At 65.5% G+C, this 57,190-nt stretch carries 54 protein-coding genes (2 of these 54 cut by a window edge); 29 read left to right on the top strand and 25 right to left on the bottom strand.

All coding sequences use genetic code 11. The annotated features are described in order from the left end of the window. The 14 genes from DCG74_RS19425 to dapA form a co-directional block, all read right to left on the bottom strand. On the bottom strand, positions 1-163 hold the 5' portion of the coding sequence (locus tag DCG74_RS19425) for a carbohydrate ABC transporter permease (protein WP_172784538.1). Its footprint begins 800 nt before the window's first position; 163 of the gene's 963 nt are visible here — the first part of the coding sequence; its start codon is at positions 161-163; the stop codon falls past the left edge of the window. Next, the gene (locus DCG74_RS19420) at positions 160-1,134 is read right to left on the bottom strand and encodes a carbohydrate ABC transporter permease (protein WP_172784537.1); all 975 of its coding nucleotides are present in this window, start codon (positions 1,132-1,134) and stop codon (positions 160-162) included. Before DCG74_RS19420 ends, DCG74_RS19425 begins: the two co-directional genes overlap by 4 nt. Positions 1,135-1,206: 72 nt before the next feature. Further along, the gene (locus DCG74_RS19415; protein ID WP_172784536.1) at positions 1,207-2,565 is read right to left on the bottom strand and encodes an ABC transporter substrate-binding protein; all 1,359 of its coding nucleotides are present in this window, start codon (positions 2,563-2,565) and stop codon (positions 1,207-1,209) included. Between the two features lie 498 nt (positions 2,566-3,063). Continuing rightward, a complete protein-coding gene (locus DCG74_RS19410) occupies positions 3,064-3,993 on the bottom strand; it encodes a dihydrodipicolinate synthase family protein (protein WP_172784535.1) in 930 nt (309 codons plus the stop codon). A 9-nt stretch (positions 3,994-4,002) separates the two neighbouring features. Further along, a complete protein-coding gene (locus DCG74_RS19405) occupies positions 4,003-4,794 on the bottom strand; it encodes an amino acid ABC transporter ATP-binding protein (protein WP_373569489.1) in 792 nt (263 codons plus the stop codon). Beyond that, entirely contained in the window at positions 4,791-5,522 is a 732-nt protein-coding gene (locus DCG74_RS19400; protein WP_172784534.1) for an amino acid ABC transporter permease, read from the bottom strand. The genes DCG74_RS19405 and DCG74_RS19400 overlap by 4 nt, the downstream gene beginning before the upstream one ends. 19 nt (positions 5,523-5,541) lie before the next feature. Beyond that, a complete protein-coding gene (locus DCG74_RS19395) occupies positions 5,542-6,378 on the bottom strand; it encodes an ABC transporter substrate-binding protein (protein WP_172784533.1) in 837 nt (278 codons plus the stop codon). A 121-nt stretch (positions 6,379-6,499) separates the two neighbouring features. Beyond that, complete coding sequence (locus DCG74_RS19390) at positions 6,500-6,802, bottom strand: DUF4286 family protein (RefSeq protein ID WP_172784532.1); 303 nt, start codon at positions 6,800-6,802, stop codon at positions 6,500-6,502. A gap of 16 nt (positions 6,803-6,818) precedes the next feature. Continuing rightward, positions 6,819-7,769 carry a dihydrodipicolinate synthase family protein gene (locus DCG74_RS19385; protein ID WP_172784531.1) on the bottom strand — a complete coding sequence of 317 codons (951 nt, stop codon included), beginning with the start codon at positions 7,767-7,769 and terminating at the stop codon, positions 6,819-6,821. Next, complete coding sequence (locus DCG74_RS19380) at positions 7,766-8,197, bottom strand: MaoC/PaaZ C-terminal domain-containing protein (protein WP_172784530.1); 432 nt, start codon at positions 8,195-8,197, stop codon at positions 7,766-7,768. The genes DCG74_RS19385 and DCG74_RS19380 overlap by 4 nt, the downstream gene beginning before the upstream one ends. A gap of 3 nt (positions 8,198-8,200) precedes the next feature. Continuing rightward, entirely contained in the window at positions 8,201-8,608 is a 408-nt protein-coding gene (locus DCG74_RS19375) for a MaoC/PaaZ C-terminal domain-containing protein (protein ID WP_172784529.1), read from the bottom strand. Between the two features lie 11 nt (positions 8,609-8,619). Beyond that, positions 8,620-9,783 (bottom strand): acyl-CoA dehydrogenase family protein, encoded by a 1,164-nt coding sequence (locus DCG74_RS19370; protein ID WP_172784528.1) that lies wholly within the window; start codon positions 9,781-9,783, stop codon positions 8,620-8,622. Continuing rightward, positions 9,780-10,970, bottom strand: a complete 1,191-nt coding sequence (locus DCG74_RS19365) for a CaiB/BaiF CoA-transferase family protein (protein ID WP_172784527.1) — start codon at positions 10,968-10,970, stop codon at positions 9,780-9,782. The genes DCG74_RS19370 and DCG74_RS19365 overlap by 4 nt, the downstream gene beginning before the upstream one ends. An 11-nt stretch (positions 10,971-10,981) precedes the next feature. Then, positions 10,982-11,887 (bottom strand): 4-hydroxy-tetrahydrodipicolinate synthase, encoded by a 906-nt coding sequence (gene dapA / locus DCG74_RS19360; protein ID WP_172784526.1) that lies wholly within the window; start codon positions 11,885-11,887, stop codon positions 10,982-10,984. 187 nt (positions 11,888-12,074) lie between these two features. On the opposite strand from dapA, the gene DCG74_RS19355 reads away from it, so the two are divergent. The 7 genes from DCG74_RS19355 (at position 12,075) to DCG74_RS19325 (ending at position 18,822) form a co-directional block, all read left to right on the top strand. After that, entirely contained in the window at positions 12,075-13,172 is a 1,098-nt protein-coding gene (locus tag DCG74_RS19355; RefSeq protein WP_172784525.1) for a LacI family DNA-binding transcriptional regulator, read from the top strand. A gap of 3 nt (positions 13,173-13,175) precedes the next feature. After that, positions 13,176-13,544, top strand: coding sequence for a tautomerase family protein (locus tag DCG74_RS19350; protein WP_172784524.1), 369 nt, complete (start codon positions 13,176-13,178; stop codon positions 13,542-13,544). A 13-nt stretch (positions 13,545-13,557) separates the two neighbouring features. Beyond that, positions 13,558-14,700, top strand: a complete 1,143-nt coding sequence (locus tag DCG74_RS19345; protein ID WP_172784523.1) for an acyl-CoA dehydrogenase family protein — start codon at positions 13,558-13,560, stop codon at positions 14,698-14,700. Positions 14,701-14,704: 4 nt separating this feature from the next. Next, the gene (locus tag DCG74_RS19340; protein WP_172784522.1) at positions 14,705-16,288 is read left to right on the top strand and encodes an acyl CoA:acetate/3-ketoacid CoA transferase; all 1,584 of its coding nucleotides are present in this window, start codon (positions 14,705-14,707) and stop codon (positions 16,286-16,288) included. A 9-nt stretch (positions 16,289-16,297) separates the two neighbouring features. Beyond that, positions 16,298-16,780, top strand: a complete 483-nt coding sequence (locus tag DCG74_RS19335) for a MaoC family dehydratase (RefSeq protein WP_172784521.1) — start codon at positions 16,298-16,300, stop codon at positions 16,778-16,780. A gap of 71 nt (positions 16,781-16,851) precedes the next feature. Further along, positions 16,852-17,688 carry an ABC transporter substrate-binding protein gene (locus DCG74_RS19330; protein WP_172784520.1) on the top strand — a complete coding sequence of 279 codons (837 nt, stop codon included), beginning with the start codon at positions 16,852-16,854 and terminating at the stop codon, positions 17,686-17,688. 234 nt (positions 17,689-17,922) lie between these two features. Next, positions 17,923-18,822 (top strand): LysR substrate-binding domain-containing protein, encoded by a 900-nt coding sequence (locus DCG74_RS19325; protein WP_025035437.1) that lies wholly within the window; start codon positions 17,923-17,925, stop codon positions 18,820-18,822. Here DCG74_RS19325 and DCG74_RS19320 read toward each other — a convergent pair. From DCG74_RS19320 to DCG74_RS19280, 9 genes are all read right to left on the bottom strand, one after another. Continuing rightward, a complete protein-coding gene (locus tag DCG74_RS19320) occupies positions 18,819-20,285 on the bottom strand; it encodes an amidase (RefSeq protein WP_172784519.1) in 1,467 nt (488 codons plus the stop codon). The two genes, DCG74_RS19325 and DCG74_RS19320, sit on opposite strands and share 4 nt — an antisense overlap. Positions 20,286-20,302: 17 nt before the next feature. Continuing rightward, complete coding sequence (locus tag DCG74_RS19315; RefSeq protein WP_172784518.1) at positions 20,303-21,100, bottom strand: xanthine dehydrogenase family protein subunit M; 798 nt, start codon at positions 21,098-21,100, stop codon at positions 20,303-20,305. 11 nt (positions 21,101-21,111) lie between these two features. After that, entirely contained in the window at positions 21,112-23,499 is a 2,388-nt protein-coding gene (locus DCG74_RS19310) for a xanthine dehydrogenase family protein molybdopterin-binding subunit (protein WP_172784517.1), read from the bottom strand. 2 nt (positions 23,500-23,501) lie between these two features. Beyond that, positions 23,502-23,993 (bottom strand): (2Fe-2S)-binding protein, encoded by a 492-nt coding sequence (locus DCG74_RS19305; RefSeq protein WP_172784516.1) that lies wholly within the window; start codon positions 23,991-23,993, stop codon positions 23,502-23,504. Between the two features lie 21 nt (positions 23,994-24,014). Beyond that, positions 24,015-25,121 (bottom strand): ABC transporter ATP-binding protein, encoded by a 1,107-nt coding sequence (locus DCG74_RS19300; protein WP_172784515.1) that lies wholly within the window; start codon positions 25,119-25,121, stop codon positions 24,015-24,017. After that, positions 25,118-26,014, bottom strand: a complete 897-nt coding sequence (locus DCG74_RS19295) for an ABC transporter permease (RefSeq protein WP_172784514.1) — start codon at positions 26,012-26,014, stop codon at positions 25,118-25,120. Before DCG74_RS19295 ends, DCG74_RS19300 begins: the two co-directional genes overlap by 4 nt. Next, positions 26,014-26,889 (bottom strand): ABC transporter permease, encoded by an 876-nt coding sequence (locus DCG74_RS19290; RefSeq protein ID WP_172784513.1) that lies wholly within the window; start codon positions 26,887-26,889, stop codon positions 26,014-26,016. The genes DCG74_RS19295 and DCG74_RS19290 overlap by 1 nt, the downstream gene beginning before the upstream one ends. Positions 26,890-26,966: 77 nt before the next feature. Then, positions 26,967-28,316 carry a PotD/PotF family extracellular solute-binding protein gene (locus DCG74_RS19285; RefSeq protein WP_172784512.1) on the bottom strand — a complete coding sequence of 450 codons (1,350 nt, stop codon included), beginning with the start codon at positions 28,314-28,316 and terminating at the stop codon, positions 26,967-26,969. Between the two features lie 953 nt (positions 28,317-29,269). Beyond that, positions 29,270-30,214 carry a LysR family transcriptional regulator gene (locus DCG74_RS19280; protein ID WP_172784511.1) on the bottom strand — a complete coding sequence of 315 codons (945 nt, stop codon included), beginning with the start codon at positions 30,212-30,214 and terminating at the stop codon, positions 29,270-29,272. A 230-nt stretch (positions 30,215-30,444) separates the two neighbouring features. Between DCG74_RS19280 and DCG74_RS19275 the strand changes: the two genes are divergently transcribed. The 22 genes from DCG74_RS19275 (at position 30,445) to DCG74_RS19170 (ending at position 54,942) form a co-directional block, all read left to right on the top strand. Beyond that, positions 30,445-31,380: an MBL fold metallo-hydrolase gene (locus DCG74_RS19275; protein ID WP_172784641.1), complete on the top strand. Its 936-nt coding sequence runs from the start codon at positions 30,445-30,447 to the stop codon at positions 31,378-31,380. 12 nt (positions 31,381-31,392) lie between these two features. Then, positions 31,393-32,388: an alpha/beta hydrolase gene (locus DCG74_RS19270; protein ID WP_172784510.1), complete on the top strand. Its 996-nt coding sequence runs from the start codon at positions 31,393-31,395 to the stop codon at positions 32,386-32,388. Between the two features lie 230 nt (positions 32,389-32,618). After that, complete coding sequence (locus DCG74_RS19265) at positions 32,619-33,869, top strand: ABC transporter substrate-binding protein (RefSeq protein WP_172784509.1); 1,251 nt, start codon at positions 32,619-32,621, stop codon at positions 33,867-33,869. 122 nt (positions 33,870-33,991) lie between these two features. Beyond that, entirely contained in the window at positions 33,992-34,816 is an 825-nt protein-coding gene (locus DCG74_RS19260) for an AraC family transcriptional regulator (protein WP_172784508.1), read from the top strand. Between the two features lie 455 nt (positions 34,817-35,271). Next, a complete protein-coding gene (locus tag DCG74_RS19255; RefSeq protein WP_172784507.1) occupies positions 35,272-36,282 on the top strand; it encodes a branched-chain amino acid ABC transporter permease in 1,011 nt (336 codons plus the stop codon). A 1-nt stretch (position 36,283) separates the two neighbouring features. Further along, on the top strand, positions 36,284-37,366 hold the full coding sequence (locus tag DCG74_RS19250; RefSeq protein ID WP_172784506.1) for a branched-chain amino acid ABC transporter permease: 1,083 nt from the start codon (positions 36,284-36,286) through the stop codon (positions 37,364-37,366). Further along, positions 37,359-38,141 carry an ABC transporter ATP-binding protein gene (locus DCG74_RS19245; RefSeq protein ID WP_172784505.1) on the top strand — a complete coding sequence of 261 codons (783 nt, stop codon included), beginning with the start codon at positions 37,359-37,361 and terminating at the stop codon, positions 38,139-38,141. Before DCG74_RS19250 ends, DCG74_RS19245 begins: the two co-directional genes overlap by 8 nt. Then, the gene (locus DCG74_RS19240; RefSeq protein ID WP_172784504.1) at positions 38,134-40,344 is read left to right on the top strand and encodes an ABC transporter permease; all 2,211 of its coding nucleotides are present in this window, start codon (positions 38,134-38,136) and stop codon (positions 40,342-40,344) included. The genes DCG74_RS19245 and DCG74_RS19240 overlap by 8 nt, the downstream gene beginning before the upstream one ends. A gap of 3 nt (positions 40,345-40,347) precedes the next feature. Further along, positions 40,348-41,181, top strand: coding sequence for a phosphoenolpyruvate hydrolase family protein (locus DCG74_RS19235; RefSeq protein WP_172784503.1), 834 nt, complete (start codon positions 40,348-40,350; stop codon positions 41,179-41,181). A gap of 27 nt (positions 41,182-41,208) precedes the next feature. Further along, positions 41,209-44,127: a flotillin family protein gene (locus DCG74_RS19230; RefSeq protein ID WP_172784502.1), complete on the top strand. Its 2,919-nt coding sequence runs from the start codon at positions 41,209-41,211 to the stop codon at positions 44,125-44,127. 11 nt (positions 44,128-44,138) lie between these two features. Further along, entirely contained in the window at positions 44,139-44,576 is a 438-nt protein-coding gene (locus DCG74_RS19225; protein ID WP_018318067.1) for an SRPBCC family protein, read from the top strand. 2 nt (positions 44,577-44,578) lie between these two features. Next, positions 44,579-45,022 (top strand): SRPBCC family protein, encoded by a 444-nt coding sequence (locus DCG74_RS19220; protein ID WP_057029889.1) that lies wholly within the window; start codon positions 44,579-44,581, stop codon positions 45,020-45,022. A gap of 3 nt (positions 45,023-45,025) precedes the next feature. Next, the gene (locus DCG74_RS19215; protein WP_172784501.1) at positions 45,026-45,844 is read left to right on the top strand and encodes a xanthine dehydrogenase family protein subunit M; all 819 of its coding nucleotides are present in this window, start codon (positions 45,026-45,028) and stop codon (positions 45,842-45,844) included. Positions 45,845-45,850: 6 nt separating this feature from the next. Continuing rightward, the gene (locus DCG74_RS19210) at positions 45,851-46,327 is read left to right on the top strand and encodes a (2Fe-2S)-binding protein (RefSeq protein WP_172784500.1); all 477 of its coding nucleotides are present in this window, start codon (positions 45,851-45,853) and stop codon (positions 46,325-46,327) included. A 9-nt stretch (positions 46,328-46,336) separates the two neighbouring features. Next, complete coding sequence (locus DCG74_RS19205) at positions 46,337-47,929, top strand: xanthine dehydrogenase family protein molybdopterin-binding subunit (protein ID WP_172784499.1); 1,593 nt, start codon at positions 46,337-46,339, stop codon at positions 47,927-47,929. Further along, a complete protein-coding gene (locus DCG74_RS19200) occupies positions 47,930-48,952 on the top strand; it encodes a xanthine dehydrogenase family protein molybdopterin-binding subunit (RefSeq protein ID WP_172784498.1) in 1,023 nt (340 codons plus the stop codon). A 10-nt stretch (positions 48,953-48,962) separates the two neighbouring features. After that, entirely contained in the window at positions 48,963-49,844 is an 882-nt protein-coding gene (locus DCG74_RS19195) for a MoxR family ATPase (protein WP_172784497.1), read from the top strand. Then, a complete protein-coding gene (locus tag DCG74_RS19190; RefSeq protein ID WP_172784496.1) occupies positions 49,841-50,959 on the top strand; it encodes a VWA domain-containing protein in 1,119 nt (372 codons plus the stop codon). The genes DCG74_RS19195 and DCG74_RS19190 overlap by 4 nt, the downstream gene beginning before the upstream one ends. Then, positions 50,956-51,840 (top strand): amidohydrolase, encoded by an 885-nt coding sequence (locus tag DCG74_RS19185; protein WP_172784495.1) that lies wholly within the window; start codon positions 50,956-50,958, stop codon positions 51,838-51,840. Before DCG74_RS19190 ends, DCG74_RS19185 begins: the two co-directional genes overlap by 4 nt. Positions 51,841-51,870: 30 nt before the next feature. Next, positions 51,871-52,719, top strand: coding sequence for an MBL fold metallo-hydrolase (locus DCG74_RS19180; RefSeq protein ID WP_172784494.1), 849 nt, complete (start codon positions 51,871-51,873; stop codon positions 52,717-52,719). An 18-nt stretch (positions 52,720-52,737) separates the two neighbouring features. Further along, the gene (locus tag DCG74_RS19175) at positions 52,738-54,312 is read left to right on the top strand and encodes an isochorismatase family protein (RefSeq protein WP_172784493.1); all 1,575 of its coding nucleotides are present in this window, start codon (positions 52,738-52,740) and stop codon (positions 54,310-54,312) included. Between the two features lie 3 nt (positions 54,313-54,315). Further along, a complete protein-coding gene (locus DCG74_RS19170; protein WP_172784492.1) occupies positions 54,316-54,942 on the top strand; it encodes an FMN-dependent NADH-azoreductase in 627 nt (208 codons plus the stop codon). Between the two features lie 238 nt (positions 54,943-55,180). Here the strand turns inward: DCG74_RS19170 and hydA are convergent, their stop codons facing one another. Continuing rightward, positions 55,181-56,641: a dihydropyrimidinase gene (hydA, locus tag DCG74_RS19165; protein ID WP_172784491.1), complete on the bottom strand. Its 1,461-nt coding sequence runs from the start codon at positions 56,639-56,641 to the stop codon at positions 55,181-55,183. Then, on the bottom strand, positions 56,602-57,190 hold the 3' portion of the coding sequence (locus DCG74_RS19160; protein ID WP_172784640.1) for an aspartate/glutamate racemase family protein. It continues 125 nt past the right edge of the window; the window shows 589 of its 714 coding nt (coding positions 126-714); the start codon falls outside the window, past its right edge; it ends in the stop codon at positions 56,602-56,604. Before DCG74_RS19160 ends, hydA begins: the two co-directional genes overlap by 40 nt.

Here is a 57,190-nt window from a genome sequence, read left to right as displayed (position 1 = left end):
CGATCGCATCGCTCTGAGATTTGAAGGCGGTGGCGACGATCCAGACCAGCGGCAGGATCGTGATCACGGCGTAGAGGATGACGAGGCTACCTGCCACCATCTTTGCGCGCGGCGACGCTTCGACGATGGAGTGCGCGGAGGACTTGGTGAGGACGGCGGTCATCGTTGCTTCACCTTGTTGAGCGCTTTCACGTATATGTTCGCCGCACCGAACACGGTGACGAACAAGATGATGGCGAGCGCACTGGAATAGCCGGTGCGCCACTTCTCGAACGCCGCGCGCTTCAGCGTGATCGACACGAGCTCGGTGGTCGAGCCCGGGCCTCCGGACGTCAACAAATTGACCATGTCGAACATTTTGAAATTCTCGATCGCGCGGAACAGCACGGCGAGCATCAGGAATGGAACCGTCATCGGCAGCGTGATCGACCAGAACTGCCGCCAGGCCGAGGCGCGATCGACTTCGGCCGCCTCATAAATGTAGTCGGGAATGGAGCGAAGCCCGGCGAGGCAGATCAGCATGACGTAGGGCGCCCACATCCAGGTGTCGACCAGCACGATGGTCCAGGGTGCGAGCGAAACCTGCCCGGTCATGCTGAACGAGCTCGGCGGCACGCCAGTGAACAGACTGATCAGATAGTTGAATGGCCCGATCTGCGGCTGCAGCAGCAGCGTCCAGAAATTGCCGACCACGGCCGGCGACAGCATCATCGGCAGCAGGATGATCGTGGTCCAGAAGCTGTGGCCGCGAAACTGGCGGTTGATCAGGAGCGCCAGGCCGAAGCCAATGACGACCTGAAACGCGACGGACCAAATCACGAACTGCGCCGTGGTCTGCAGCCGGAACCAGACGTCCTCGTCGGTGAGGATGTCGGTGAAATTGTCGAGACCGACGAAGCGCAGCGGAAGATAGGACATGCTGAGATTGAGGCTGGTGAAGGACAGCCGGATCATCCACACCAGCGGAAAGATGTTGATCGCCAGCAACAGCGCGATGGTCGGCGCCACGAACAGCCAGGCGATGGTCCGGTCCGACAGTCCGCGGACAGGTCGCGCAGTGCGAGGTTTGACGGGCTCGCTCATGCCGGGAAATGTAGCATCGTCGGGTTGAAGGATCGTGGTCATCTTGTCCATCGGCTGGCTGGCTCGGGTTCCCGAGGCGCATACGCCCCGGGGTAACGTTTCGGTCGAGGCGAGGCCTAAGACCTATTGCGAGGCGACCTGCTTGCCCTGCTCCTTGAAGACCTTGGTCCAGTCCTTGACCAGGAGATCGAGCGCCTGCTGCGCCGTGCCCTTGTCGGCGACGACGTAGTCATGCACCCGCTTCTGCATGTCGAGCAGCAGTTGCGCGTAGGACGGCTCGGCCCAGAAGTCCTTGACAATGCCCATCGATTCCAGGAATTGCGGCGCGAATGCCGCGCTCTTCGGGAAGTCGGGCGCGTCGACCACCGCCTTCAGCGCCGAGTAGCCACCGAGCTGCCACCACTTCTGCTGCACGGCGGGCTGCGCGAACCACTTGATGTAGGCCAGCGCGTCGTTCTTGCGATCGGAGGTCGCTACGACCGAGATGCCCTGTCCGCCGAGCTGGGTGAAGTGTCCGTTCGGGCCGGCCGGATTGACGAAGAAGCCGATCTTGTCGCCGCCGACATTAGGATCCTTGTAGAGGCCGGGGAAGAACGCGAACCAGTTCATCTGCATCGCCACCTGACCGGACTTGAAGGCGTCGAGCCCCTCCTGCATGTAGGCGTTGGTCATGCCCGGCGCCGTGCAGCACTTGTAGAGCTCCTTGTAGAACTCGAGCCCCTTGGTCGCCTCGGGCGAATTGACGATGCCCTGCATCTGGTACGGCTTCTTGGGATTGTCGTAAGCGAAGCCGAAATTGTAGAGCACGTTGGTCACGCCCATGGTGATGCCTTCGGAGCCGCGCTCGGTGAAGATGTAGGCGCCATAGACCTTCTTGCCGTCGATCTCGCGGCCCTGGAAGAACTCGGCGACCTGCTTCAGCTCGTCATAGGTCTTCGGCGGCGCCAGGTCGCGGCCGTACTTGGCCTTGAACGCGGATTGAATTTCGGGCCGCGAGAACCAGTCCTTGCGGTAAGTCCAGCCGACCGCATCCGCCATGGCCGGCAGCGCCCAATAGTTCGGCGAGTTCTTCGGCCACTGCGAATAGCCGACGACGGTCGCCGGGACGAAGTCGTCCATCGAAATCTTCTCCTTGTCGAAGAAATCGTTGAGCTTCACGTACCACTTGTTCTCGGCGGCGCCGCCGATCCACTGACTGTCGCCGATAATCAGGTCGCAGAGCTTGCCATGGGAGTTGAGCTCATTGAGGAAGCGATCGGCATAGCTTGTCCACGGGACGAACTCGTATTTCATCTCGATGCCGGACTGCTTCGTGAAGTCCTTGCCGAGCTCGACCAGCGCGTTGGCCGGATCCCATGCCGCCCAGCACAGCGTGAGCTGCTTACCTTGGGCCGCAGCTTCGCCTCCGCCAAATCCCCCCAGCAGCGCCACCCCAAGAACCGTGGTGGCCGCCGAGCCTCTCAACCAATTGAATGTCCGCATATCCGTTTCCTCTCTCGTTGAAGCATCTAACCCGCTCGGCGCGTCCTGCCGGAACGACGCCAAGACCCTGAAACCGAGTTTGAGGAGCGATGAATGAAGGACGAGACGGACCGCTTCCGGAGACGGCTCCGGAATGGCTTGGGCTCCTCCCACACATCGGCCCGATGCGTGATGTTTAGTTTTTTTGTAACACTAAACGTATTACTAAATTTCAGAGATCGTCAAGCCCCGTTGGTCGCGAGTCTGGCGAAAGGCTTACGGCGTTCGCGTGTAAGCGAGATGTTCGCAGTCGCAGCGAAAACGTCGGAAGATTTGCCGAATGCGACCGCCGCTGTCGCCTGCCAGGAGCAATCCAGCCCATCCGAACAGCAGGAGAGTCGGAAGGTCGGCCCTCGCCGCGTGTTTAGCAAACTACTTTACTGAATGTTCAATGAAGCAACTTCGGCGGCGCGAATAGCTCCCTCGTCGTCCGAAATCCGACGACGGCCGCTTCGCGGCTTAGAGCACGCCGGCGACGCGCAGTGCCTGCTCGAGCGCCTGCAACTCACCGCGTGTCGCCACCGGCTGCGGCGGCCGCGCCGCGTCGCACGACAATCGTCCGAGCAGCTTCAGGCAGGCCTTGAGGCGCACGGTCGCGCGTCCTCCGGGCGGGTCGCGGTAGATCGCAACGGCAAGCGGATACAGCTTATCGTGCGCGGCGCGCGCCCGCTCCCAATCGCCGGCTTCCGCAGCACTCCAAAGGCCCACCACGAGTTCCGGCACGACGCAGGCGAGGCTGACCTGGCTACCGGCCGAGCCGACGATGTAGCTTGTCAGCAAATGCTCGTCGCCCGAGCCGAGCACGACGAAGTCCGGTCGCAGCTTGCGTATCAGCCTGAGATTCTGTTCGTAGGCCGCAACCTCCCAGCTGCCCTCTTTCACCGCGACGAAGCGGGCATCGGCGACCAGCCTCGTCAGCAGCGGCGGCGCGTAGGCCATGGCTCCCGCGCCGACCGGCGCGGCGTAAAGCATCAAGGGCACCGTCGTGGCATCGCGGATGCGGCGGTGATGCTCGATCACGCAATCATCGGCATGGCCAAGCGCCCAGCTGTTGGGAGGAAACACCAGCAGCCCATCCGCGCCGGCCTGTTCCAGCGCAGCCGCCTCGCGCGCGGCCTCCAGGCTCGATTCATGGTTGACCCCGGAGACGATCAGGCAGTCCTTCGGCGCGTGCTGACGCGCCAGCTCCACCACGCGCCGCTTCTCAGCCAGCGACAGCACGAAGTTCTCGCCGGCGTGGCCGTTGACGAGGAGCCCATTGATTCCAGGTGTAGATGCCACCGAGATGAGATGGCTTGCGAGCTGCGCCTCGTCGACCTCGAAACCGGGCGTCATCGGCACGATGGTGGCGGCGTGAATGCCGCGCAGGCGGTCGCTGAATGTCCGCATCTTGGCCGATTAATGGATGATCTGATCGAGGAACGTCCGTGCCCGTTCCGACTTCGGATGCTTGAAGAACTGCTCCGGCGCAGCCTGCTCGACCACCTTGCCCTCGTTCATGAACACGATGCGGTCGGCGACCTCGCGGGCAAAGCCCATCTCGTGCGTGACGCACAGCATGGTCATGCCCTCCTCCGCAAGCTTCTTCATAGTCTCCAGCACCTCCTTGACCATCTCGGGGTCGAGCGCGGAGGTCGGCTCATCGAACAGCATGATCTTGGGACGCATGCACAATGCGCGTGCGATGGCGACGCGCTGCTGCTGACCGCCGGAGAGTTGCCCGGGATATTTCTCCGCCTGGTCCGGAATCCGCACCTTGGTCAGGAAATGCATGGCGAGATCCTTGGCCTCGACCGCACTCATCCCGTTCGCGGTCATCGGTGCCAGAGTGCAGTTCTCCAGCACCGTCATGTGCGGGAACAGATTGAAGCTCTGGAACACCATGCCGGTGTCCCGCCTGACCGCATCGATGTTCTTGCGCTGATGATCGAGCTCGACGCCGTTGACGTAGATCAGACCCTCGTCGTGCTTCTCGATGTGGTTGATGCAGCGGATAAGCGTCGATTTGCCCGAGCCTGAAGGACCGCAGACCACGATCTTCTCGCCCTTGGCGACCTTGAGATCGACCTCGTTCAACGCGGTGAAGTCGCCATAGTGCTTGTAGACCGCCTCCATGCGGACCGCAGGCACCTCACGGAGCTGCGGCTGCATTGTTGCACTTTCGGCCCTCGCCATCGATGTCTCGCTCATGCCCGGGCCTCCACACTCGCCTGCGCAACCGGCGCGCTCGCTGCGACCCGCCTGGTTTTTGCGGCACTCGATCGACCGAAATGCTTTTCGAGCCGGCGCTGAACCGCGTCCCAGACCGAGGTGAGGATCAGGTAATACGCGGTTGCAGCGGCATAGACTTCGAGGATCTGGAAATGCTCCTGCATCAGCATGTCGCTGCGGCGCATCAGCTCCTCGACCGAGATCACGGAGGCAAGCGAGGTCGCCTTCAACAGCGAGTTGATGGAGTTGCCGAGCGGCGGGATCATCAGCCGGAACGCCTGCGGCAGGGTCACGCGGCGGAACGTCACCCAGGGCGACAGGCTGAGCGCCCAGGCCGCCTCACGCTGCCCCGCCGACACCGCCATGAAACCGCTGCGCACGATCTCGGCGAGATAGGCCGCCTCATTGAGGATCAGGCCAACGAGCGCGCAGGTGATCACGCTGAACTTGATGCCGAGCTGCGGCAAGCCGCTGTAGATCACGACGAGCTGGATCAGGAGCGGCGTGCCGCGGAAGAACCAGATGTAGAAGCGCGCGGCACCCGCGAGCACCGGATTGGACGACATGCGCAATAGCGCGATGCCCATGCCGAGGATCAATCCGCCGACGACCGCCGCCACCGTCAAGCCGATGGTGACGAGCACTCCCTTCATGAGGAAGTAGTTGAAGAAGTAGCTGACGGCGGCCGTCGGACTGAAAAGGCTCATCGGCTCGTCTCCGTAGGTTTCAGGCCGGACCGGGGCCGGCGATCGCAAGCGGCTGGTCAGCCGGCATGGCGGTCAGACCGAACTTGTCGAACAGCGCCTGATAAAAGCCGTCGGCGCGCATCGCGTTGAGCGCCTTGACGACGGTATCGGCGACCGTCTTGTTGCGGAAACCAAGCGTGGTCCTGGCCGTGCCGAGCCCACTCAGGACTTCCTTCACGCGACCACGGCCGACGAGATCGCGTGCCACGCTGTCGACCAGCAGCGCATTGTCGACCTGGCCCGCAAGCAGCGCGCTAATGACGTTGGTCGCGGTCGGGAACGTCCGCATCTCGACGGCCGCTCCGCCCTTCGCCACGCTGGCATCGCTGAGCTTCTTGAGCCAGTTCATCTGGTAGCTGCTGACCTCGACTGCGGATGATTTTCCGATCAGATCGTTTTCGGTAGCAATTCTTGTGCCGCTGTCGGGGGCGACCACGACCGAGATCGCCTGAATGGCATACGGCACCATGTACATCAGCTTCGAGCGTTCCTCGGTCCAGAACATGCCGGTATTGACGCCGTCGATGCGCGCTGCGCCCAAGGCTGGAATCATGGCCGGAAAATCCATCCGAACGAGTTCGACGGGAAGACACAACCGCTTGCCGAGCTCGGCGGCGAGCTCGACGTTGAGACCTTGCAGCTGACCGTCCTTGTCGACGAATTGCTGCGGCGGGTTGGTGGGGTTGATGGAGAGCTGCAATTTGCCCGGCGCGATCAGATTGTCGTCGGTGATCGCGGGCGTGCAGGCGGCATGCACCGCCGTGGATGCGAGAACGAGTGCGGCAGCCGCACCCAAGCGAAGCAATGTCGAGACCATGGATACCTCCAGTAAGACGCCAATGACCGATACAGTTCCTCGCTCGGGATTCCCCTCGACGCTTATTGGATGCGGCCGGCCGGATCTCGCGACACGGCAGGCAGCATCGGCTTCGACCTGCTCAAGCCGGTCCCGACATCGGCCTGAGCTGGATGCGCATGAAGTTCTTCACCAGGGCTTCGAACGGACCAAAGCCCTTCACCTTCAGGAATTCCGGCGTCTCGAACGCCCACCTGCCCGCGACCTCGTACATCGCGGCATATTTCGGCCCGTCGCCCACCGAGACGAAGCGCTTGGCCGAGAGCCAGCCGGGACAAGCGAGCAGATCGGGAAAATGCTTCTGCTCGTACCAGGCGTTGAACGCAGCCTCGTGCTCGGGATCGATGTCGACCCGCACGATATGGATGAAGGCTTCGTCCGGCATCAGCTCGCCCCTCACGCTAAGTGCGGATGTCGCCGGCCGCGCGCGCCGCGCCGACCGTCGCTGCGATGGCATCGCAGAGCGCGGGCAGAACCGGCAGCAGCGGCGGCCGCGGATCGGCGTTGCGGATCAGGCCAAGGGCCTTCAGCCCGACCTTCATGCGGGTGTGCATGTCCATGATCGGCGCAGGCCCGTAGATGGCGCGGACGATCGGATAAAGCCGCTCGTTGACGGCGCGCATGGCCTTGAGGTCGTCTGCGAGCGAGGCCTGCCACAGCGCTACGAATAAATCCGGCGCGAGGCTGACGAGGCCGGAGAGAATGCCGTCGCCGCCGACGGCGAGCTGCGGCAGGAACCAGTTGAAGTTCGACGGCAGGATCGCGACGGAGGGATCGGCCTGCTTCACCGCCCGCCGGTTCTCGTCATAGGCCAGCATGGTGTCGCTGCCTTCCTTGACCGCGATGACGCTGTCGAGTGCGGCGATCTTGGCGAGAGTTTCCGGCGAATAGCCGAAGCCGGATGCCAGCGGGTATTGGAAGATCGAGACCGGAATTCCGATCACGGAGCTGACTGCCTGCACGAAAGCCAGCGGCGCGCGTGAGGTCGCCGAGGCGCCGCCGCCGAGCGGCGCGGGCGGGAACAGCACGGCGCAATCGGCGCCGGCCGCTTCCGCGAGTTGGGCCTGGTGAATCGCTTCCGCGGTCGAATGCGCGATGATGCCGGCCAGCAAGGGCTTGGCGCCGATCTGCTTGCGCGTCCGCTCGATCACGGCCTGACGCTCGTCGTCCGACAGCGACCCGCCCTCACCCGCGTGGCCATTGACGAACACCGCCGCGATTCCGTCCGGGCACGCGCAATAGTCGAGCACACGGGCGTAGCCGTCCCAGTCGATCGAGCTGTCGTCTCTGAAGGGCAGCACGGTCGCGACCGTGACGCCGCGCAAATCCGGTTTCTTCCTCGCCTTGCTCATGACGGTTTCCGTCGCGGAAATTTCAGGCTAGCGCGCGCCTTCAGCACTTCGAGGCCGCCCTCGTTACGGGCGCTCGCTTCCCAAATGATGGTGCGGGTCTCGTCGTGCTGCTCGGCAATCCAGACATCGAAGGTGAGCGTGTCGCCGTAGAACACGGGACCTGTGAACCAGAACCGGTCCTCCACCGACACGCCGATGGTGCCGACCAGCTCAGAGGTGAGGATGCTGGTGCAGAGGCCCGCAACCATGATCCCCGGCGCCAGCCTGCGGCCAAAGCGCGTCGCGCCGGCATAGACCTCGTCGACATGGACGGGGCCGAAATCGCCGGTCGCGGCGATGTAGAGCGCGCCATCGGCCTCGGTGATGGTCTTGCTCAGGCTGACCCTCTCGTTGACCTTGAGATCGTCGAAGGATTTTGGCTCGTACATGGCTCAGCCCTTCGCGAAGGGAACCAGCGTTGCAGTGCCGTCCACGACGGTCGCGCCGGAGGGCGACAGCGTGCAGGTGACGCGGCAGACCGCGTCATCGCCGTCGACCGAGACGATCTCGACTTTGGCCTCGACTGAGTCGCCGACGATCACGGGCGCAGCGAAGTTCAGCACGATGCTGCCGATCCGCCGCGTGGGCCCACCGAGCTGGCTGAGGCAGGTGGTGGCGAGACCGCCGACCGCGAGCTCGAAGGCGACCATGTTCGACGCGCCGGCTTTCTTGGCGCGGACGACATCGACATAGAGACCGCCGAGATTGCCGCTGATGCCGGTGAACATCGCCTGCTCGGCCACCGTCATGGTCTTGCGAAAGGCAAAGGCGGCGCCGGGCTTGAGAGGTGCGTGAGACATCGATCGCTTCCCTAAAGCTGCAAGCCGTTCTTGATGGTGCTGCGCGCAACCAGCATGCGATGGATTTCGGAGGTGCCGTCATAGATGCGGGTGACGCGGGCGTCGCGATACATCCGCTCCAGCGGCAGGTCCTTGCTGAAGCCCATGCCGCCGAATACCTGGATGGCGCGGTCGACGACGCGGCCCTGCATCTCCGACGCTGCGACCTTGATCATCGAGACCTTGTCGCGCGCATCCTTGCCCTGATCGATGTCCCAGGCGGCGTTCATCACCATCATCTTCACGCCGAAGATCTCGGTGGCAGAATCGGCGATCAGCTTCTGCACCATCTGGAAATCGCCGATCAGCTGGCCGAACTGGCGCCGCTCGCCGGCGTGCCTGCGCATCATCTCCAGCGCACGTTGCGCCATGCCGACCGCGCGTGCGCCGATATGGGCAAGCCGGATCTGGAGCACGCTCCGCATGATCAGCTTGAAGCCGCCACCGACCTCGCCGAGCACGGCCGCCTTCGGGATGCGGCAATCCTCGAAGCTCAGCTCGGCGTGGCCATAGCCGCGATGACCCATCATCGGCTGGGTGCGCGCGACCTTGAAGCCGGCCGTAGCTCGGTCGACCAGGAACAGGGTGATGCCACCGCGGGCGCGCTTGTCCTTGTCGGTCAGCGCCATCAGGATGATGTAATCGGCGATGTCGCCGTCGCTGATGAAGTGCTTGGTACCGTTGAGCACCCATTCGTCGCCGTCGAGATGCGCCGAGGTGCTGATCGACGCCGCGTCGGAGCCGGCGCCGGGCTCGGTGATCGCCATGGCGCAGATCTTGTCGCCCTTCACCGTCGGCAGCAGATAGCGCTCGACCTGATCGCCTTTGCAGGCCATCAGCATCGGATAGACCTGGCCGAACACGCGGCGGATCAGCGCATCTGAAGTCTTGCCGAATTCTTCCTCGACCAGGCAATGCTCGACGCAAGTTAGCCCGCCGCCGCCGACATCCGCCGGCATGTTCATGGCATAGAGGCCGAGCTTCTGTGCCTTGGCCTTGGTGACCGCAAGCGCTTCAGCCGGCACCGTGGCCGTCTGCTCCACGACGTCTTCGAGCGGCTGCACCTCCGTCTCGACGAAGCAGCGGACGGTATCGACCAGAAGGCGCGTCTCTTCGGGGATTGAAAAATCGATCATCGCGCCACTCCGACGGCCTTGCCGGCAACCATCGCGTCGATCTCCGCGGCGTCGTAGCCGATCTCGCCTAGCACCTCGCGCGTCTGCGCACCGAGCCGCTGCGGCACCAGCCGCACCTCGGGCGTCTGCCCGTCATAGCGCGCGGGATGCGCGACCATGCGGATCGGCGCGCCGCCTGCACTCTCGGCACTCTTGAACACGCCGAGATGCCTAAGCTGAGGATCGGTCTCGAGGTCGCGATAATCCTGCACCGGCGCGTGCCAGATCCGTGCGGCTTCCAGCGCGGGCAGCCAATCTGCCGTCGACTTCTGTTTCAGGCGCGCCGCAACGATCCGCGTGATCTCCTCACGCTTCGAAAAGCTATCGCCCTCGCCGAACTGCTTCAGCTCCTCGCTGTCGAGCGCGACGCCGAGCGCCTTGGGCGTGGCCATGGAGATCGCCATGTGACCATCTGCCGTCGCGTGAATGCCATAGGGACCGGGGCTGAACCAGGCCGCGATGCCGGACGGACCGCGCGACGTCGGCGATGGCGCGCCGTTGAGCCAGGCCGTCAGCGGCTCGACCTGGAGATCGAGCGCGGCCTGATAGAGGTTGACCTCGACGAGCTGGCCCTTCCCGGTCTTCGTTCGGGCAAACAGCGCCGCAAGGATGCTCATGGCGTAGAGCGAGGCGGCATGCTGATCGACGATGACGGCGCCGACCGCCGTCGGCTCGCCGTCCGCGCGCCCTGTCCGCATCGCAAGGCCCGACATCGCCTGAAGCAGCAGGTCCTGCCCCGGGCGATCCTTGTACGGTCCTTCCGATCCGAAGCCGGTGGCTACCGCATAGATCAGGCCGGGGTTGATTTCCTTGAGTGTGTCGTAGCCGAGACCGAGCTTGGCCATGGTGCCCGGGCGAAAATTCTCCATCACGACATCTGACGTCGCGACCAGCTTCTTCACCGCGGCAATGGCATCGGGATGCTTGAGATCAACGGCGAGACTGCGCTTGTTGCGCCCCGTGGCCAGATGATTGACGCTATCGCCTGCGATGAAATGATTGGCGACCGCCCAGTTGCGCTGAAACGCGCCCTCGATCGGTTCGACCGCGATGACATCGGCGCCGAGATCGGCCAGCGTCTGTGCGGCCAGCGGGCCCGCGAGGTAATGATTGAAGCTGAGGATCTTGACACCGTCGAGCAGATTCATCCGTTCACACCTCAAGCAGCCGCAACCGGCGCGCCGCGCCACACCAGATCGAATGTCTTGACCAGGGCACGCGCGGCCGCATCCTGCGCAGCCGGCAGCGGCAGGCGCGGCGGACGCGGAAGGCCGGCCGCAAAACCCATATGATTGAGCAGCGCCTTGCTGCCGGCGACATAGGCCTGGCCGCCGACGAATTCGATCACCGGCAGGTATTTCAGATAGAGCTCGCGCGCTTCCTTGATCGCGCCGTGGTCGGCCACGAGGCTGAAGATGCGGGCCATCTCCGCCGGGACGACGTTGGAGGCCACGGCTACCCAGCCCTGCGCGCCCTCGACGAAGGACTCGAAGCCGAGGATGCCGCCGAACACGGTCATCCTGTCGCCGCAGAGGCGGATGATGTCGCGCACCCGCGTCACCTCCAGCGTCGACTCCTTGATATAAAGACAATTGTCGATCTCGGCGATGCGCGCCACGAGCTTTGGCTTGAGATCGACATTCGCGGTCGCCGGATTGTTGTAGACCATGATCGGCAGCGAGACCGCATCGGCAACCGTCTTGTAGTGATGGACGAGCTCGTCGTCGGTCGGCGTCGAATAGAACGGCGGGATGATCATCACGCCGTCGGCGCCCAGTTTTTCGGCACGGCGGCTGAGGCGCACCACCTCGCGCGTGTCCTCCGCGCCGGTTCCGATCAGCACCGGCACGCGCCCGGCGGCCTGGCGAATGACGACTTCCGCAACCAGCGCCTTCTCTTCGTCGTCCATGGACAGGAACTCGCCGGTCGAGCCGAGCGGGATCAGCCCGTGGATCCCCTGCGCGATCTGCCAGTCGACGAAGGCGCGCAATGCCGCGACATCGACCTCGCCAGCTGCCGTGAACGGGGTGATCATGACGGTGTAGGTGCCGCGGAACGTCTTCATCGCGGTACTGCCGGGCGCTCGGGTGAATTCAGACGCCGCGGGCAGACTGCGGAATATCCGCAGTTCTTATGCAAACGTTTGCATAAATGGCTCTGCATTGGGCAACACCATCCATTTTTTGAGCTTGATCCGTGTAGAATATGCTCATAGCGTTTCTGCAATCGTTTGCAGTCTATCGGCAGGTTGGATGAGCGTCACGCTCAAAGATGTGGCACAGGCGGCCCGCGTTTCAGTCAGCACGGCTTCCCGGGCGCTGACGGGAACCGGCCTGACCAGCGAACGTACGCAACAGCGCCTGTTGCGCATCGCGCGCGAGCTCGGCTATCGGCCGAACCCGATCGCGCGCGGATTGAAGACCGGGCAGTCGCGGCTCGTTGCTCTTCTCGTCCACAATCTCACCAACGCCTCGTTCCAGGTGATGGCCGAAGTGGTGCAGGCGCGCCTGAAGGCGCTGGGCTATCAGATGCTTCTGTGCATCGGCGGCGACGATCCGCAAGCCGAGAGCGACACCCTCACCACGCTGGTCGATCATCGCATCGATGGCTTGATCGTGGTGCCTACAGGCAAGAACGGCGCGCAGCTCGAGACGCTCTCCAAGGACGTGCCGATCGTCTGCCTGGTGCGGCGCGACGATGCGACCGATCTCGAGACCGTGCTCGCCGACGATCCGCAAGGCGCTTATCTGGGCACGCGTCATTTGATCGAGCTCGGGCACAAGCGCATCGGGCTGATCGTCGGCCGTCAGGACACCACGTCCGGCCGCGAACGCTTGTCCGGCTATGTCCGCGCCCTGCGCGAGGCCGGCATCGCCAGGGACGACACATTGATTCATGCCGGCCACTACGTGCCCGAAACCGGCGCGACCTGCGCGCGCAAGCTGCTCGACCTCCCCCGCCCGCCCAGCGCGATCTTCGTTGCCAATCACGAGGCAACGCTCGGCGTGCTGCGCGTCACCGCGGAACGGAACATCGCCGTTCCCGATGATCTCTCGCTGCTCTGCTATGAGGACATGCCGTGGTTCGAATGGCATCGCCCGGCCATCAGCATCGTCGACAACGGCGCGCGCGATCTTGCCAATCTCGCCGTCGACCGGCTGCTGCATCGCATGGACGCCAAGGGAAATAGCAGGGGCAATGGCAGTGATGGCGTGCGCGAATATCGCGTCGGCGCGCGGCTGGTCCAGCGCGACTCCTGCCGCCAGATCGACGCACCAGCTCCTGCGAAATCCGGCAAGTCCAAATCGTCTTCATCCAAATCGTCTGCAGCCAAGTCCGCGAAGGTCTGATCGATGCCCTATGTCGAAGTGCTCGCCCCGCCAGTCCCATCCGAGCGCAAGGCCGCGCTGGCGCGGTCGGTGACCGACGGCCTGATGTCGGCGTTCGGCGTCACCGCTGATACGGTCACGCTCTATTTCCTGAACATTGCGCCCGACGACTACGCCCACGCCGGCAGGTTCGGCGCGGAGGCCACCGGTCAGCGCATCCTGCTCAAGGTCCATGCCTTCCGCCGCAGCGAGGCCGAGCGGCGCGCTGCCGCCATCGCGCTGACCCGCGCCGTATGCAGCGCCTATGGCGTGCCGGGCGACGACGTCGCGGTCTACTTCTGCGATCGCGACCGCAGCGAAGTCTCCCACGATTCCAAGCTCGCCAGCGACTGACGGGGAGCACGCCATGGACCGCTTCTACAGCCAAGACCAGAAAGCCCTGCGCGAGACCGCCCGTCGCTTCGCAGAAGCGGAGATCCTGCCGCGCGCTGCGGCGATCGATCGCGAAGACCGCTTCGACCGCGTGCTCTACAAGGGCATGGCCGATCTCGGCCTGTTCGGTATCTGCCTGCGCGAGGGCGCCGGCGGCGCCGGTCTCGATGCGGTGGCGGCCTGCATCGCGATGGAGGAGCTGGCGCGCTGCTCCGGCGCGGTCGCCAACGCCTTCGCGATTCCGGTCGAGGCCGTGCTGTTCTTCGATCATCACGGCACCGAGGCACACAAGGCGCTGATCCCAAAAATTCTGAGCGGCGACATCATTCCCGCGACCGCCGTCTCCGAGCCCGATCACGGCTCCGACGTCGCTGGTATCCGCACCAACGCGGTACGGGAGGGCTATGGCTGGCGGCTCAACGGCACCAAGGCCTGGGTGACGCTCGGCGGCGTCGCCGACCGCATCATGGTGTTCGCGCGCACCGGCGCAGACGCGGGCCACCGCGCCATCTCCTGTCTTCTCGTCGACGGCGCCCTGCCCGGCGTCGCGCGCGGCAAGAACGAGGAGCTGCTCGGCATGCACGGCCTGGACGACTGCCAGATCACCTTCTCCGACGTGCGCCTGCCATCGGACAGCGTGATGGGGCCGGAGAACCAGGCCTTCAAGATGGCCATGAGCAATTTCAACTTCAGCCGGCTGATGATGGCCTCCATGGCGCTCGGCATGGCGCAGGCCGCGTTCGAGGACGCCACGACTTACGCCAAGGACCGCAAGCAGTTCGGCCAGGCCATCATCGGCTATCAAGCGGTGCAGTTCATGCTCGCGGACATGTCGACCGACATCGCGGCTGCGCGCCTGCTGATCCATCACGCCGCGCGCCTGCACGATGCTGGCGAGCCGATCGCCAAGGAAGCGGCACAAGCAAAGCTGTTCACCACCGACATGGCGATGAAGCACGTCTCCAACGCGCTGCAGATCCACGGCGGTAACGGCTATTCGCGCGAGTACCGCATCGAGCGGATCTTCCGCGACGTTCGCCTCGCCCAGATCTACGAAGGCACCAACCAGATCCAGCGGCTGATCATCGCCCGCCAGGTCGAGAAGGAGGCCGCGTGAGGGCATGCTGAGCATCATCACAGCGGCGGAGGCCGCCGGCCTGATCCGCGACACCGACACGCTGATCGTCGGTGGCAATGGCGGCACCGGTGCCGCCGAAGCCATTCTGGATGCGCTGGAGCAGCGTTTCCTCGGCGGTCAGGGCCCGCACAATCTGACGCTCATCAACATCACCGGCGTCGGCGCCGTGACCGAAAAGGGCCTCTGCCATCTCGCCCATGAAGGCCTGATCGCGCGCGTCATCGGCGGCAATTTCGGGCTCCAGGTGCCGTTCATGCGCCTCGTCCGCGACGAGCTGATCGACGCCTACAATTTTCCGCAAGGCGTGATGAGCCAGCTCTGCCGCGCCGTGGCCGCCAAGCATCCCGGCGTGCTCACCCATGTCGGCCTCAACACCTACATGGACCCGCGCCAGGACGGCGGGCGCATGAACAAACGCACCACCGCGCCGCTGGTCGACCTGCTCGAGCTGCACGGCCAGTCCTGGCTGCTCTACCGCGTCCCCGCTCCGCCCGACGTCGCCATCATCCGCGGGACCTCGGCCGATGAGGACGGCTATATCAGCATGGAGCACGAGGGCACGACGCGCGAGGATCTGTCGATTGCGCAGGCCGTGCACAACGCCGGCGGCACCGTGATCTGCCAGGTCAAGCGCATCGTGAAGCGCGGCTCGATCCATCCGCAGATGGTGAAGATCCCGGGCTTCCTGATCGACCATGTCGTGCTCGAGCCCGAGCAGATGCAGACCTACGGCACCGCCTATGACCCGGCGCGCTGCGGCGAGACGCGGGTTCCGGAGGCGATGATCACGCCCGATCCGCTCACCGAGCGGCGGGTGATCGCCCGCCGCGCCGCTTTCGAATTGCGCCCGCGTGACGTCGTCAATCTCGGCGTCGGCATCTCCGCGATGATCCCCAATGTCGCCGCCGAGGAAGGCATCTCCGACCTGATCACGCTGACGGTGGAATCCGGCGTGGTTGGCGGCGTGCCGGGTCATGCCCGCGAGTTCGGCACCGCGATCAATCCGCGCGTCATTCTCGACCAGGCCTATCAGTTCGACTTCTATGACGGCGGCGGCCTCTCCTGCGCCTTCCTCTCCTTCGCCGAGGTGGATGAAGCCGGCAACGTCAACGTCACCCGTTTCGGCGAGCGCCGCGACGGCTCCGGCGGCTTCATCGACATCACGCAGAACGCCAAGCGGCTGATCTTCAGCGGCACCATGACCGGCGGCAAGCTCGACATCGGTGTCGAGAACGGCCGCCTCGCGATCCGGCGCGACGGCGCTTTCCGCAAGTTCGTCCCACACGTCGGCCAGATCAGCTTCAGCGCCACGCTTGCCGCTCAGCGCGGCCAGCACGTCAGCTACGTCACCGAGCGCGCCGTGTTCGAGCTGGAGAACGGCAGCGTGACGCTGACCGAGATCGCGCCGGGCGTACGGCTGGAGGAGGACATTCTGGCCCATATGGGCTTTCGCCCACGCATCAGCCCGCAACTGAAAGACATGGACCCGCGCATCTTCCGCTCCGGGCCGATGGGGATTGCGCAGAGCTTCAAGGCGCTCCCGGCGCGGCCACGGAAGGTCGCCTGAGGGACCAGCATGGACACGAGCGCCCCGACCAATCTCCGCTACGAAGATATCGCGCTCGGCGCGGAGTTCGAGACCGCCGTGCACACCGTGACGGAGGCCGATATCGCGGCCTTCGCCGACGTCACGCGCGATCATCATCCGCTCCATGTCGATGGCGCCTATGCGCGCTCCCGCGGCTTTCCCGCGGTGATCGGCCATGGCCTGTACGGCCTGTCGCTGATGGAAGGGCTGAAGTCGGAGCTGAAGCTGTATGAGGAGACTTCGGTCGCCTCGCTCGGCTGGGACGAGGTCAAATTTAGAGGTCCCATCGTCGCCGGCGATCGCTTGCGGGTGCGCTTCCGCTTCATCGAGAAACGGCCGACCAAAAACCCCGCGCGCGGCATCGTCGTCGAGACGCTCGATCTCCTCAACCAGCGCGACGAGGTGGTGACCGCGGCGCGCCACATCTCGCTGATCCTGACCCGGCAAGCCGGTGCTGCGGCGGCCACATGACGAGACAATGAAGAAGACTTTGGGCCGGAGAACGGCTCCTCTGCCATCCACGATTTGATCGGAGTATTCAGATGCGATTTGCAAAAACCTTCTCCGCCCTCGTCCTGCTGGCCGGCCTGACGCAGGCCGCCGGAGCCCAGACCTGCACGCCGAAAGTGCCGGCCTCGAGCCTGATCGAGGCGCCGAAATGGCAGATGTCGATCAACCCGACGCTGCCGCCGCAGCAATTCGTCGACGACAAGGGCGAGCTGCAGGGCCTCAACGTCGAGCTCGCCCGCGAGATCGCGAAGCGCATCTGCGTCGAGCCGGTGTTCCTGCGTATGGACTTCCCGCCGATGATCCCGGCGCTGCGCTCTGGCCGCTTCGATGCCATCAACACCGGCCTGTTCTGGACCGAGGAGCGCTCCAAGATGCTTTACCTCGTGCCTTATGCCCAGCAGGCGATCAGCATCTACACCGACCCCTCCTCCAGCCTGAAGCTGGAGAAATTCGAGGACCTCGCCGGCCGCGTGGTCGGTGTGGAATCGGCGACCTACACCGAGCGCAAGGCGCGTGAGTTCAGCACGGCGATGGAAGCCAAGGGCCTCAAGCCGATCGAGCTGCGCACTTTCACCACCGTCACCGCCACCTCCGCGGCGCTGCGCGCCGGGCAGCTCGAAGCCGCGCTCAACATCAACGAGACCGCCAACTCGCTGGAGCAGAAGGGCATCGCCAAGATCTGGGTCCGCGACATCGCGGGCACCGACATCACCTTCGCCTTCCGCGACAAGCTGCTGGCCCAGGCCGTTGCCGAGGCACTAACGGCGATCCGCACTGATGGCACCTATGACAAGCTGTTCGACAAGTTCGGCATGACCAAGTTGAAGGCGACGACGTTTGCGATCCGTGGGGATGGGCCGACGAATTGACAAGCAAGCGCCGCCTTGATGTCCCCGCGCACGCACCGCGCACACGTAACCGTCTGATCAACTGATGATGTCGGACTCGCGCTCCGTGATGGGCGCCATGGAGAAGCGATAGCGCTGATACTACAATGAGTTATCATCCGACCGGGATGCGCGTTCAGATCGCAGTGCCGGCCACCGCCGCTCGGCGGCCAGTAGCACGGAACTTGCATAAATTCTGGGCGACATGGACGCCGCATGAACCTCATCAGCCTCGACATCCGCATGCTCCGGTCGCTGATCTCGGTGGTCGAGACCGGCAGCATCACCGAGACCGCGCGCCGGCTGGGCCGCACCCAGCCGGCGATCACGCTGCAATTGCAGCGGCTGGAGGAGCTGACCGGCAAGCAATTGTTCGAGCATGGCGGCCGCAGGCTGACGCTGACCGACGACGGCACCACCGTTCTCACCTACGCCAAGTCCATCCTCAGGTTGCATGACGAGCTGATCTCGCAGCTTGCGTCGCAGGAGATCGAGGGCCAGGTCGTGCTCGGCACGCCCGACCTCTATGCGGCGTTCATGCTGCCGTCGATCCTCAGCGTGTTCCGGAAATCCTTTCCGCGCGTGCAGGTCGAGCTCAACTGCGCGCTGTCGACGCCGCTGGTCGGCCTCGTCAAGCGCGGCGATGTCGACATCGCGCTCGTCACCCGCATGAATGATTTCACCGGCGGCCAGGTGGTGCGGCGCGAGCAATTGGTGTGGATGACCGGCGAACAGTCCGCCGCGCATCAGGAGCGTCCGATTCCGCTGGCGCTCCTGCCGCCCGGCAACATCTATCGCGACTACGCCATCGACACGCTGGAGCGGGCGAATTTGCGCTGGCGCATCGCCTGCGTCAGCGAAAGCGTCGGCGGCCTCCAGGCCGCGGCCTTCGCCGGCATGGCCGTCACCGTGCTCGGCCGCAGCGCGCTGGTGCCGGCGATGCGCGAGATCGGGCCGAACGAAGGCCTGCCTCCGCTGCCGAAGATCGAGCTCTTGCTCTACAAGTCGAGCGGCGCGACCTCGAAAGCAGCGACCGCGCTGCACGATTATCTCGCGCACTATCTGCGGCTCGATGAAGAGCTGAGCGGCCGCGGCGCGCCAATCGAGCTGTCCTAGCGCCGCACCGCCAGCTGCGGCCAGAATTTTGCCCAGGGTTGCGCCGCTTCGAAGGCGGCGGCGATGCGGAAGATGGTGGGCTCGTCGAGCCAGGGCGCGACGATCTGAAGCCCGATCGGCATTCCGTCGCGGTCGAAGCCGCAAGGCAGCGTCGCCGCCGGAAGGCCGGCGAGATTGATCGGCCAGGTGAAGGGCGACCAGCCGAGATGCGGGTCGACCTCGCGGCCGTCGATCTTGCCGACGCCGATCTGGCCGGCCTCGAACGCGGTCACCGCGACGGTCGGCGTCACCAGCGCATCGACGCGCTCGAACAGTTTGACGAAGGCGTTGCGCGCCTGCCCGCGGCGATAGCCTGCTTCGACGTAGTCCGTCCCGCTGTAGCGCCGGCCGACGCCGACGACATCGCGATAGGCCGCCTCGGAGCCGGCGAGATCGGCCGTGGTCTTGCCGGCAACGGCCGCCGCCTGCTCGGTGAAGGCGATCGGCTTGAGCGTATGCTCCAGAATGCCGGGGTCGAGCGTGGGGCCATCCATGGTGACCTGCGCGCCGCAGGAATCGAGAACGGCGAGCGCCTTGCCGAATGCAGCCGTCACGTCAGGACTGACAGCGGCATAACCGAGATCGACGCTGGCGGCGATGCGAATGCCGGTCAGTGCTGCGGCGTCGGTATCGAAGCGGCGGGATGGCACGGGAAGGCTTGCGGCATCGCGCATATCGTAAGCAGCGATGATCTCCAGCGTCAGCGCAGCGTCTGCCACCGTACGCGTAATCGGCCCGGTATGCGCGAGCGAGGCCCAGGACGGCGGCGAGAAGCCGGGCGAGCGCGGGACGAGCCCGAAGGTCGGCTTCAGGCCGAACACGCCACAGAACGACGACGGCACGCGGATCGAGCCGACGCCGTCGGTGCCGATCGCGATCGGGCCGCAGCCGGCCGCAACGCCTGCCGCCGCGCCGCCGCTCGATCCGCCGCTGGTGCGGCCGGGGTTCCAGGGATTACGCGTGGTGCCGGTGACCGGGCTGTCCGCCGTGAGCTTGTAGCCGGACTCGCAGGTCGTGGTCTTGCAGGTGATGATGGCGCCGGACGCTTTCAACGCGGAGACCACGGCGGCATCGACCTCGGGCACGAACGCCTTGTTCATCGGCGAGCCGGCATAGGCCGGTACGCCCGCGACGAAGACGAGATCCTTGATCGTGACGGGCACGCCGGCCAGCGGCCCCATGACTTCGCCCGAGCGCATCTCCTTGGTGAGACGATCAGCCTCTGCCCTCGCCTGCTCGTACATCGGAGTCACGACTGCGTTGCAGGCTTCGTTCGTTACCTCCAGCGCGGCGATGGTGTCGTCGACGACATCGCGCGGCGTGAATGCCTTGCGCCGATAACCGGCTACGATCTCGGTTGCAGAGAGCGCGCCAAGGCCAGTCGGCGCCGGCGGGAAGGCCGTTCGGCCGGAACCATCAGTCATCATGAACCCTAAGAGAGCTAGCTGAGCGCCGCTTCGACGGCGCGTTTGGCCATGACCGTGACGAGATGCGCACGGTAATCGGCTTCGGCATGGATGTCGGAGGTGAGGCCGTCGGTGTCGATCTTGATCGCCGCGATCGCGGACGGATCGAAATGGCTCGACAGCGCCGCCTCCATCGGCGGCACGCGGAACACGCCGGGCCCGGCGCCAGTGACCGCCACACGAACGCCATCGGCAAATTTCGCGACGAACACACCGACCAGCGCGTAACGCGACGCAGGCGCCTTGAACTTCGCGTACCCCGCCTTGACCGGCACGGGAAAGCGGATCGCGGTGATGATCTCTCCAAGCTCGAGCGCGGTCTCGAACAGGCCGAGGAAGAACTTGTCTGCCGCGATTTCGCGCTTGCTCGTGACGATGGTGGCGCCGAAGCCGAGCACGCCCGCGGGATAATCCGCGGCCGGATCGTTGTTTGCGACCGAACCGCCGATGGTGCCGCGACTGCGCACGGCGGGATCGCCGATCATCGAGGCCAGCGCGGCGAGCCCGGGAATCTTGGTCTGCACCAGCTTCGAGGCAGCCACCACCGCATGCGGCGTCATGGCGCCGATGGTGATGGTGGCGCCGTCGTCGGTGATGCCCTTGAGGCTTCCGAGCTTCGACAGATCGACCAGCGCGGCCGGACTGGCCAGCCGCTGCTTCAGTGTCGGGATCAGCGTCATGCCGCCGGCGACGAGCTTGCTGTCCTCGATCAAGGTCAGGAGCTTGGCCGCATCTGGAATCTGGTCCGGCTGGTGATAGGCAAATGGCTTCATTGTTATCCTCCCTATTCCGCGGCGACCGGCAGCGACGCGTTCTGCAGCAGGCGCCAGATCCGGTTCGGCGTCGCCGGCATGTCGACATGGGTGACGCCGAGATGCGATAGCGCATCCACCACCGCATTGATGACGGCGGCGGGCGAGCCGATGGTGCCGACCTCGCCGCAACCTTTCACGCCCATCGGCGTGTGCGTGCAGAGCGTCGAGTGGGTCGCAACCTTCATCATCGGCAGATGATCGGCGCGCGGCATGCAGTAATCCATCAGCGAGCCCGACAGCAGCTGGCCGGAGCCTTCGTCATAGACTGCGTTCTCGAACAGCGCCTGGCCGACGCCCTGCACGATGCCGCCGTGCAGCTGGCCCTCGACGATCATTGGGTTGATGACCGTGCCGACGTCGTCTACCGCCGTATAGTTCACCAAGGTCACCGTGCCCGTCTCTGGATCGACCTCGACCTCGGCGATGTGGCAGCCGCCGGGATAGGTGAAGTTGACGGGGTCGTAATAAGCCTGCTCTTCAAGCCCCGGCTCCAGCACCTCGAGCGGATAATTGTGCGGCACGTAAGCTGCGCCGGCGATCTCCTCGAACGTCTTGATGCGGTCCGTGCCGGCAACGGAAAACTTGCCGGCCTCGAACTGGATATCGGCCTCGGACACTTCGAGCAGATGTGCGGCGATCTTCTTGCCCTTGACGATCACCTTGTCGGTCGCCTTCGACAGCGCGGCGCCGCCGACGACCAGCGAGCGCGAGCCGTAGGTGCCCATGCCGAACTGCACGCGGTCGGTATCGCCGAACACGATGTCGACATTCTCGAAGGCAACGCCGAGCTTGTCCGAGACGATCTGCGCGAAGGTGGTCTCGTGGCCCTGGCCGTGATTGTGGGTACCGATCATCACCGTCACCTGGCCGGTCGGATGCACCCGCACCGTGGCGCTCTCATAAAGGCCGCCGCGCGCCCCTAGCCGTCCTGCGAAGCGCGACGGCGCGAGGCCGCAGGCCTCGACATAGGTGGAGTAGCCGAGCCCGCGGAACTTGCCATTGCTGGCGGACGCCGCCTTGCGCACGCCAAAGTTCTTGACGTCGGCGGCGACCAGCGCGCCGTCGAGACAGCCCATGGGATCGCCGGAATCGTACTGCACCAGCACCGGCGTCTGATAAGGATAGGCCTCCTTCGGGATCATGTTGCGGCGGCGGATCTCGACGCGGTCGATTCCCATCTCGCTGGCGGCGACATCGACGATGCGCTCCAGCACGAAGGTCGCCTCGGGCCGGCCGGCGCCGCGATAGGCGTCGACCGGGACGGTGTTGGTGAAGACCACCTTCACGTTGCAATAGATCGCCGGCGTGGTGTAGACGCCGCTGAGCAGCGGCCCGTAGAGATTGGTCGGGATGTTCGGTCCGAAGGTCGAGAGATAGCCGCCCATATTGGCCAGCGTTTTGACGCGGAAGGCGAGGAATTTTCCGGTCTCGTCGAGCGCGAGCTCGGCCTCGGTGACATGGTCGCGGCCATGGCGATCGGAGACATAGCCTTCCGAGCGACTCGCCACCCATTTCACCGGCCGCCGCACGCGCTTGGCCGCCCAGGTGATCACGGCCTCCTCGCCGTAATGGAACTGCTTGACTCCGAAGCCACCGCCGACATCGGGCGCGACCACGCGCAGCTTATGCTGGGGAATGTTCAGCACCAGCGCACCCATCAGGAAGCGCACGACGTGCGGGAACTGGCTGGTGGTCCACAGCGTGTAGCGATCCGTGCCCGGCTCGTATTCGGCGATGGCCGCGCGCGGCTCCATGGGGTTGCCGATCAGGCGATTGTTGACGAGGCTCAGTCTTGCGACATGCGCCGCCTTCTTGAACGCGGATTCGACCGCGGCCTTGTCGCCGAGCTCCCAGTCGCAGCAGATGTTCTTCGGCACGTCGTCGAACAATTGCGGCGCGTCGGGCCTGATGGCTTCGAGCACGCCGACCACGGAGGGCAGCACCTCGTAGTCGACCTTCAGCAGGTCGGCCGCCGCGTTGGCCTGCTCCGGGGTTTCTGCGATGACGAAAGCCACCATATCGCCGACGAAGCGCACCTTGTCCTGCGCCAGCATCGGGAACGGCGGCTCCTTCATCGGCACGCCCTTGGCGTCGGTGATACCCCAGCCGCAGGGCAACGAGCCCAGCCCATCATCGGCGACATCGTCGCCGGTCAGGACCGCGATGACGCCGGGCGACGCCAGAGCGGCACTCTTGTCGATCCCGCGCAGCACCGCATGGCCGTGCGGCGAGCGCACGAACACGCCGGCGGCCATGCCGGAGCGCTTGATGTCGGAGACGTAATTGCCACGGCCGGTGAGGAAACGTTGGTCCTCTTTCCGCTTTGGCGCTGCACCGATGCCGATCACATTGCCCATGGTCACTCTCCCTTGGCAGCGTGCATGGCGGCAGCGCCGGCCATGACCGAGATGACGATGTTCTGGTAGCCGGTGCAGCGGCAGATATTGCCTTCGAGGCCGTGGCGGACATCGGCCTCCGTCAGGTCCGGCTTTTCGGTGGCAAGCGCGACGGCCGTCATCAGCATGCCCGGTGTGCAGAAGCCGCACTGCAGCCCGTGGTGCTCGCGGAAGGCCTCCTGCATCGGATGCATCTGGTTCGAGCCGGGGGCGCCCGTCAGGCCCTCGATCGTGAGCAAAGTCGCACCGTCGAGCGCGGGCGCGAGCAGCGTGCAGCTCTTCACCGGCAGGCCGTTCAGATGCACGACGCAGGCGCCGCACTGGCTGGTGTCGCAGCCGATATGGGTGCCGGTGAGATGGAGCTGCTCGCGCAGGAGCTCGGCGACGAGTGTTGCCGGCTCGACATCCACGCTTGTTGGCCGTCCGTTGAGGGTGAAGGATATCTGCACGGTCATGCTCCTGTGCGCGACGGGTCTTTAGGCGAGTGGAAGTGCGCTGCCGGTGGCCCATGTGGCCATCACGACATCACCGACGGTGAAGGGATCTGCAAAGAAGGTCTTTTCCGGCACATAGGCAACGAACTCGTCGTCCGGCACGGTGTCGAGCATGACCTTGACGAAATAGCCCTGGTATTCGATCGCGAGCACGCGGCTCGGCAGCGACGTGGTACAGCCCGGCGGCAGCGCCTTGCCGGGCCTCACCAGCGCGACGTCGTCGCGTCGCACGGCGATATCGACCTTGTCGCCGACGCTCACGGTCGGGCGGGCCTGGAGCGGCACCTCGATGCCATCAGGCGCGGCCTGCGCGAGCGTGAAGCTCGCACCGTTCACCTTCTCCACCCTGCCCGACAGCACGTTCTGGCCTCCCATGAACTCGGCGACATAGCGATCGTGCGGATGGGCATAGACCTCGCGCGCCGCCCCCGCCTGCTTGATCCTGCCCTGCTCCATCACCACGACGAGATCCGCAAGGGCGATCGCCTCGAGCTGGGTGTGGGTGACGTGAATGAAGGTGATGCCGAGCTCCCGCTGCATCCGCCTGAGCTCCTGGCGCATCTGGACGCGGAGCTGCTCGTCGAGCGCCGACAGCGGCTCGTCGAGCAAGAGCACGCGCGGCTCGGTGATCGCCGCGCGCGCCAGCGCCACGCGCTGCTGCTGGCCGCCGGACAGCTGGACCGGCAGGCGATCGGCGAAGCTCGTCAGCCGGACCTTTTCGATCATGGCATCCGCCGCGCGCAGACGATCCGCCTTGGACTGGCCGCGCACGCGCAACGCAAAGGCGATGTTCTCTCGAACCGTCAGGTGCGGAAACAGCGCGTAGGACTGGAACATCATCGCGGTGCGGCGCTGCACCGGCGCGAGGCCGACGACGTTCTGCCCGCCGATCACGATCTCGCCCGCCGTCGGGTCCTCATGGCCTGCGATCATGCGCAGGATGGTGGTCTTGCCGCAGCCGGAGGGGCCAATGAAGCAGCAATAGGCACCGTCTGCGATCTTCAGATTGACGCCGTCAACGACGTTGGTGATGCCGTCAAAGCTCTTGCAGACGCCTGCCAGCTCGATATCGCCGCGATCGTTCTTCATTCCCATCCCTTTGCCCGGCTGCCGCGCTTCTTCTGGATCAGCACGATGGTGCCGAGGCTGGCACCGATCACGATGAAGGAGACGACGGTGGTCACGGTGCCCAGCGCATAAAGCGAGGGCGATGTGACGTTCAGCGTCATGCTCCAGATTTCCAGCGGCAGGGTGTTCAGTGAGCCCGCGGTCTGAAGACTGCGGGCGAACTCGTCATAGGACAGCGTGAATCCGAACAGCGCGACCGCGACGAGGCCAGGCGCCAGCACCGGGATCATCACCAGCCAGATCGATTGCCAGCGGCTGGCGCCGAGATCGTAAGCCGCCTCCTCCCACGCATGATTGAAGCGCGACATCACCGCGAACATCACGAGCACGCCGAACGGCAGCGTCCAGGATAGCTGCGCGCCGAGCGCCGAGGTGTACCAACTGGCATTCAGACCGAGCGCCTGGAACAACAGGCCCGTACCGAGGCCGAGCACGAGGCCGGGCGCGACCAGGCTGCCGATCATCATGTAGAAGACGAACGTGTCGCCGCGAAAGCGCTTGCGGAAGCCGAGCCCGGCGAGGAACGACACCACCACCGTGATGACGGTGACGATCACGGCGAGCTTGATGGAGCGGTCGAAGGAGCCCTTGACGTCGCCGGTGCGCACCTGGGTGAAGAGATCGACGAACCAGTGCATCGACTGGCCCTTCATCGGGAAGACGAGGCCGCCGCGGATGTCCTGGAACGACAGGATGTAGATGCAGAACATCGGGCCGTAGAGCGCGAGCACGTAGAACGTGAACAGCGCCGACAGCACATAGAACGTCCAGGGCCGCCCACCCTTGCTCGGCGCGATCGCCTTGCTGGTTGCAGGCGCAACCGTCTCCGGCATGTCGGCGAGAACCGCGCTCATCACGTGATCTCCTGCCTGACGTCGACGGTGCGCAGGATCAGCGAGACGATCGCGACCAGCACAAGCGTCAGCAACACGGCGCTCGCCGCGGCGGTCGGATATTGCAGCACGCCGACGTCCTCGTAGAAGGCGCTGACCACCGAGGCGGAACCGCCGCCGGACATCACCTTGACCACGAAGAAATCGCCCATGACGATCGAGACCACGAAGATGGTGCCGAGCGCGATGCCGCTCTTGGACATCGGCACCACGATCAGGCGCATGATATCGAAACGGCTGGCGCCGGCGTCGATTGCGGCCTCGATCAGCTTCTTGTCGATCCGCGCCATGGAATTGAAGATCGGCACGATCATGAAGATCGTGAGCTGATGGACATAGGCGATGACCACCGCAAGGTCGGAGAACAGCAGCACTTCCAGCGGCTGGCGGATCACGCCCATCGCCAGCAGCGCCTGATTGATCAGGCCTTCCTTGCCGAGCAGCGGGATCCACGAAATCATCCGGATGATGTTCGAGGTCCAGAACGGCACCGTGCAGAGCAGGAACAGGCCGATCGCAAGCAGCTGGTTGCGGACGTGGAAGACCAGGAAATAGGCAACGAGGAAGCCGATGATCAGGGTGAAGATCCAGGTCAGCACCGTGAACTTGATCGTCGCCAGATACAGCTTCAGCGTCAGCGCCGAGTGCAGCACCTCGACATAGCTCGCCAGCGTGAAGCCCGGCGTCAGGCCGCCAAAGCCGTCGGTGGCGAAGAAGCTCGCCGCCAGCACCACCAGGATCGGCGCCGCGAAGAACGGCACGAGCACCAGGACCAGCGGCGAGACGTAGAGCCAGCCGGCCAGATTGGATCGCGATGGAATAGAACTCGGCTGCATGTCAGCGAATGCCTCGACGTCAATCTCATCCGCCGGCGCGTCGCCGCGCCGGCGCCTTTCGTCAGGGAAAGCAGGTTTCAGGCCACCTTGAAGTCGTTCCAGCGCTTGTTCATGTAGGCGGCCTCGTCCATCAGCGTGTTCCAGCAGGAGATGTTCTTGACGCGGTCGAGGAACGAGCCGCCGTCACGCTTGGTGCCGGCCTTCTCCATCGCAACGCCATAGGGATCGTTGACCACCTCCGGCGCGGGCTGGCCCTCGTACCAGAACGCCCATTCCGCGGGGGTGAGGAATTTCTTCGCAGTCGAGGGCACCGGGCTGTAATAGCCGTAGCGTGCGACGAAGCCGCCCTGCCAGCCCGAGAGGTACCAGTTGAGATATTCATAGGCGGCATCGAGCTTCTTGCCCGAGAGATGCTTCATCAGGCCCATGCCGTTGCACCAGCCGCGATAGCCTTCCTTGCCGTTCTTGACGTTGACGGGCGCGTAGACGCAGGGAATTTCCTTGACTCGGACGGCAGCCACCGCCGGCGACCACATCGACTGGATGATGACCTCGCCCGCCGCCATCAGCTGCACCGACTGGTCGAAGGTGGTCCAGGTGGCGCGGAACTGGCCCTGCTTCTTCAGCTCGATCAGCTTGTTGCAGGTGAAGTCGATCTCCTCCTTGGTCATGTTCCCCTTGTTGCCGTACTTGATCAGCCCGGCGCTCTCGAAGCAGAGCGCGGCGTCCATGATGCCGATCGCGGGCACGTCGAGGATCGCAGCCTTGCCCTTGAACTTGGGATCGATCAGGTCCTTCCACTCGGTCACTTCGTGGCCGACGAGATCGGGGCGATAGCCGATGGAATCGGCGTTGTAGACCTGCGGCAGGAAGGTCGCCCATTCGGTGACGCCGTCATTGAGGTCGGTCGCGTCGGGCTTGGCGATGTACATGGCCTCATAGGGCGAGATGCCCTGGCGCGGGATCTTGTGGCCGTCGATCTCGCCCTTGGTGAAGATCGGCAGGATGTTGTCGAACTCCTTGATCTTCTTGACCTCGATGCCCTGGATCACGCCGCGCTTCGCCGCCAGCTTGGCTTGCCAGCCCTCGAGATCGGCGATGTCGACCGTATTAGGCTGGCTTATGAAGCGGTTGATGGAGGCGGAGGTGTCGAGATTCTGCATCGTCACCTTGAAGCCGAGGTCCTTGGCGGCCTGGTCGCCGATCGCCTTCACCACCGAATAGGAGACGCCGACATGGCGCAGCTCGATGTCCTTGATCTCCTGCGCCCAGATGGTCGGGAATCCGCGGATCGCATCCGCTCCCGCGGCCGCGCCTGCAACCGCTGCAGCACCCTTCAACAGCGTGCGGCGGCTCAGCTTTTTTGCTTCCCCCGGCTTCGTTCCGGCATGGCCGGCAGCAGCATTCCCCTTATCCCTGTCAAGCATGGCAACCCTCGTTGGTTACAATGAGCGGCCGCAACGACCTTCAGCGATCCCTGCGGATGTGATCAGTTGCGCTTGAGGCTATGGGCGGGATTTTGCGAAGTAAAATTGGAAGTAAAAATTCGCGACATAAGCGCGACTAATGACTCGACTCACTGCATTTCATCTCGGCACGGCAGCTCAGGAAGGCGGCAGGCGGGTATACCGGGCGCGAGGAATGCAAACTTGGTGATCTCATCGGTTCGGAAAATTGTTCGTCGTCCGACACGCCTTCGCGTTCTCGCGGCGCATTTCGCCCGAGATTTGCTTGATCTCGCCGCCCTCATATCCAAGAGGGCGCAGGGAAGACCGGGTGCCGACTGGCACCCGCGGTCCGCTGCGCTAGAGCACACGCAGGAAGAACCGCGCAGCAGCATACAGGTGTAGCCAAACACTCGGCCTTCCCTGCGCGATGGCCGGACGGCTTATGCCGCGCTCTCCCAGGAGCCGAATTCCTTCTGGCCTCCCTCACCTTCGCGAAAGTCGCTGACACGACGCCGGTTGACGCCAATGTCACGTTCGCCAAGGCTTGACCGTAGCAACGACGGCCAGGACCACACGGTTTTGCCGTACGCACGGCCCGCCATTTCGCCGCAGTATTCCCGAGCCCTGTCGACAAAGCTGGAAACTTACAGACGAGACAAAGCCTAGCAGCGCCGTTCGTCTGCGCGCGGCCGCGGGCTCACCGGGGACTACCCTCCCTGCCCGCACCTCTCGCGCCCGACGCTGCCGCGTCCACCGCAAGCCCGGCTCACGAACATGACGACATCACGATCGCCCCTCTTGGATGAGCCGGGATGAGCGACGCATACGATATTTCCGAATTTCGGTAAAGAAGAATGTTTTTGCCGAGAGGCCTTGACAGGCGAACGAAACAGCAGGGCGCCATCAGCTCGATGTGAGGACACACATCGAGATCAAGCCGCAGCCGCCTGGTACAAGCACTCGCGAAGCCAGGCGTGTCCTTTGTCCTCCTGATTGCGCGGATGCCACAGCGCGACGATGCGAGCGGGCGGCAAATCGAGCGGCGGGGGCGTGAGATCGAGCTCGTGGGCGAAGCGGATCAGGAAGCGCCGCGGCAGAGTGCAGATGCAGTCACTGTGCGCGAGGATAACAGGCGCCAACGCATAGGTCTGGATCGAGACGGCGACACGCCGCGAGCGGCCGAGCGCGGCCAGCGCGTCATCGACGAGGCCCGAGAAGCCACCGCCATCGGCGGAGATCAAGAGATGGTCGAGCGCGCAAAAGCTGTCGAGATCGAGCGGGCCGTTGCCACGGGGATGATCTTTGCGCTGTGCGGACAGGAAGCCGTCCTCGAACAGCGGCCGCTGCATCAGCTCGCCATGTGCGCGGTCGGCTCCCGTCACCAGGATATCGATCTCTCCCCTTTCGAGTTGATCCACGACATCGCGGGCGGGGTGAACGAGAGCAAGCCGCGCCCGCTCCGCCATCGCGGTCAAGCTTGCCACCAAGCCGGGTGCCAGCGTCACGGCCGGGTTCTCGTGGATGGCAACGACGAAGGTGCGCTGGCTCCGGGCGGGGTCGAACACAGCAGGCCCCTCCACCATGCGACGGAGCTTGCCGAGCACGTCGGCAAGCTCGGTCTGGAGCTCCACAGCCCTCGTCGTCGGCACCACGCCGCGCCCGCTCGCCGCGGGGACGAACAGCGGATCGGCAAAGATCTGCCGCAGCCGGTTCAGCCGCGCCGAGAGCGCGGGCTGCCCGATATTGAGCCGGGAGGCCGCGCGCGTCACGTTCCGCTCGCGCAGGAGAGCCTCCAGCGCCAGCAACAGACCGAGGTCGATCTCGGCGAGATCGTTGTCGTCGGCCGGCCGACCCCGGCCGTGTTCCGCATCCTGCATCGGAGCCACCTCCGTCTAGGGCACATCGCGGCTCGAACGGGCCGCGATGCGAGGGTTAAGGCCAAAACGGCGGCGTGAAAAGCTGGCCTATCGTGCCTTCCGATATCGACGATGTCGATGGGACCTATCGAACCCGCGGCTCTCCCCAAGGCGCGGCGCGCCTCGTACCTCACGGACACCGCGGCCCGGGCAAGCAGGGCCCAAGCCGCGGTCCAGTGGAGGACATCTTGATGATTCACGCGGCCAAGACCTATCAAGTCGGCGAAGCATCCATCACGCGGATCGACGAGTTGCGGCTTGCCGCATTCAAGTTCGACGCGCTCTTTCCGGGAAGCGAGCCGCAGGCGCTGGAGCGTCATCGCGACCGCCTGGAGGCGGGCTCGTTCGATGCTGCGACCGGCACCTTCATCCAAAGCATTCACAGCTGGCTGGTCAGGACGCCGCACCACACGATCCTGATCGACACGGCCACCGGCAATGACAAGAACCGGCCGGAGATCCCGCCGCTTCACCGGCTCAACGAGCCGTTCCTGGCGCGGCTGGCCGCAGCGGGTGTCACGCCGGAGCAGGTCGATTACGTGCTGCTCACGCATGTGCATGCCGACCACGTCGGCTGGAACACCCGCCTCATTGACGGGCGCTGGGTCCCGACCTTCCCGAATGCGACTTACGTGTTCTCCGCGATCGAGCAGGCCTATGGCGAGAGTCTCGCGACAGGCGCAGAGCCGACCGGACCGGCCCGCCCTGCCCCGGCCCTCGGGCCCGCGCTGCGCAAGCCGGCCGACCGCGTCTATGACGACAGCGTCCGGCCGGTGATCGAGGCCGGGCTTGCCAGGCTCATCGCGGTAGACGGAAGCGAGCTGATCGAAGGCATCTCGTTCGTTCCGACGCCCGGCCACAGCGTCGATCACGCCTCCATCCGCCTCGTCTCGCGCGGCGAGGAGGCGCTGTTCGCCGGAGACGTCATGCACCATCCGCTCCAGGTGTATGAGCCTTCGCTCAATTCCTGCTTCTGCGAATTCCCGGAGGCCGCGTTGCGCTCGCGCGCCTTCGTGCTGGAGGATGCTGCCGAGCGGGGCGCAGCCATCTTCACCACCCATTTCGCACAGTCATCGGTCGGCCGCATCAGCCGGACCGGAGGACGCTTTACCTGGCAATTCGTCTGAAAGGAGACGATCATGAATCAGCACGCTAATGCGCGCGCCGACAGGCCCGAGATCGTGGTCGAGGATCTCATGATCCCGAGCGACACGGCCGGAATCTCGCTTCACTTGCGCAACAAGCGACCCGCGGCGCTCGAGACCTTCTCCGCCGAGCGAACCATCCTGATGATGCACGGCGCGACCTATTCATCGGAAAGCCTCTTCGATACGCCACTCGGCGGCCGCTCCTTCATGGATTATCTCGCCGCCCAAGGGTACGACGTCTTCGCGCTCGACGTGCGTGGCTACGGCCAATCGACCCGCCCGCCCGAGATGGACGCGCCGCCGGAGCAGTCCGAACCGCTTGTGCGCACCGAGGTCGGTGTGCGTGACCTCGCCAGCGCCGTCGCGCATATCCTCAAGCAACGCAAGATCGCGCGCCTCAATCTGGTTGCCATGTCCTGGGGCGGCTCGGTGGCCGGTGCTTACACCGCAGGCAATAACGACAAGATCATCAAGCTTGCGCTGGTCGCGCCGCTCTGGCTGCTGCAGGGTCCGGCTCCGATCGATGCAGGCGGGCGCCTCGGCGGCTATCGCAAGGTTCCGGTGCTGGACTTCAGGGAGCGCTGGCTTTCGGCTGCGCCGGAAGCGGCACGATCGCGCTTGATCCCGGCGGGCGGCTTCGAGCACTGGGCCAGCATCTCGCTCGCGACCGACCCGTTAGGCAGCGCGCAGACGCCTGCGATCATGCGTGCGGTCAATGGCCCGATCCTGGACATTCGCGAATACTGGGCCGCCGGCAAGAGGCTCTATGATGCCGGCGACATTCGCGTCCCCGTGCTGCTGGTTCACGCCGAATGGGATCAGGACGTGCCCATCGCCTCGGCGCAGGACTTCTTCCTTTCACTGAAACATGCGCCATACCGGCGCTGGATCGAGATCGGCGAAGGCACGCACATGGTTCTCCTGGAGAAAAACCGTCTGCAGGCGTTCGACGCCATCAACCAGTTTCTCGCCGAAGATTATTGTTAACGCGCTCCTCGCTTCCGCCTGGGACACTTTTGCGGCGCGGGCCCCTGCTGCACCGCGAAATCACTCGCGCCGCAACATTCAAAAATGAGACTGCCAGTCAAGCCGAAGGAGGCCGCGATGCGTGCAGCGCATCCGACTTCGGTTAGCTTTCCTCCAAAGCCGCGGGCTTGAAGAGCCACGGGCATGCACGGTTCGTCGCGGCAACAAGCGATGACACAGGGGAGGAGCACATGTCGAAATGCAGCATCGGACTGCTCGCGTTGAGCAGCCTGTTTCTTTCGGGCGCGGCGATCGCCCAGGAAAAGATCAAGGTGGGCGTGACCGCGACGCTCGAAGGTACCTACACGGTGCTCGGCGAGGACGGCATGCGCGGCCATCAGACCGCGCTCAACGTGCTCGGCAAGAAGGTCGGCGACAAGGAACTCGAATTCATCGTCGCCTCTACCGACGCGACGCCGGACTCGGCCGTGCGCGCGGTCCGCAAGCTGATCGAGCAGGACAAGGTGCAGATCCTGCTGTCGCCGCTCTCGGGCGACGAAGGCATCGCGGTGAAGAATTTCGCCAAGACCCATCCCGAGCTGACGTTCATCAATGCAGCGTCCGGTGCGCAGGAAACGACCTATGTCGACCCTGCCCCGAACTTCTTCCGCTACAACATGGACGGCGCGCAGTGGCAGATCGGCCTCGGCAAATACGCCTATGAGGAAAAGAAGTATCGCAAGATCGCGACCGTCGGCGAGGACTATTCCTTCATCTACACCCAGGTGTTCGGGCTGGTGCTCGAGTTCTGCGGCGCCGGCGGACAGGTCACCAACCGGCAATGGGTGCCGCTGGGAACGAAGGACTTCGCCTCGGTCATCGCCGCTCTGCCCGACGACGTCGATGCCATCTATCTCGGGCTCGGCGGCGCCGATGCCGTCAACTTCCTCAACCAGTATCAGCAGGCCGGCGGCAAGGCGCATCTGATGGGTGGTTCCATCATGATCGACCAGACCATCCTGTCGTCGAAGGGCAACGCCAAGAATGCCCTGATCGGCACCATCGCGGCGAGCGGCCAGGCCGACACCTGGGAGGATCCGGGCTGGCAGAAGTTCGTGAAGGCCTATCAGGACGCCTTCCCGCCCAACAAGCGCTTCCCGAGCCCGTCGCTGCTCGCCACCAACTACTATAATTCAACCATGGCGCTGATCCTCGCACTGCGTCAGGTCAATGGCGACCTCTCCAACAACCAGGCCAAGTACAAGGAAGCACTGGCTAAGATCGAGCTCGACGCGCCGAACGGCAAGATCAAGCTCGACTCCAACCGCCAGGCGATCGGTACCAACTTCGTCACCGAGGTCGTCGACGACGGCAAGGGCGCACTGTTCAGCAAGGTCGTGAAGGTGATCCCGAACGTGAACCAGACGCTCGGCTACGATCCGGCCGTGTTCTCCAAGATTGGCCTGCCGAGCCGCACTGTGCCGGAATGTAAGAAGTACTGACGCATCACATCAGGCACGCAACCGGGGAGCGACTCGCTGACGCGGTCGCTCTCCGCTCTTGCAATCTTGGCGGTGTTGTTGAAGGCTGGCCGAAAAGACAAGAACGTTCGGGAGGGGAAGGCATGAGCCGTGCGCTCGCCGTCTTCCATGGCCGCTTCGGCCGGGCGACGGTTTATCAATTGAACCGCCCTTTCAATATCCACGCCCATCGCGAAGGTCATCTGATCTTCCATGTCGGCGGCATGCCCGCATGCATCGATGTCTCCGACGGGCATTACGATCTCACCGAGACGTCGGTCGTCGCCGTCAATCCTTGGGAACCGCACAACTTCCTGCCAACCGATCTCGACGGCGGCGCCATCTTCTTCGTGCTCTACGTCAACGCCGAATGGTTTGCGCCGGATGCCTCCGGCTCCGACCGGTTGCGCTTCGGCCGCACCCAGTTCAGGCGCACGCCCGCGCTCGACAAGCACATCAGGCGGACCGCTGCGCTCGTGTGCGGCGCACCATCGCTCTCCAGCCTGGATTCCGAGCTGAGGCGGCTGATCGACATCTGCTACGACGAAAGCTGGCAGCAGGCCGAGATCGCGCGCGATCCGCGCGCAGGCGGCGTCACCGACTTTCGCGTGCGCAAGTGCATCAAGATGATGTCGGAGAGTCCAGGCGCCGAAATCGAGCTCGACACCATTGCGCGCGAATCCGGCCTGTCGCGGCCGCATTTCTACCGGCTGTTCCGCGTGCAGACCGGCGTCACGCCGAACCTCTATCTCAACACGCTGATCATGGAACAGGCGCTCGAAGCGCTGGTGGCGAGCGAGACGCCGATCGCCGACATCGGCTTCGACCTCGGCTTCTCCTCGCAGAGCGGTTTCACGCGTTTCTTCGCTGCCAATGTCGGGATGGCCCCGACCGATTATCGTCGCGCCGCCAAGGTTTTGCGCGCCTGAGCGCAGGCCACGAAAAGATACTCACGATCAAACGTCGCCCTCGCCGCCTGGCTAGGATGCCGGCAACGCGATCCCGAAAGAGGATCGCGAGTCCAGGGAGGACGTTCGTCCATGGCAGGGCCAGCAGCCGGCAACGGCTTGCATGCCCCCTCGCCCCGCTTGCGGGGAGAGGGTTGCGGTGAACCCGCGCCTTCGGCGCGACCTCTCTACGCACGCGCAAAAGCTATCACACACGACCGCTTGGAAGGGTCTGCGCAAGCGCCTCGTCCTTCAAGACGACCGCTCCGCGGTCTCCTCAGGATGAGGCTAATCAGCATTGGGCCCGCTGAAACTGCTGCCGCATACTCTGCCTTCATCCTGAGGAGCCCGCCAAAGCGGGCGTCTCGAAGGATGGGCTGCGGAGCCTCCACCTCCGATATGCGATTGCTCCGCCGCAAGCGGGGCGAGGTGAAGCCATGAGCCGCTTCGTCGAACGCCATCCGGCCTGGGCGCTGATTACGATCATCGCGATTGCGGTCGTGCTCTGGCTGATCTTCGCGGTCTGGCCGCCGGGGCTGGAAGAGGCGATCGGCCGCAAGCGCGTCTTCCTCAACGCGGTGTTCAACGGCATCACGCTTGGCGGCCTCTACTTCCTCGTCGCCAGCGGCTTCACCCTGATCTTCGGCCTGATGCGCAACGTCAACCTCGCGCACGGCTCGCTCTATCTGTTCGGCGGCTATGTCGGCTACGCCATCAGCACATCGACCGGCTCGTGGATCCTCGGCTTCATCGTCGCCTTTATCCTGACCGCCTTTGTCGGCGTGCTGCTGCAGGTGATCGTGTTCCGCCGGATGGAGGGCCAGGATCTCAGGCAGACCATGGTGACGATCGGACTGTCGATCGTGTTTGCCGATCTCATGCTGTGGGCCTGCGGCGGTGACTTCTACCAGATCCAGACCCCGAACTGGCTGATCGGTCCGATCGAGCTGCCGCTGGTCACGGCGATTAAATCCTCGGGCGAGCCGGTCTATCTCAGATATCCGCTCGTCAGGCTCGTGATCTTCGCGGCCTCCGTGGTCATTGGCGTCGCGATGTGGCTCGCGCTCAACCGCACCCGGATCGGCATGATCGTCCGCGCCGGCGTCGACGATCGCGACATTCTCGCCGCGACCGGCGTACGCATCCAACTCGTCTTCGTCGCCGTGTTCGCCTTCGGCGCGGGGCTTGCGGGCATCGCCGGCGTCGTCGGCGGCACATTCCAGTCCTTATCGCCCGGCGAAGACATCCGCTTCCTGCTGGCGTCCCTCGTCGTCGTGATCGTGGGCGGCATGGGCTCGATCCCGGGCGCGGCGCTCGGTGCGGTGATCATCGGCCTCGCCGAGCAGCTCGGCTCGGTCTACATCCCGACCTACGCCATCGTCGTGACCTTCCTGATCATGGTGGTGGTGCTGGCGATCCGGCCGCAAGGCCTATTGGCGAGGCGCTGAGATGTCGCTCGCCCACGAAGCCCCCGTCGCCGTAGGCCGCGCCACCAAGGCGCAGCGGCCGACCCGGACATGGCCGGAGATCAACAACCCCGCCGCCTGGGCCGTCGCGGCCATCCTCCTGGTCATGCCGCTAATCGCGAGCGGCTTCTTCCTGATCGAGATCTTCGCCACCACGCTGATCCTCGGCACCATGGCGCTGAGCCTGATGTTCCTCGCCGGCTATGGCGGCATGGTCAGCCTGATGCAGCTTACCATTGCGGGCTTCTCGGCCTACATGGTCGCCGTGTTCGGCGTCAGCGGCAACGCCAATATCAGCCTGGGTTGGCCGTGGTGGCTCGCAGTGCCGATGGCGCTGGCGCTGGCGACCGCCTTCGGCACCCTCGGCGGCGCGCTCGCGGTGCGCACCGAAGGCATCTACACCATCATGATCACGCTCGCCATTGGCGCCGCCTTCTACTATTTCACCAACCAGAACTGGGCGATCTTCAACGGCCATACCGGCATCAACAACGTGGCGACGCCGCACTTCTGGGGCGTGAACTGGCGCGCCGACATCCCCTTCTATTATGTCGTGCTCGCGGTCGCCGCGCTCTGCTACTTCGCGGTCGAATATGTCTCGCGCGCCCCGTTCGGCCTCGCGCTTCAGGGTGTGCGCGACAATCCGCGGCGCATGGCGGCGCTCGGCTTCAACGTCAATGCGCACCGCGTCGCAGCCTATGCCTTCGCGTCTTTCGTCGCCGCGCTCGCCGGCGTGCTCCAGGTCTGGAACTATCGCCAGATCTCGCCGGGCTCGGTCAGCGTCGGGGCCTGCATCGACGTGCTGATCATCGCCGTCGTCGGCGGCATCACGCGCCCGATCGGTCCCTACATCGGCGCGCTGATCTTCGTGCTGCTACGCACCTTCGCGCTCGACTTCCTGGTCCGGCTCGGGCTCGACGGCAACCGCTTCCGCCTGCTGATCGGGCTCGGCTTCCTCGCCATCGTGTTCTGGTCCTCGGACGGGGTCATCGGCCTCTGGCAGCGCTGGCGTCAGTATCAACGGCGCGAGGTGAGCCGCTCCGGCGGAGGGCGCCACCATGGATAGCGTCGCCCAACGCCTCTCCGTCGTCGGTGCCGGCGCTGCACTGGAGCTGCGCGGCGTGACGCGGCTGTTCGGCGCGCTCGCGGCGCTGACCGACGTCACCATTACCGTGCGACCGGGCGAGCGGCGCGCCGTGCTCGGCTCGAACGGTGCCGGCAAGACCACGCTGTTCAACTGCATCACGGGCGACTTCCCGCCCTCCTCCGGCACCATCCGCTTCTTCGGCGAGGACGTGACGCATTTCCCGCCTTATGAGCGCATCCGCCGCGGGTTGCGTCGCACTTACCAGATTTCGGCGCTGTTCCCCGGCCTCACCGTACAGGACAACGTCTATCTCGCCTGCCGCGGCGTCTCGCGCGGACGCTTCTCGTTCCTGCGTCCGGGACAGAATGATGCGCTGATGCATGCGGCCGACAATCTCGTGCAGGCTGTGCATCTATCCGCCGTGAAGGACCAGCGCGTGGCCGAGCTCGCGCACGGCCAGCAGCGCCAGCTCGAAATCGCGCTCGCGCTCGCCGGCGCGCCGCGCTTCGTGCTGTTCGACGAGCCGGCCGCCGGCCTCTCTCCGACGGAGCGGGCCGAGCTGATCGAGATCCTGACCTCCCTGCCCGCCCATATCGGCTACATCATCATCGAGCACGACATGGACGTTGCTCTGCGCGTCGTCGAGAGCGTCACGATGATGCACAACGGCCGCATCTTCAAGGAGGGCCTGCCGGAAGAAATTCAATCCGACCCTGAAGTGCAGGAGCTTTATCTCGGAGGCGGCCATGAATGAGGTCCGCCGCAGCGGTGCCGCACTCGAGGTCCGCGGCCTCGACGTCTATTACGGCCACTCGCATGCGCTGCAAGGCGTCGATCTCACGCTGGAGAGCGGTGTGTTCTCCGTCGTCGGCCGCAACGGCATGGGCAAGACCACGCTGTGCAAGGCGATCATGGGGCTGGTCGGCGTGAGCGGCGGATCGATCCGCGTGCGCGGCGAGGATGTCACGCGGCGGCCGCCGGCCCAGATCGCGCGGCTCGGCGTCGGCTATGTGCCGCAGGGCCGCCGTCTGTGGCGCTCACTCAGCGTCGACGAGCACCTGCGGCTCGCCGGCGGCCTGCGTTCGGGCGCCTGGACCGTCGAGCGCATCTACGACACCTTTCCCCGGCTCGCCGAGCGTCGGGATCACGGCGGCGGCCAGCTGTCCGGCGGCGAACAGCAGATGCTGGCGATCTCGCGCGCGCTGCTCACCAATCCGCATCTGCTCATCATGGACGAGCCGACCGAAGGCCTCGCGCCCGTCATCGTCGCGCAGGTCGAGGAGATGCTGCTGCGGCTGGGCGAAGACGGCGACATGTCCGTGCTCGTGATCGAGCAAAACATCGGCGTCGCCACCGCGATTTCGCGCAACGTCGCGATCATGGTCAACGGCCGCATCAATCGCATCATCGACTCCGCGCGCCTTGCGGCGGACCGGGAACTGCAGCAGCGCCTGCTCGGCGTCGGGCTTCATGCGGAGCTCGAACCGGAGATCGACGTCGCGGCATCCGCCGCCGAAACGAAGCCGACGCCGGTGCCCCGCCGCGACGGGCCGGTGCGCATTTACATCTCCAACCCGACGCTGCCGACGCGATGGTCGCAACCGGTACCGATCGCGCGCATCGAGGCCGCGGCGCGGACGCTCTCGACGCAAGTCGCGCGGCTCGACGAGACGGCGCGGCGCAAGCGCGAGCCGGTGACGGCGCAGGCCTCGGGCCCTCCGGTGGTGCTGGTCGTCGGCACGCTCGATACCAAGGGCCAGGAGCTGCGCTACATCCGCGACATCATCGCCGAAAGCGGCCTGCGCACGCGGCTAGTCGACGTCTCGACCAGTGGCAAGCATTCTTCCTGCGATGTCTCCGCGCAGGAGATCGCCCTGAACCACGGCCGCGGTGGCTCCGCCGTGTTCGGCACTGACCGTGGTGCCGCGGTGACCGCAATGGCAGATGCGTTTGCGAACTGGCTGCGGCGCCAGGGCAATGTCGCCGGCGTGATCTCGGCCGGCGGCTCGGGCGCGGCCTCGCTGGTCGCCCCGGGCATGCGCGCGCTGCCGGTCGGCGTGCCCAAGCTGATCATCTCCTCGGTCGCATCAGGCGATGTCGGGCCCTATGTCGGCCCGGCCGACATCACCATGATGTACTCGGTCACCGACGTACAGGGGCTGAACTCGATCTCGCGCGCGGTGCTGGCCAACGGTGCCAATGCGCTCGCCGGCATGGTCAAGGCGCGGCTCGACGCGCGTGCCGCAACGGCGCGCGAGGCCGGCGGGCTGCCCGCAATCGGCATCACCATGTTCGGCGTCACCACGCCGGCCGTGCAGAAGATCGCTAGCGACCTGCGCGAGGATTTCGAGTGCCTGGTGTTCCATGCCACCGGCGTCGGCGGACGCTCGATGGAGAAGCTCGTCGAGTCCGGCCAGCTCGCCGGGGTGATCGACCTCACCACGACTGAGGTCTGCGACCTCTTGATGGGAGGCGTGTTTCCCGCCACCGAAGACCGCTTTGGTTCGGTCATCCGCAGCCGCCTGCCCTATGTCGGCTCCGTCGGCGCGCTCGACATGGTCAATTTCGGCGCGCCCGACACCATTCCCGAACGCTATCGCGGCCGCAAATTCCACGTCCACAATCCGCAGGTGACGTTGATGCGGACCACTGTGGAAGAGAACGAGCGCATGGGCCGCTGGATCGGCGAGCGGCTGAACCAGATGGATGGGCCGGTGCGCTTCTTCCTGCCCGAGGGCGGCGTCTCCGCCCTCGACGCGCGGGGACAGCCGTTCTGGGATCCGGACGCCGACGCCGCGCTGTTCCGCACGCTGGAGCGCACCGTGCGCCAGACCGGCAACCGCCAGCTCATTCGCACGCCTAAGAACATCAACGATCCCGATTTCGCCGCCGCCATCGTCAGTACGTTTCGAACCCTGTTCGGGCGCACCGGTGGGCGGCGGAGACTCGCGAGGTGACCGATGGCCAGGTTTGAACGCACGGCGCTGCTGAAGAGGTTTCGCGACATGGCAAGGCGCGGTGAGCCGATCGTCGGCGGCGGCGCCGGCACCGGGCTCTCAGCCAAATGCGAGGAAGCCGGCGGCGTCGACCTCATCGTCATCTACAATTCCGGCCGCTACCGCATGGCCGGGCGTGGCTCGCTCGCGGGCCTGATGGCGTATGGCGATGCCAACGCCATCGTGCTGGAAATGGCGAACGAAGTGCTCCCCGTGGTCGACCAGACCCCGGTGTTGGCGGGCGTCAACGGCACCGATCCCTTCCGCGACATGGACGTCTTTCTCGACCAGCTGAAGGCGCTCGGCTTTGCCGGCGTCCAGAACTTTCCGACCGTCGGCCTGATCGACGGTACCTTCCGCGCCAATCTCGAAGAGACCGGCATGTCCTATGCGCTCGAGATCGACATGATCGCCAAGGCGCACGACAAAGACATGCTGACAACGCCCTACGTGTTCAGCGAGAAGGAAGCCGCGGCGATGGCGATCGCCGGCGCCGACATCATCGTCTGCCACATGGGCCTGACGACCGGCGGCACGATCGGTGCGCAGACCGCGCCAAAGCTCAGGGACTGCCCGGCGCGGATCGACACCTGGGCCACCGCCGCGCTCAGCGTCAATCCGGACATCCTGGTGCTGGCGCATGGCGGCCCGATCGCCGATCCCGCGGACGCCGATTTCATCATGAAGAACACCCGTCATTGCCACGGCTTCTACGGGGCGTCCTCGATGGAGCGGCTGCCGGTGGAACGAGCGCTGACGGAACAGGTGCGGCAATTCAAGGCGATCGGCGCGCGATGACGCCTGATAGGTTCGAGGGAGGGAAAGATGTCAGGGATGTTGGTCGGTGAATTGATCCTCTGGCTGATCGTCGCGATCATCGTGATCGTGGTTGGCGTCTATATCGTGAACTGGCTCTACCACCGCTCCTCCAAGGAGACCTCGTTCGTCCGCACCGGCTTCCTCGGCGAACGCGTGGTGATCAATGGCGGCGCCTTCGTGCTGCCTTTCATTCATGACTACACGCCCGTCAACATGAACGTGCTGCCGATGGGCATCGTGCGGTCGAAGCAGGATGCGGTGATCACCCGCGACCGCATGCGCGTCGACATCGAGGCCGACTTCTACGTCCGCGTCCAGCCGACCCGGGAAGCCGTCTCCATCGCCGCGGCGACGCTCGGCCGCCGCACCCTGGAACCCGGGCAGCTGCATGCACTGCTGGCCGGCAAGTTCATCTCCGCGATCCGCTCGGTCGCCTCCGAAATGACCATGGAGGAGATGCACGAGCGGCGCGGCGACTATGTCGCGCGGGTCAAGACCGAAGCGGCGGAAGCTCTCGCCCAGAACGGCCTCGAGCTGGAATCGGTCGCGATCACCGATCTCGACCAGACTGACCTTGAGTTCTTCAACCCTTCGAACCGGTTCGACGCCGAAGGCCTGACCCGGTTGATGGAGGACATCGAGGCCAGACGCAAGCTGCGTAACGACATCGAACAGGATTCGATGATCAAGATCCGCTCACGCAACCTGGAGGCCGAACGGCAGGCGCTCGAGATCGAGCGCGAGAGCGAAACCGCGCGCCTCGAGCAGGAACGCGACATCGAGATGCGGCGTGCGCTTCAGCGCACCGAAGTCGCGCGCGAGCGGGCGCTGCGCGAGACCGAGGCGGAACAGGCGCAGATTTCCGCGCGCGAGGCCATCGAGCGCGCCCGCATCGCCAATGAGCAGGCGATCGCCGAGGCCCGCATCGCCTCGGAGCGCGAGACCCGCCAGAAGGAGATCGAGCGGACCCGCACCATCGAGGAGAAGGAGCTGCTGGCGCGCGAGGAGATCGAGAAGACAAGGATCGCCAACCAGCGCTCGATCGACACCACCCGCATCGCCTCCGAACGCGAAGTCCGCCAGCGCGAGATCGAGCGGATGCGCACGGTCGAAGAGGCCGAGATCGCCGCGCGCGAGGCCATCGAGAAGGCACGGATCCAGCAGGACCGCGTCGTCACCGATGCCCGCATCGCCAACGAGGAAGAGACGCGCCGCCGCGAGATCGAGCGCACCCGCGCTGTCGACGAAGCCGAGATTGCCGCACGCGAGGCCACCGAAAAAGCCCGCATCGCTCAGACCATGATTGTCAATGTCGAGCGCATCTCCTCGGACGAGCGCACCCGCGCGCTGGAGATCCAGCAGGTGCGGACCATCCAGGAGGCCGAGATCGAGGCCCAGCGCGCGGTGGAGGCCGCCCGCATCGCCCGGGAGCGGACGCTGGCCGCCGAGCGCATCGCCGCCGAACAGAACACGCGGCAGCTGGAGATCGAGCGCAACCAGGCGCTCGACGTCGCCGGCATCGCCGCGCGCGAGACCACGGAAGCCTCGCGTATCGCGCAGGAGGAGCGCGTGCGCTCGCTCGAGATCGCCCGCAACCGCGCCGTCGAAGAAGCCGACATCGCCTCGCGCGAGGCGATCGAGGCGGCCCGCATCGCCCAAGAGAAGGCGGTTGCGGCCGAGCGCATCCAGGCCGAACGCGAGACGCGCGCGCTGGAGATCGAGCGCACCGGCCTCCTCGAGGCCGCCGAGCTGAAGCGGCGCGACGCCATCGAGCGGCAGCGCGTCACGGTCGATCTGGCGCTCGAGGCCGAGCGCATCAATTCCTCAAAGAAGCGCGAAGTGCTCAACATCGAGCATAAGAAGGCGATCGAGATCGCGGACGAGGACCGCGTCATCGCGCTGTCGACCAAGAAGTCCGAGCGGATCGACGCCGACCGCCAGGTCCGGCAAGCCGAGATCGTCGCGCGCAAGGAGGTCGAGACCACCGACGTCTCGCGCGAGCAGGCGCTGGAAGCCGCCCGCATCGAGCGGCGACGTGCGATCGAGCAACTCGAGGTCGCCCGCGTGCAGTCGCTGCAGGAAGCCGAGATCGCCGCGCGCGAGGAGGTCGAGCGTGCCCGCATCGCCTCCGACCGCGGCCTCGACGAGGCGCGCATCGGCCGCGAGCGCGAGCTGCGCAAGCTCGAGGTCAATCGCGAGAAGGACGTCGAGACGGTGCTGATGGAAAAGGCCATCGCCATCCATCAGAAGTCCTTGGAGGAGTCCGCCGCGCGCGCCGCCGCCGAGGAGGCACGGATCCGGGCGACCGAAGCCGCCGAGCGCGTCGTCACCGCCCGCGAGAGCGAGATCGCCAAGCGGCGCAAGACCGTGGAGGTCCTGCTGGCGGAGAAACAGGCCGAGGAGACCCGCATCGCGGCCGAGGCCGAGCGTGTGCGCGCGGCGGTCGAAGCCGAGGCGCAGCGGATGCTGAACGAGGCCGAGAACGTGCTGACCGATCAGGCGCGCTACTCGCTGTTCCGCCGCAAGCTGCTCGACCGCATCGAGGGCATCGTGCGCGAGAGCGTCAAGCCGATGGAGAAGATCGAGGGCATCCGTATCCTCCAGGTCGACGGCCTCAATGGCAACGGCCACGGCAACGGCAATGGCGGCCGCAGCGCCACCGACGAGGTGATCGACTCGGCGCTGCGCTACCGCGTCCAGGCGCCGCTGATCGACTCCATCCTGTCCGACATCGGTGTCGAGGGCGGCAGTCTCGCCAAGATGCCGGGGCTGATCCGCGAAGCCCGCGACATGCAGGGCATCAAGGAGGCCGCGCGCAAGGGTAGCGGCGGAGGTGGTGGCGGTGGCGACAAGCCGGCGGCCTCCTCGCCCGCGGCCGAGGGTGGCGAGCCGCCGGCCGAGCGCGGGCCGCGGAAGAAGAGCTGAGGTCTTGAGCGATGGCCCGCGTCTACGTCTCCACTGTCGTCAACGCCCGCAATGACCGCGTCTGGGCGCGGGTACGCGATTTCAACGGCCTGCCGAACTGGCATCCGGCCATCGCCGAAAGCCGGATCGAGGGCGGCGAGCCCGCCGACAAGATCGGCTGTGTCAGGGATTTCCGGCTGCGCAACGGTGACCGCATCCGCGAGAAGCTGCTCGGCCTCTCCGACTACGACATGTTCTGCACCTATTCGATCCTGGAATCGCCGATGGGCGTCGAGAACTACGTCGCCACCCTGCGGCTCACGCCTGTCACCGACGGCGACCAGACCTTCATGGAATGGACCGCCGAATTCGACTGCGCGCCGGAACGGGAGACCGAGCTCGTCAGCAATATCGGCGGCGGCGTATTCCAGGGTGGCTTCGACGCCCTGAAGCGTGTGTTCGGAGGCTAGCCGTGCCGCATATCGTCAAGAGCACGATCCTGAACGCACCGACCGACGCGGTGTGGGACGTGTTGCGCGATTTCAACGGGCACGACCGCTGGCATCCGGCGGTTGCGACCTCCTCGATCGAACGCGCGCAATCCGCGGACAAGATCGGCTGCGTCAGGCGATTCAAGCTCAAGGACGGCTCTGAGCTGCGCGAGCAGCTGCTGGCGCTGTCCGACCTCGAGCAGACCTTCAGCTACTGCCTGCTCGATACGCCGGTCCCGATGTTCAACTACGTCGCCCATGTCCGGCTGCTGCCGGTGACCGACGGCGACCGCACCTTCTGGCACTGGGAGTCGCGATTCACGACGAAGCCGGAGGACAAGGACCGCATCACCCACATGGTCGCCGAAGACATCTATCAGGCCGGATTCGAAGCGATCCGCCGCCATCTGAAGGAGGCCGCTTGAGCCATGGCCGTGACGGTAAAGACCTTTACGAATGCGAGCGAGGCGGCCGGTGCGCTGTCGTCGGACCGTAGCGCGCGCTATCTCGGCGGCGGCACGCTGGTGATGCGCGCGCTGAACGAAGGCGACGTATCGATCTCGACGATCGTCCGGGCGCAGGACCAGGCACTGACGCGGATCGATGCCTCGGGTCCGCGCATCACGCTCGGCGCCGGCGTCACCTTCGCGCGCGTGCTCGCCGAGCGCGATCTCGCCTTCCTGCATGCCCCTGCCCGCTCGATCGGCGGTCCTGCCGTGCGCAACATGGGCACGGTCGGCGGCAATCTGTTCGCGCCGAACCCTTACGGCGATTTCACCGTGGCGCTGCTGGCGCTCGATGCCACAGTCGCCGTGCAAGGCGGCTTCGGCTCGCGCGATATTCCGATTGAGGAGTTTCTGCAGGGGCGCGAGCGCCAGGCCGGGACATTGGTGCTGTCGGTGTCCTGCACGCGGCCGGCCAGCAGCGAGGCGTTCCGTTATCGCAAGATCGCGCGCATCAAGCCGAAGGGCGGCTCGGTGATCACGCTCGCCGCGCATCTGCCGGTCAGCGGCGGACGGATCGCAGGTGCGCGGATTGCGCTGGGCTCGATGGCCCCGACCCAGATCCGCGCCCGCGCCGCCGAGCGCGCGCTGGAGGGCCGCTCGCTGGATGCCGCGACCATCGCAGCCGCGGCCTCTGCGGCCACGGAAGGAACATCGCCATCCGACAACGCGCTCGGCAGCGCCTGGTATCGCCGCGAGATCGTCGGCGTGCATTTGCGACGCCTGCTATCGGGACAGGAATAGCTCGCCATGACAAAGATCCCCCTGCAATTTCGCCACAACGGCCGCGACGTCGCGATCTTCGTCGACGGCGGCACCAATCTGCTGGTCGCGCTGCGCGAGCTGATCGGCGATATGACGCCGAAATTCGGCTGCGGCCAGGGAGGTTGCGGCACGTGCAGCGTCCTGATCGATGGTGAGCTTCACCTCTCCTGCCTGACGCTCGCCGAGACCGTCGCCGACCGCTCGGTCGAGACACTCGACGGCATGAAGCAAGGCCCGAACCTGCATCCGCTGCAGCGCGCCTTCGCCGACAACTTTGCCGCCCAATGCGGCTATTGCACGCCGGGCATGCTGATGGCCGCAAAGGCGCTGCTCGACCGCAATCCCACCCCGAGCCGGGCCGACGTGGTCGAGGCGATCTCCGGCAACATCTGCCGCTGCACCGGCTACGAGCCGATCATCAATGCCATCCTCGCCGCCGCGGGCGGCCGGGCCAGCGCCTGAGGTCAGACCATGCTGGAACTGCGCAAGGACATCTTCGCCGACGAGCGTGACGATAACCTGAAGGAGATCGGCAAGGGCACGCAGCGGCAGGACATGCTCGGCCACATCACGGGCACGTCCAGCTATTTCAATGATCACCAGTTGCAGGGCATGCTGCACCTGAAGGTCGTTCGTTCGACCCAGGCCCATGCAAGGCTGCGCCGGATCGATACCACCGAGGCCGAGCGCTCGGCCGGCGTGCGCCGGATCATCCGCGGCGCCGACGTCCCACGCAATCTCAACACGCTGCTCAGCCTGATCAACTTCGGCAAGGATGACGAGCCGTCGCTCGCCGTCGACAAGGTCCGCTACAAGGGCGAACCGATCCTCGCCATCGTCGCCGACAGCGAGCGCGAGGCGTTCGAGGCGATCGCAAAAGTCAAGGTCGACTACGAGCCGCTGCCGACCGTGTTCGACGTCGAGGATGCGCTGAAGCCCGGCGCCCCCGTGGTCAACGAGACCTATCCGAAGAACGCCTTCATCTATCACGACGTCTATGATCACCAGCGCTTGCGCTTTGGCGATGCCGATGCCGCGCTCGCAACCGCGGACCACGTGCTCGAGCAGCGCTACCAGATGTCGCCGATCGAGCACGCTCCGACCGAGACCAACGGCGCCATCGCCGCGCCCGACACCAACGGCCGCTACGTCGTCTACACCTCGACGCAGGCGCTGTTCTTCTCGGTCGACACCTGCGCCAAGATCCTGGACGTGCCCTCCAACACCTTCCACTTCATCGGCGGCACCGTCGGCGGCGGCTTTGGCGGCAAGGTGGATACCCTGACCGAACCGCTCGCGATCCTCGGCGCCATGCTGACGGGGCGTCCCGTGCGTTACGTATTCGGCCGCGAGGAGGAGATGCAATACGGCCCGCCGCGGGGCGCCGAGCGCATCTACATCAAGGACGGCGTGATGCGCGACGGCCGCATCGTCGCGCGCAAGATCCGCGCTTTTTTCGACAGCGGTGCCTATACGCGGCTGTCGAGCTATGCCGCGGTGAAATGCGCCGCCCACCTGCCGGGCCCTTACACCATCCCGAACGTCTATGGCGATGTCTATTGCGTCTTCACCAACCGCACGCCGGCGACTGCCATGCGCGGCTTCGGCGTCACCGCGATGGATTTTGCCATCGAATGCCAGATGGACAAGCTCGCGGGCCTCGTCGGCATGGACCCGATGGAGTTCCGGATTCTGAACGCCTATCGCGACGGCGACATGAAGGCGCACCGGCGGGAGGCCAAGAACACCGCGCTGATCGAATGCGTCCAGGTTGCGGCGGAGAAGGCCAAATGGCCGATCCGCGACGAGTTCAGGCGCGCCTCCTCGCGCAAGGACGGTGGCGGCAGCCGCGCCGTCATCCCGCCGACACCGACGGATTCGCGGGCGCGGCCGGCCGCGCCTGCGCAGCAGCGCACGAGCTATGACCGCGCGCCGCCTACGACGACGCGGGAGCCGCCGCGCGAGCCACCGCCGCCGGCGCCGCCTCCTCCCCCGCCGCGCCCGGCCGCACCATCGCACGGCGCGACCCGGTTCTCATCCGTGTTCGGCACCAGGAGGCGCTAGATGGCCAGGCATCGCGGACGCGGCATGGCGTCGATCAACTATCCCATCGGCATGAATCTCGGCGGCGATCCGAGCCAGGCGCTCGTGCATTCCAATCCCAGCGGCAAGTTCACGGTGGCGCTGTCGTCGATCGACCTCGGCCAGGGCATGAAATCGGTGACTCGGCAGATCTGCGCCGAGACCCTGGGCGTGCCGGTCGAGGACGTCTACGTCGACACGGCGGACTCCGACACCGGCCCGCATTGCATGGGCTCGTTCGCCTCGCGCGGCACTCATCGCGTCGGCAACGCCGTGATGGCTGCCGCCCGCGAGGCGCGCGGCGTGATGATGGAGGCCGCGGCCGAGGAGCTCGAGGTCAACGCCGCCGATCTCGAGACCGACGGGCGCGGCAACATCCACGTCAAGGGCGCGCCGCACCGTTCGATCTCGACCAAGGACGTCGCCATTGCCGCGCAGTTCAAGCAGGGCAAGACCATCTCGGGCCGCGGCATCTTCCTCGTCCCGCTGTCGGACGTCGATCCTGAAACCGGCGAGATGTCGCCGGCGACCTGCTATGCCCATGCCTGCCTCGTCGCCGAGGTCGAGGTCGACGACGAGACTGGCGAAGTTGCGATGGTCCGGATGGATTCCGCCTACGAGCTCGGCCGCGCGCTCAATCCGCGCCTGGTCGAGCAGCAGCTGGTCGGCGGTGCCTGGATGGGCGTCAGCCACGCGCTCTACGAGACGCCTGAGCCCTACTATCCCGATCCCGTCCACGGGCCCCGCGACTTCGTCGAATATCTGATGCCCGGTCCCGGTGATATCTGCCCGCATGACATTGCCGTGCTGGAGCGTCCCGCCCCCGATGGGCCGTTCGGGGGAAAAGGCCCTGGCGAGATGTGCGCCAATCCGGTGCTGCCGGCGGTGGCGAATGCGATCTTCAACGCGGTCGGCGTCCGCATCGACGATCTGCCGATCACGCCGGAGAAGGTGCTGCGCGCAATCAAGGCCCAGGGCGGCGCGCGGCCGCAGGCGCGGCGCTAGAGGCTCGGCCGTGGCGGTTCGCAGCAACATCGTCGGCATCGACAGCCCCGAGGCGCTGGAGAAGGCGCTGCGGGCAGCGTATTATCTCGCCGACGAGGGCCTCGCGACCGCCGCCTATCTCGGACTCGCCCTCGGCAAGCCGCTGCTGCTGGAAGGTGCGCCCGGCGTCGGCAAGACGGAAGCCGCAAAAGCCATTGCCGCCGTGCTCGGCCGCCGCCTGATCCGCCTGCAATGCTACGAGGGCATCGACGCGTCTGCCGCGCTCTATGAGTGGAACTATCCGCGGCAAATGCTGGCGATCCGCCAGGCCGGCGATGAGAGCATCGACATCTATGGCGAGACGTTCCTGATCGAACGACCGATGCTGGCCGCGCTGCGCGCGCCCGATTCCACCGTGCTCCTGATCGACGAAATCGACCGCGCCGACCAGGAGTTCGAGGCCTTCCTGCTCGAATTCCTCTCCGACTTCCAGATCTCCATTCCCGAGCGCGGCACGGTCCGCGCCGCCGAGCGGCCGGTCGTCGTGCTGACCTCGAACCGGACCCGCGATCTGCACGAAGCCTTGCGCCGCCGCTGCGTCTATCACTGGATCGACTATCCCAGCGCCGAGCGGGAGGCGCGGATCATCATGATGCGCGCATCCAGCGTCGCCGAAGCCACGGCCCGCGCCGTCGTCGCGGCCGTCGAGAGATTGCGGCGCGAGCCGCTGAGCAAGGCGCCTGGCATCGCGGAAGCCGTCGACTGGGCCGAGGCCGCGACCCTCCTCAACAAGGGCGGCGCGCGCTGGCCTGATGCTTTCAAGCGCTCGATCGGGGTGGCGCTGAAGGACGAAGAGGATCTGCACTTCATCGCGCCGCGGCTCGATGCCATGCTCGCGGAGGCGACCGCATGAGCACCGATCTGCAGCTCCCACGCGCCGCCCGCACCTTTGTTTCATTCGTCGCGTTGCTGCGCGCCAACGGCTTCGCCGTCGCGCCGGAGCAGACCACTGCGTTCCTCGCCGCGATCGCGCTGCTCGGACCACGCAAGCTCGAGGACATCAGGCAGTCTGCGCTCGCCACCCTCGCCCCGCCGCCCGAGCGCCGCGCCACCTTCGACCGGCTGTTCGACCTGCATTTCCGCGGCAGCGAAGCGATCGAGCGCGCCGAAGACGGCGAGGACGACGAGACCGTCCGCCTGCAGGAGGAAGGTCGCGGCGACGAAGAGCCCCTGCTCGCCGACGACGCCAACGAGTCCGGTCTGACCGCGACGCGCGCCGAGGCGCTGGTCGAGCGCCGCTTCGCGCAGCTCTCCACGACCGATGCCCTCCGGCGCCTGGCTCGCGAGGCCCCGCGGCGCCTGCCGCGGCGGCGCGGGCACCGCCGCATGCGGGCGCGCCGCGGCCCCTTTGCCGACCTCCGCCGCACCTTGCGCGACAGCGTCCGCAGCGACGGCGAGATCCTGCGCCTCGGCCACATGAGGCGGCGGCAACGGCCGCGCAAAGTCTTGCTGCTGATCGACGTCTCCGGCTCGATGAAGAGCCGGACCGAGGAGAACATGAAGCTTGCGCATGCGCTGGTGCAGGCTGCGCCTAACGTCGAGGTCTTCACCTTCGGCACGCGGCTGACCCGTGTCACCCGCGTGCTGCGGCTGAAACGCCGCGAGCAGGCGCTGAGCGCCGCGGCCCATCTGGTCAGCGACTGGGACGGCGGCACCCGGATCGGCGACGCGCTGCAAGCCTTCCTGGCGGTCCCGCGGTTCGGCGGCTACGCCCGCGGCGCCGCCGTAATCATCGTGTCCGACGGGCTCGAGCGCGGCGAGCCGGACGCCCTTCGCGACGCCGTCGCGAAATTATCGCGGCGGGCCTGGCGGCTGAGCTGGCTGACGCCGCTCGCGACAGGTCCCGGCTTCCGTCCGCAGACCGAAGCGCTGGTCGCGATCGAACGCTTCGTCGACGATCTCGTGGACGGCGGATCGAGCGCATCCATCGTCGCCCACGTCCTGGCACTGGGAAGGAGAGCTGCGTGAACGGTATTGTCGACGGCCATCATCACATCTGGCGGCAGGCCGACCTACCCTGGCTGATCGGCCCGATGCAGCCTCGAATCTTCGGACCGTACGAGCCGATCCGGCGCGATTATCCGATCCAGGAATATCTCGACGATCTCGAGGGCAGCGGCGTCACCCGTTCGGTCTATGTGCAGACCAACTGGGCGCCCGAGCATTTCGAGGAGGAGGCAGCCTGGGTGCAGCGCACCTCCGACGAACACGGCTGGCCGCACGCCATCGTCGCCTACGCCAATTTCGCGGCGGACGACGTCCGCCCGCAGCTTGACCGCCTCAAGCGCTACCCACTGCTGCGCGGGGTACGTATGCAGCTGCATTGGCATGAGAACCCGCTCTATCGCTTCGCGCCGCGTCCGGATCTCTGCGCCGATCCCGTGATCCGTCGTAACGTCGCGCGTCTGGCCGATTACGGCTGGAGTTTTGACCTCCAGGTCTTCACGCCGCAGATGCCGGATGCTGCGCAGCTCGCCGAATCCTGTCCCGGCGTGACCTTCATCCTCCAGCATGCCGGCATGCTCGAGGATCTCTCGCCGGCTGGACGGGCCGCCTGGCGCGCCGGGATGGCCCGGATCGCGACTTGTCCGAACGTGGTCTCGAAACTGTCCGGGCTCGGCACCTTCATCCACCGCAACGATCCCGCGCATATCGCCGCCGTGCTCACCGATACCGTCGCGATCTTCGGCGCCGAGCGCTGCCTGTTCGGCTCCAATTTTCCGATCGAGAAATTGTGGACCAGTTATCGCGAGCTCGTCGGAGCCTTTCGCGCCGCCGCCGCCCCGTTCAGTGCGGAGCAACAGGATGCGATCTTCAGGACGACGGCAACGCGCGTCTATCGGCTTTGACAGACAAGAAACGAGACAGGAGGGAAACGAATGGCGCTGGAGATCAAGATCCTGGACTACGGCGATATCGAGCTGGAATCGAGCTTCCTGGTGCTCGGCCGCGACTGCGGCCGCACCCGCCGCGTCCTCACCCTCGGCTTCCTGATCCTCGGCGGCCCCTATCCGGTCGTGGTCGACACCGGCTATCGCTCCAACCAGATCATGGAGACGCTGGGTATGCGGGGACTCCAGTATCATGAGAACATGATCGAGAACCAGCTCGCCCGCCACGGCGTCCGCATGGGCGACGTCCGCTTCGTCTGTCACACCCATCTGCACATCGACCATGCCGGCAAGGACGATCTGTTCCCGATGAACACGACCGTCGTGCTCAACCGCAAGGAGCTCGAATATTCCGTCTCGGGCCTGATGCATCCGCAATATCCGGCGCCCGACATCAAGCACCTGATCGACCGCCTGCACACCAAGAGCGCGCTGCGCTTCCTGGATCTCGAAATCACCGGACCGATCGAGCTGATGCCCGGCGTCTATTGCGACGCCGCCAACGCGCACACCGAGGGCTCGATGAACATCATCGTCCACACCGCCGACGGCATCGCGACCATCTGCGGCGACGTGATCTACGATTTCAACGACCAGATCGTCACGCCCTTCCATGAAATCCACGATTGGGAGCCGCGCACCACCGGCAACCACGGCACCACCAAGCGCGCGGAGAAGGCGGCGATCAAGAAGCTGCTCAGCAATTCGCGCTACCTGCTCCCGGTCCACGACCGGCCCGCCAAGATCGACGGCGGCAATGTCGTGGGGCGGCTGCATGATCAGGTCCCCGGCCCCATTGTTCAATCGCTGCCCCAGCGCAACTGGTTCCCGGCTTGAAATGTCGAGGATCGACCGATGACGCATGTCACCCTGCGAAGCGAGTTCGAGACCCTGATCGATCCCTATGCGCCGGTCGCCCAGATCGGCACCGGCTTCGACTTCACGGAAGGGCCGATCTGGCACCCGGTCGATCATTATCTGCTGTTCTCGGACATGCCGGGCGACGTGCGCAGGCGATGGGATGCGCGGCGCGGCGTCGTCGAGGTCAAACGCCCGTCGAACAAATGCAACGGCATGACCTATGATGCCGAGCTCAATCTGATCGTCTGCGAGCACGCGACCTCGTCGCTGGTTCGCGAACGCCCGGACGGACGGCGCGAGGTGCTGGCCTCGCATTTCGGCGGCCAGGAGCTCAACAGCCCGAACGACGTCTGCGTGCATTCATCCGGCGCGATCTATTTCTCCGATCCCTGGTATGGCCGCATGCCGGTCTATGGTGTCGAGCGGCCGCGCCAGCTCGGCTTCCAGGGCGTCTACCGCGTCGTGCCGGGCGGCGAGCCGAAGCTCGTGGTCGAGCGCAGTTTGTTCGACCAGCCGAACGGGCTGTGCTTCTCGCCGGACGAGAAGCTGCTCTACGTCAACGACACGGTGCAGGCTCTGATCCGCGCGTTCGACGTCAACAGCGACGGCTCGCTGTCGAATGCGCGCGTGTTTGCGAGCGGCATCAAGTCCGAGCTCGAGCCCGGTCTGCCCGACGGCATGAAGTCCGATCAGCACGGCAATGTCTGGGTTACCGCGCCCGGCGGCGTCTGGGTCTTTTCGCCGCGCGGCGAACTGCTCGGCAAGGTCCGCCTGCCCGAACTCGTCGCCAACCTCGCCTGGGGCGGGCCGGATTTCCGCACGCTTTACCTCACCTCGACGCATTCGGTGTATGCGATTCCGACCAAGGTCGGCCCGCGGCATGAGCCCTATATGAGCGGCCGGCGCGCTGGTGGCGGAACAAGCCCGAGCTCATCGCCAGCCGCGCCTATTCTGACCGAGGGCGAGATGCGGCTCGATCCGCAACGCTGCGCCATGATCATCCAGGATCTCCAGAACGACGTCATCATGGACGGCGGGGCTTTCGCCGAGTCCGGCGCGCCCGGTCACGCCAAGCAGCAGCACGTCGTGGAGAATGTGCGGCGCCTCGCGGAAGCCGCACGCGCCCGCGGCGTCGCCATCATCCATGTCTGGTTCGTGGTCGAGCCCGGCGCACCCGGCGTCACGCTGAACGCGCCGCTGTTCGAAGGCCTCGTCGACAGCAAGGCGATGGTGCGCGGAAGCTGGGGCGCGGCTCCGGTTTCAGGCCTCGAGCCACGGCCCGGCGATTTCGTCGTCGAGAAGATGCGGATGAGCGCATGGGAAGGCACGCGCCTCGAGACGATCCTGAAAGCGACCGGCCGCGACATGATCATCAACACCGGCGCCTGGACCAACATGTCGATCGAGCACACCGCGCGGACCGGCGCCGACAAGGGCTATTTCATGATCGTCCCCGAGGATTGCTGCTCGACCATGAATGCCGACTGGCACAACGCCTCAATCAATTTCGCCATGCAGAACGTCGCGATCGTGACCAGGGCCGACACCGTCATCAGAGCGCTGGGATGAGCTGTGGCAAAGCTCCTGCACCTGTCCTGCTCGCCGCGCGCCGAGTCCGTCTCGACGGCCGGCGCGCGCGTCTTTCTCGATGGCTTCCGCCAGACTCGGCCGGATTGGGACGTTGACGTCGTGGACATTTGGCGTGAGCGGATGCCGGAATTCACGGGCCCTATCGTCGAAGCCAAATATGCGCGCATGAAGGCTCAAGGCTTCACCGACGCGCAACGCGAGAGCTTTGCCGAGGCCGAGCGAATGGCGCTGCGCTTCTCACTCGCCGATCGCGTGCTGATCTCGACCCCGATGTGGAACTTCAGCCTTCCCTACAAGCTCAAGCAATGGTTCGACATCATCGTCCAGCCCGGCCTCACCTTTCGATTCGATCCATCGCAGGGATATCTTCCGCTGCTGCAGGACCGGCCGACGCTGGTGATCATCGCCAGCGGCAGCGATTTTGCCACCGGCATGAACCGCGGTCGCATCGATATGGCAACGCCCTACTTGCGGGAAATCCTGCGTTTCATCGGGATCAGCAATGTCCGTTTCGTGTTGATCGGTCCAACCACCGGACCGCAGCAGCCGATCGATGCCGCCCGTGAAAGGGCCCATCAACGCCTCGCTGCAATCGCCGCGACCTTCTGAAGCGCGATCGATTTAGGTTGAATCGATTGCCGCGGTCGGTCACCTCTCCCGCTTGCGGGAGAGGTCGGCGCGAAGCGCCGGGTGAGGGCTTTCTCCTCTTGGGGATTGTCCCATTGCGGAAGCACCCTCTCCCCACCCCTCTCCCGCAAGCGGGAGAGGGGGCCCACTACCGTCGTCGCAGCAAATCAATCCCAATCTCATCGCGCTTTGAAGCGCGATGGCGGCGTGTCGCGCCGGATCAGATCAGGCTCGATTTGCCCCGGCTCAGCACCTGGCCTGCGCCTTTGCTGCCGACGATGCGGCCCTGGCTGCAGACGACCTCTCCCCTGGCGATCGTCGTCACCGGCCATCCCGTGACCTCAAAACCTTCCCACGGCGTGTAGTCCGCGCCGTGATGCAGATCGGCCTGCCGGATCGGCTTCTTCAACTTGGGATCCCAGAGAACGATGTCGGCATCGAAACCGACGCCGATCGAGCCCTTGCGCGGATAGAGGCCGTAGATGCGAGCGTGGTTGGTCGCCGTCAGCTCGATAAACTTCTGCAGGGTGATGCGGCCCTTCGAGACGCCTTCAGAGAACAGGATCGGCAGCCGCGTCTCGACGCCGGGAATGCCGTTCGGCACCCAGCGGAACGAGGTGCGGGCGTTCGGCGTCAGCTTGCCCTTGGGATCGTCGTAGCGAAACGGGCAGTGATCGGACGAGAAGGTCTGGAACACACCCGACGCGATGCCTTCCCAGATCGCCTTCTGGCTCTCGACATCGCGCGGCGGCGGCGAGCAGACATATTTCGCGCCCGTGATATCCATGTTGAGGCCCTTCATGTCATCGGCCGTCAACGTGATGTATTGCGGGCAGGTCTCGGCGTGAACGGGCAGGCCGCGCTGCTGGGCCCAGCGCACCTGCTCCATCGCCTCGCGTCCGGAGACGTGCACGATCATGATGGGAACGCCGATCACCTCGGCATGACTGATGGCACGGTGCGTCGCCTCGCGCTCGACCGCCTGCGGCCGCGAGGTGCCGTGATAGTACGGCGCGAGATGACCTTCGCGCTCCAGCTTGCTGGTGAGGAAGCGGATGGCGTCGTAGCCCTCGCAATGGACCATGACCAGCGCCTCCTCGCGGCGCGCAACGTCGAAGACCTCGAGCAGCTGCTTGTCGCTGAGCACGAGGTCGTCATAGGTCATGAACACCTTGAACGAGGTGTAGCCGTCCTTGACCAGGGCCGGCAGCTCCTGCCCGAGCACCACGGCAGTCGGGTCGGAGATGATGAGATGGAAGGCGGTATCGATGTAGCACTCACCTTCAGCGAGCTTGCGATAGTTCTCGACACAGGTGCGCAGCGAGGTGCCCTTCTCCTGCAGCGCGAAGGGCAGCACCATGGTGTTGCCGCCGGCCGCCGCCGCGCGCGTCGCCGAGGCGAAGTCGTCGGCCATCACCACGTCGGGGCCTGAAGGCTGCGAGATATGCACGTGGCTGTCGATGCCGCCCGGCAGCGCCAATAGACCCGTCGCATCGATCTCGCGGGCCGCGCCCTCGATACGATCGGCGATGCTGACGATGCGGCCGTCGCGAATGCCGATATCGGCGCGACACTCGTCGCTGGCCGTCACGATGGTGCCGCCGCGGATGGTGAGGTCGAGCTGCGTCACTGATGTCTCCGTCACTTGATCTTTTGCATTGTGTGGAAGATCCGCCCCCATTGCGCAAGGGCCGTCACATCTCCGCCCGCGAGGCCGAGGGTCCGCCACAGCGTCACCGCGACCGAATCGAGCACGGCGATGTCCAGCTCCCGCTCCAGCGTGGCCGCAAGCGCCGCACCATCGAGATTGGTGCAGAGAATGACGATGGCGTCAGACCCCTCCGCCGCCACCGCCCGGATCATGCCTGCGATCGTCGCCGGCGCGACCTCGCCAAAGGAAAAGTTGTCGCGCAAGCCGAGATGCCGCTCGGCATGCGGGGTGATCCCCTCCTCGGCCCAGACGTCGGCAATGCGCCGCTGCACGTCGTCGGTATAGGGCGAGACCAGGCCGATGCGCCTCGCGCCGAGCGCGCGCGCCGCATCGATGCAGGCCAGCGTCGATGTCGTTGCCAGAACATTCGTGCGCGCCATGATCGCCTCGCACAGGCTACGGTCGCGCCCGATGCCGAGCCAGCTTGCGGACGTGCCATTCCAGGCGATCGCGTCGACCTTGGCATCCGCCAGCAGATCGGCCGCCGGCAACATCACCGAGGCATCGAACTGGCTCAGC

The organism is Bradyrhizobium sp. WBAH42 (assembly GCF_024585265.1).
Lineage (GTDB): Bacteria > Pseudomonadota > Alphaproteobacteria > Rhizobiales > Xanthobacteraceae > Bradyrhizobium.
The sequence above is the reverse complement of the archived record's forward strand: the minus strand, read 5'-3'. Positions and strand labels throughout refer to the sequence as shown.

What these genes read in the sequence shown, in the direction of transcription:
- DCG74_RS19420 (WP_172784537.1), bottom strand. Translation starts at nt 1,134, where the DNA reads ATGGACAAGATGACCACGATCCTTCAACCCGACGATGCTACATTTCCC.
- DCG74_RS19415 (WP_172784536.1), bottom strand. Translation starts at nt 2,565, where the DNA reads ATGCGGACATTCAATTGGTTGAGAGGCTCGGCGGCCACCACGGTTCTT.
- DCG74_RS19410 (WP_172784535.1), bottom strand. Translation starts at nt 3,993, where the DNA reads ATGCGGACATTCAGCGACCGCCTGCGCGGCATTCACGCCGCCACCATC.
- DCG74_RS19405 (WP_373569489.1), bottom strand. Translation starts at nt 4,794, where the DNA reads ATGAGCGAGACATCGATGGCGAGGGCCGAAAGTGCAACAATGCAGCCG.
- DCG74_RS19400 (WP_172784534.1), bottom strand. Translation starts at nt 5,522, where the DNA reads ATGAGCCTTTTCAGTCCGACGGCCGCCGTCAGCTACTTCTTCAACTAC.
- DCG74_RS19395 (WP_172784533.1), bottom strand. Translation starts at nt 6,378, where the DNA reads ATGGTCTCGACATTGCTTCGCTTGGGTGCGGCTGCCGCACTCGTTCTC.
- DCG74_RS19390 (WP_172784532.1), bottom strand. Translation starts at nt 6,802, where the DNA reads ATGCCGGACGAAGCCTTCATCCATATCGTGCGGGTCGACATCGATCCC.
- DCG74_RS19385 (WP_172784531.1), bottom strand. Translation starts at nt 7,769, where the DNA reads ATGAGCAAGGCGAGGAAGAAACCGGATTTGCGCGGCGTCACGGTCGCG.
- DCG74_RS19380 (WP_172784530.1), bottom strand. Translation starts at nt 8,197, where the DNA reads ATGTACGAGCCAAAATCCTTCGACGATCTCAAGGTCAACGAGAGGGTC.
- DCG74_RS19375 (WP_172784529.1), bottom strand. Translation starts at nt 8,608, where the DNA reads ATGTCTCACGCACCTCTCAAGCCCGGCGCCGCCTTTGCCTTTCGCAAG.
- DCG74_RS19370 (WP_172784528.1), bottom strand. Translation starts at nt 9,783, where the DNA reads ATGATCGATTTTTCAATCCCCGAAGAGACGCGCCTTCTGGTCGATACC.
- DCG74_RS19365 (WP_172784527.1), bottom strand. Translation starts at nt 10,970, where the DNA reads ATGAATCTGCTCGACGGTGTCAAGATCCTCAGCTTCAATCATTACCTC.
- dapA (WP_172784526.1), bottom strand. Translation starts at nt 11,887, where the DNA reads ATGAAGACGTTCCGCGGCACCTACACCGTCATGATCACCCCGTTCACG.
- DCG74_RS19355 (WP_172784525.1), top strand. Translation starts at nt 12,075, where the DNA reads ATGAGCGTCACGCTCAAAGATGTGGCACAGGCGGCCCGCGTTTCAGTC.
- DCG74_RS19350 (WP_172784524.1), top strand. Translation starts at nt 13,176, where the DNA reads ATGCCCTATGTCGAAGTGCTCGCCCCGCCAGTCCCATCCGAGCGCAAG.
- DCG74_RS19345 (WP_172784523.1), top strand. Translation starts at nt 13,558, where the DNA reads ATGGACCGCTTCTACAGCCAAGACCAGAAAGCCCTGCGCGAGACCGCC.
- DCG74_RS19340 (WP_172784522.1), top strand. Translation starts at nt 14,705, where the DNA reads ATGCTGAGCATCATCACAGCGGCGGAGGCCGCCGGCCTGATCCGCGAC.
- DCG74_RS19335 (WP_172784521.1), top strand. Translation starts at nt 16,298, where the DNA reads ATGGACACGAGCGCCCCGACCAATCTCCGCTACGAAGATATCGCGCTC.
- DCG74_RS19330 (WP_172784520.1), top strand. Translation starts at nt 16,852, where the DNA reads ATGCGATTTGCAAAAACCTTCTCCGCCCTCGTCCTGCTGGCCGGCCTG.
- DCG74_RS19325 (WP_025035437.1), top strand. Translation starts at nt 17,923, where the DNA reads ATGAACCTCATCAGCCTCGACATCCGCATGCTCCGGTCGCTGATCTCG.
- DCG74_RS19320 (WP_172784519.1), bottom strand. Translation starts at nt 20,285, where the DNA reads ATGACTGATGGTTCCGGCCGAACGGCCTTCCCGCCGGCGCCGACTGGC.
- DCG74_RS19315 (WP_172784518.1), bottom strand. Translation starts at nt 21,100, where the DNA reads ATGAAGCCATTTGCCTATCACCAGCCGGACCAGATTCCAGATGCGGCC.
- DCG74_RS19310 (WP_172784517.1), bottom strand. Translation starts at nt 23,499, where the DNA reads ATGGGCAATGTGATCGGCATCGGTGCAGCGCCAAAGCGGAAAGAGGAC.
- DCG74_RS19305 (WP_172784516.1), bottom strand. Translation starts at nt 23,993, where the DNA reads ATGACCGTGCAGATATCCTTCACCCTCAACGGACGGCCAACAAGCGTG.
- DCG74_RS19300 (WP_172784515.1), bottom strand. Translation starts at nt 25,121, where the DNA reads ATGAAGAACGATCGCGGCGATATCGAGCTGGCAGGCGTCTGCAAGAGC.
- DCG74_RS19295 (WP_172784514.1), bottom strand. Translation starts at nt 26,014, where the DNA reads ATGAGCGCGGTTCTCGCCGACATGCCGGAGACGGTTGCGCCTGCAACC.
- DCG74_RS19290 (WP_172784513.1), bottom strand. Translation starts at nt 26,889, where the DNA reads ATGCAGCCGAGTTCTATTCCATCGCGATCCAATCTGGCCGGCTGGCTC.
- DCG74_RS19285 (WP_172784512.1), bottom strand. Translation starts at nt 28,316, where the DNA reads ATGCTTGACAGGGATAAGGGGAATGCTGCTGCCGGCCATGCCGGAACG.
- DCG74_RS19280 (WP_172784511.1), bottom strand. Translation starts at nt 30,214, where the DNA reads ATGCAGGATGCGGAACACGGCCGGGGTCGGCCGGCCGACGACAACGAT.
- DCG74_RS19275 (WP_172784641.1), top strand. Translation starts at nt 30,445, where the DNA reads ATGATTCACGCGGCCAAGACCTATCAAGTCGGCGAAGCATCCATCACG.
- DCG74_RS19270 (WP_172784510.1), top strand. Translation starts at nt 31,393, where the DNA reads ATGAATCAGCACGCTAATGCGCGCGCCGACAGGCCCGAGATCGTGGTC.
- DCG74_RS19265 (WP_172784509.1), top strand. Translation starts at nt 32,619, where the DNA reads ATGTCGAAATGCAGCATCGGACTGCTCGCGTTGAGCAGCCTGTTTCTT.
- DCG74_RS19260 (WP_172784508.1), top strand. Translation starts at nt 33,992, where the DNA reads ATGAGCCGTGCGCTCGCCGTCTTCCATGGCCGCTTCGGCCGGGCGACG.
- DCG74_RS19255 (WP_172784507.1), top strand. Translation starts at nt 35,272, where the DNA reads ATGAGCCGCTTCGTCGAACGCCATCCGGCCTGGGCGCTGATTACGATC.
- DCG74_RS19250 (WP_172784506.1), top strand. Translation starts at nt 36,284, where the DNA reads ATGTCGCTCGCCCACGAAGCCCCCGTCGCCGTAGGCCGCGCCACCAAG.
- DCG74_RS19245 (WP_172784505.1), top strand. Translation starts at nt 37,359, where the DNA reads ATGGATAGCGTCGCCCAACGCCTCTCCGTCGTCGGTGCCGGCGCTGCA.
- DCG74_RS19240 (WP_172784504.1), top strand. Translation starts at nt 38,134, where the DNA reads ATGAATGAGGTCCGCCGCAGCGGTGCCGCACTCGAGGTCCGCGGCCTC.
- DCG74_RS19235 (WP_172784503.1), top strand. Translation starts at nt 40,348, where the DNA reads ATGGCCAGGTTTGAACGCACGGCGCTGCTGAAGAGGTTTCGCGACATG.
- DCG74_RS19230 (WP_172784502.1), top strand. Translation starts at nt 41,209, where the DNA reads ATGTCAGGGATGTTGGTCGGTGAATTGATCCTCTGGCTGATCGTCGCG.
- DCG74_RS19225 (WP_018318067.1), top strand. Translation starts at nt 44,139, where the DNA reads ATGGCCCGCGTCTACGTCTCCACTGTCGTCAACGCCCGCAATGACCGC.
- DCG74_RS19215 (WP_172784501.1), top strand. Translation starts at nt 45,026, where the DNA reads ATGGCCGTGACGGTAAAGACCTTTACGAATGCGAGCGAGGCGGCCGGT.
- DCG74_RS19210 (WP_172784500.1), top strand. Translation starts at nt 45,851, where the DNA reads ATGACAAAGATCCCCCTGCAATTTCGCCACAACGGCCGCGACGTCGCG.
- DCG74_RS19205 (WP_172784499.1), top strand. Translation starts at nt 46,337, where the DNA reads ATGCTGGAACTGCGCAAGGACATCTTCGCCGACGAGCGTGACGATAAC.
- DCG74_RS19200 (WP_172784498.1), top strand. Translation starts at nt 47,930, where the DNA reads ATGGCCAGGCATCGCGGACGCGGCATGGCGTCGATCAACTATCCCATC.
- DCG74_RS19190 (WP_172784496.1), top strand. Translation starts at nt 49,841, where the DNA reads ATGAGCACCGATCTGCAGCTCCCACGCGCCGCCCGCACCTTTGTTTCA.
- DCG74_RS19180 (WP_172784494.1), top strand. Translation starts at nt 51,871, where the DNA reads ATGGCGCTGGAGATCAAGATCCTGGACTACGGCGATATCGAGCTGGAA.
- DCG74_RS19175 (WP_172784493.1), top strand. Translation starts at nt 52,738, where the DNA reads ATGACGCATGTCACCCTGCGAAGCGAGTTCGAGACCCTGATCGATCCC.
- hydA (WP_172784491.1), bottom strand. Translation starts at nt 56,641, where the DNA reads ATGGGGGCGGATCTTCCACACAATGCAAAAGATCAAGTGACGGAGACA.